General features: G+C 34.2%; 39 protein-coding genes. 19 read left to right on the top strand and 20 right to left on the bottom strand.

Annotated elements, in window-relative coordinates:
• Window positions 1-269: 269 nt before the first annotated feature.
• From FNW52_RS19385 to nudK, 8 genes are all read left to right on the top strand, one after another.
• The gene (locus FNW52_RS19385; RefSeq protein ID WP_116763652.1) at window positions 270-1055 is read left to right on the top strand and encodes an RNA methyltransferase; all 786 of its coding nucleotides are present in this window, start codon (window positions 270-272) and stop codon (window positions 1053-1055) included.
• Between the two features lie 101 nt (window positions 1056-1156).
• Window positions 1157-2704 carry a serine hydrolase gene (locus FNW52_RS19380; RefSeq protein ID WP_143379124.1) on the top strand — a complete coding sequence of 516 codons (1548 nt, stop codon included), beginning with the start codon at window positions 1157-1159 and terminating at the stop codon, window positions 2702-2704.
• 45 nt (window positions 2705-2749) lie between these two features.
• The gene (gene sigZ, locus FNW52_RS19375; protein ID WP_143379123.1) at window positions 2750-3340 is read left to right on the top strand and encodes an RNA polymerase sigma factor SigZ; all 591 of its coding nucleotides are present in this window, start codon (window positions 2750-2752) and stop codon (window positions 3338-3340) included.
• Window positions 3341-3405: 65 nt separating this feature from the next.
• On the top strand, window positions 3406-3849 hold the full coding sequence (locus FNW52_RS19370) for an ArsI/CadI family heavy metal resistance metalloenzyme (RefSeq protein ID WP_143379122.1): 444 nt from the start codon (window positions 3406-3408) through the stop codon (window positions 3847-3849).
• Between the two features lie 295 nt (window positions 3850-4144).
• Complete coding sequence (locus FNW52_RS19365; protein WP_143379121.1) at window positions 4145-6364, top strand: bifunctional (p)ppGpp synthetase/guanosine-3',5'-bis(diphosphate) 3'-pyrophosphohydrolase; 2220 nt, start codon at window positions 4145-4147, stop codon at window positions 6362-6364.
• A 340-nt stretch (window positions 6365-6704) separates the two neighbouring features.
• Window positions 6705-7184 carry a Fur family transcriptional regulator gene (locus tag FNW52_RS19360; RefSeq protein WP_143379120.1) on the top strand — a complete coding sequence of 160 codons (480 nt, stop codon included), beginning with the start codon at window positions 6705-6707 and terminating at the stop codon, window positions 7182-7184.
• A gap of 18 nt (window positions 7185-7202) precedes the next feature.
• Window positions 7203-8474 (top strand): adenylosuccinate synthase, encoded by a 1272-nt coding sequence (locus tag FNW52_RS19355; RefSeq protein ID WP_143379119.1) that lies wholly within the window; start codon window positions 7203-7205, stop codon window positions 8472-8474.
• 57 nt (window positions 8475-8531) lie between these two features.
• Window positions 8532-9113 (top strand): GDP-mannose pyrophosphatase NudK, encoded by a 582-nt coding sequence (gene nudK, locus FNW52_RS19350; RefSeq protein ID WP_143379118.1) that lies wholly within the window; start codon window positions 8532-8534, stop codon window positions 9111-9113.
• A gap of 152 nt (window positions 9114-9265) precedes the next feature.
• Here the strand turns inward: nudK and FNW52_RS19345 are convergent, their stop codons facing one another.
• Window positions 9266-10177: an AEC family transporter gene (locus tag FNW52_RS19345; protein ID WP_143379117.1), complete on the bottom strand. Its 912-nt coding sequence runs from the start codon at window positions 10175-10177 to the stop codon at window positions 9266-9268.
• A gap of 150 nt (window positions 10178-10327) precedes the next feature.
• Between FNW52_RS19345 and FNW52_RS19340 the strand changes: the two genes are divergently transcribed.
• From FNW52_RS19340 to meaB, 3 genes are all read left to right on the top strand, one after another.
• Window positions 10328-10735 carry an Rrf2 family transcriptional regulator gene (locus FNW52_RS19340; protein ID WP_143379116.1) on the top strand — a complete coding sequence of 136 codons (408 nt, stop codon included), beginning with the start codon at window positions 10328-10330 and terminating at the stop codon, window positions 10733-10735.
• A 56-nt stretch (window positions 10736-10791) separates the two neighbouring features.
• Entirely contained in the window at window positions 10792-11433 is a 642-nt protein-coding gene (locus tag FNW52_RS19335; RefSeq protein ID WP_143379115.1) for an NAD(P)-dependent oxidoreductase, read from the top strand.
• Window positions 11434-11527: 94 nt separating this feature from the next.
• Window positions 11528-12616 (top strand): methylmalonyl Co-A mutase-associated GTPase MeaB, encoded by a 1089-nt coding sequence (gene meaB, locus FNW52_RS19330; RefSeq protein WP_255515659.1) that lies wholly within the window; start codon window positions 11528-11530, stop codon window positions 12614-12616.
• 95 nt (window positions 12617-12711) lie between these two features.
• Here the strand turns inward: meaB and FNW52_RS19325 are convergent, their stop codons facing one another.
• Window positions 12712-13653 carry an NAD(P)-dependent oxidoreductase gene (locus FNW52_RS19325; protein WP_143379114.1) on the bottom strand — a complete coding sequence of 314 codons (942 nt, stop codon included), beginning with the start codon at window positions 13651-13653 and terminating at the stop codon, window positions 12712-12714.
• A gap of 126 nt (window positions 13654-13779) precedes the next feature.
• Here FNW52_RS19325 and FNW52_RS19320 point away from each other — a divergent pair, with 126 nt between their 5' ends.
• From FNW52_RS19320 to FNW52_RS19310, 3 genes are read left to right on the top strand one after another with little or no spacing between them, the layout of a single operon-like run.
• The gene (locus FNW52_RS19320; RefSeq protein ID WP_143379113.1) at window positions 13780-14493 is read left to right on the top strand and encodes a glycosyltransferase family 2 protein; all 714 of its coding nucleotides are present in this window, start codon (window positions 13780-13782) and stop codon (window positions 14491-14493) included.
• On the top strand, window positions 14493-15125 hold the full coding sequence (locus FNW52_RS19315; RefSeq protein ID WP_143379112.1) for a lipid-A-disaccharide synthase N-terminal domain-containing protein: 633 nt from the start codon (window positions 14493-14495) through the stop codon (window positions 15123-15125). The genes FNW52_RS19320 and FNW52_RS19315 overlap by 1 nt, the downstream gene beginning before the upstream one ends.
• Window positions 15106-16740, top strand: a complete 1635-nt coding sequence (locus FNW52_RS19310) for a glycosyltransferase family 39 protein (RefSeq protein WP_255515658.1) — start codon at window positions 15106-15108, stop codon at window positions 16738-16740. Before FNW52_RS19315 ends, FNW52_RS19310 begins: the two co-directional genes overlap by 20 nt.
• Here FNW52_RS19310 and FNW52_RS19305 read toward each other — a convergent pair whose 3' ends face one another.
• From FNW52_RS19305 to FNW52_RS19295, 3 genes are all read right to left on the bottom strand, one after another.
• Window positions 16741-16971 (bottom strand): hypothetical protein, encoded by a 231-nt coding sequence (locus FNW52_RS19305; protein WP_143379111.1) that lies wholly within the window; start codon window positions 16969-16971, stop codon window positions 16741-16743.
• A 110-nt stretch (window positions 16972-17081) separates the two neighbouring features.
• Window positions 17082-17990 carry a prohibitin family protein gene (locus FNW52_RS19300; RefSeq protein ID WP_143379110.1) on the bottom strand — a complete coding sequence of 303 codons (909 nt, stop codon included), beginning with the start codon at window positions 17988-17990 and terminating at the stop codon, window positions 17082-17084.
• Between the two features lie 70 nt (window positions 17991-18060).
• The gene (locus FNW52_RS19295; protein WP_143379109.1) at window positions 18061-19443 is read right to left on the bottom strand and encodes an MATE family efflux transporter; all 1383 of its coding nucleotides are present in this window, start codon (window positions 19441-19443) and stop codon (window positions 18061-18063) included.
• A gap of 227 nt (window positions 19444-19670) precedes the next feature.
• Here FNW52_RS19295 and FNW52_RS19290 point away from each other — a divergent pair, with 227 nt between their 5' ends.
• Complete coding sequence (locus tag FNW52_RS19290; protein ID WP_185966042.1) at window positions 19671-20180, top strand: hypothetical protein; 510 nt, start codon at window positions 19671-19673, stop codon at window positions 20178-20180.
• Window positions 20181-20231: 51 nt separating this feature from the next.
• Here the strand turns inward: FNW52_RS19290 and FNW52_RS19285 are convergent, their stop codons facing one another.
• Both FNW52_RS19285 and FNW52_RS19280 read right to left on the bottom strand, forming a co-directional pair.
• Window positions 20232-21992 (bottom strand): cytochrome c peroxidase, encoded by a 1761-nt coding sequence (locus FNW52_RS19285; protein WP_143379107.1) that lies wholly within the window; start codon window positions 21990-21992, stop codon window positions 20232-20234.
• A 78-nt stretch (window positions 21993-22070) separates the two neighbouring features.
• A complete protein-coding gene (locus tag FNW52_RS19280; protein WP_143379106.1) occupies window positions 22071-23525 on the bottom strand; it encodes a hypothetical protein in 1455 nt (484 codons plus the stop codon).
• A 342-nt stretch (window positions 23526-23867) separates the two neighbouring features.
• On the opposite strand from FNW52_RS19280, the gene FNW52_RS19275 reads away from it, so the two are divergent.
• Window positions 23868-24707, top strand: a complete 840-nt coding sequence (locus FNW52_RS19275; RefSeq protein ID WP_143379105.1) for a hypothetical protein — start codon at window positions 23868-23870, stop codon at window positions 24705-24707.
• A 15-nt stretch (window positions 24708-24722) separates the two neighbouring features.
• Window positions 24723-25313, top strand: a complete 591-nt coding sequence (locus FNW52_RS19270; protein WP_143379104.1) for a phospholipid scramblase-related protein — start codon at window positions 24723-24725, stop codon at window positions 25311-25313.
• 276 nt (window positions 25314-25589) lie between these two features.
• Here FNW52_RS19270 and mtaB read toward each other — a convergent pair whose 3' ends face one another.
• Complete coding sequence (mtaB, locus tag FNW52_RS19265) at window positions 25590-26918, bottom strand: tRNA (N(6)-L-threonylcarbamoyladenosine(37)-C(2))-methylthiotransferase MtaB (protein WP_143379103.1); 1329 nt, start codon at window positions 26916-26918, stop codon at window positions 25590-25592.
• Window positions 26919-27662: 744 nt separating this feature from the next.
• Here mtaB and FNW52_RS19260 point away from each other — a divergent pair.
• A complete protein-coding gene (locus FNW52_RS19260; protein ID WP_143379102.1) occupies window positions 27663-28184 on the top strand; it encodes a hypothetical protein in 522 nt (173 codons plus the stop codon).
• Window positions 28185-28255: 71 nt separating this feature from the next.
• Here FNW52_RS19260 and FNW52_RS19255 read toward each other — a convergent pair whose 3' ends face one another.
• From FNW52_RS19255 to FNW52_RS19210, 10 genes are all read right to left on the bottom strand, one after another.
• Window positions 28256-29068, bottom strand: coding sequence for a Cof-type HAD-IIB family hydrolase (locus FNW52_RS19255; protein ID WP_143379101.1), 813 nt, complete (start codon window positions 29066-29068; stop codon window positions 28256-28258).
• A gap of 116 nt (window positions 29069-29184) precedes the next feature.
• Window positions 29185-29403 (bottom strand): putative signal transducing protein, encoded by a 219-nt coding sequence (locus FNW52_RS19250; RefSeq protein WP_143379100.1) that lies wholly within the window; start codon window positions 29401-29403, stop codon window positions 29185-29187.
• 33 nt (window positions 29404-29436) lie between these two features.
• Window positions 29437-30150: an alpha/beta hydrolase gene (locus FNW52_RS19245; protein ID WP_255515656.1), complete on the bottom strand. Its 714-nt coding sequence runs from the start codon at window positions 30148-30150 to the stop codon at window positions 29437-29439.
• 176 nt (window positions 30151-30326) lie between these two features.
• Window positions 30327-30983 carry a DEAD/DEAH box helicase gene (locus FNW52_RS19240; protein WP_143379098.1) on the bottom strand — a complete coding sequence of 219 codons (657 nt, stop codon included), beginning with the start codon at window positions 30981-30983 and terminating at the stop codon, window positions 30327-30329.
• A 55-nt stretch (window positions 30984-31038) separates the two neighbouring features.
• Window positions 31039-32202: a sigma-54 dependent transcriptional regulator gene (locus FNW52_RS19235; RefSeq protein WP_143379097.1), complete on the bottom strand. Its 1164-nt coding sequence runs from the start codon at window positions 32200-32202 to the stop codon at window positions 31039-31041.
• A 38-nt stretch (window positions 32203-32240) separates the two neighbouring features.
• On the bottom strand, window positions 32241-33557 hold the full coding sequence (locus FNW52_RS19230; RefSeq protein ID WP_143379096.1) for an ABC transporter permease: 1317 nt from the start codon (window positions 33555-33557) through the stop codon (window positions 32241-32243).
• Between the two features lie 94 nt (window positions 33558-33651).
• The gene (locus FNW52_RS19225) at window positions 33652-34569 is read right to left on the bottom strand and encodes an ABC transporter ATP-binding protein (protein WP_143379095.1); all 918 of its coding nucleotides are present in this window, start codon (window positions 34567-34569) and stop codon (window positions 33652-33654) included.
• Between the two features lie 120 nt (window positions 34570-34689).
• Entirely contained in the window at window positions 34690-35805 is a 1116-nt protein-coding gene (dnaJ, locus tag FNW52_RS19220; RefSeq protein ID WP_143379094.1) for a molecular chaperone DnaJ, read from the bottom strand.
• A 146-nt stretch (window positions 35806-35951) separates the two neighbouring features.
• Window positions 35952-36527 (bottom strand): nucleotide exchange factor GrpE, encoded by a 576-nt coding sequence (locus tag FNW52_RS19215; RefSeq protein WP_143379093.1) that lies wholly within the window; start codon window positions 36525-36527, stop codon window positions 35952-35954.
• Between the two features lie 333 nt (window positions 36528-36860).
• Entirely contained in the window at window positions 36861-37313 is a 453-nt protein-coding gene (locus FNW52_RS19210; protein ID WP_143379092.1) for a DUF4442 domain-containing protein, read from the bottom strand.
• Between the two features lie 740 nt (window positions 37314-38053).
• Here FNW52_RS19210 and FNW52_RS19205 point away from each other — a divergent pair.
• A complete protein-coding gene (locus FNW52_RS19205) occupies window positions 38054-38965 on the top strand; it encodes an SDR family oxidoreductase (protein ID WP_143379091.1) in 912 nt (303 codons plus the stop codon).
• Window positions 38966-40367: 1402 nt separating this feature from the next.
• On the opposite strand, the gene FNW52_RS19200 is transcribed toward FNW52_RS19205, so the two are convergent.
• Both FNW52_RS19200 and FNW52_RS19195 read right to left on the bottom strand, forming a co-directional pair.
• Window positions 40368-40808: a hypothetical protein gene (locus tag FNW52_RS19200; protein ID WP_143379090.1), complete on the bottom strand. Its 441-nt coding sequence runs from the start codon at window positions 40806-40808 to the stop codon at window positions 40368-40370.
• Entirely contained in the window at window positions 40792-42126 is a 1335-nt protein-coding gene (locus FNW52_RS19195; protein WP_143379089.1) for a hypothetical protein, read from the bottom strand. The genes FNW52_RS19200 and FNW52_RS19195 overlap by 17 nt, the downstream gene beginning before the upstream one ends.
• Between the last annotated feature and the right edge of the window lie 197 nt (window positions 42127-42323).

Genomic DNA, 42323 nt, shown 5'->3' with positions numbered 1-42323 from the left:
AAAAAAAGAGCAGCTCTTTATAAAGAAATAAGGGTGAAAAAAAATATTAAAAAAGCCGCATAATTGACACCCCACCTGTCGGGTCTAAAATTTGATTCTTCAAAATTAAATAAAAAACTACTTACTATTGATTATTTTAGAATTTAAAAAATGGTAGTACCTTAGCACCTTAGTAACTTAGCACCTTTTCCATTGAAATCGCCATAAATCAAAAAGTATAACTAAAAATGGCGATACCATGTTCCTTTAAGAAAAAATAGAATCTTCACATGAAACAAATCACTTCCATCCAAAATCCTTTTATAAAATCCTTGGTATTATTGCAAGAAAAAGCAAAAGCGCGCAAACAATCGGGAACATTCTTGATTGAAGGAAAACGTGAAATTTCATTAGCTTTAAAAGGTGGATATGAAATAGAAACGATTTTGTTTTTACCCGAAGTTTGTTCGGAAACAGAAACCCGAAAGCTATCGAATAACGCTGAATTGATAGAAATCAACAAAGACGTATATCAAAAACTGGCGTACAGAGATACTACCGAAGGAGTTTTGGCTGTAGCCAAAGCCAAATCGACGCAATTATCTGATTTACAATTATCCGAAAATCCATTGATTCTTATTGCCGAAGCTCCCGAGAAACCAGGAAATATTGGTGCCTTATTGCGCACCGCCGATGCGGCTAATCTAGACGCAGTAATTATTGCCAACCCAAAAAGCGATTTGTACAACCCAAATGTGGTTCGCTCCAGCGTAGGTTGTTTGTTTACCAATCAGATTGCAACGGGAACGACCACCGAAATTATTGCTTTTTTGAAAGAACGCAACATCAATTTTTATTGTGCGACTTTACAAAATTCGACTTCGTATCACACCCAAGATTACACTACTCCTACCGCTCTTGTTGTAGGTACGGAAGCTACAGGACTAACACAAGAATGGCGTGATGCCGCAACCCAAAACATCATTATCCCCATGCAAGGCGAAATAGACAGTATGAATGTTTCCGTAGCCGCAGCTATTTTGATATTTGAAGCTAAGAGACAGAGAGGTTTTTGATTGCAGATTTTAGATTGCAGATTTTAGAATTTGGATTGAGAAATTTAGATTGAGAGTTTTAGATTTAGTAATATAGACATCAAATTAATTACATTGAAAACATGAAAAAAGTCAGCATTTCCCTTTTAGTATTTCTTGCATTTAGTATTTCTTCTTTTGCTCAAATTTCAGATCAAGAAGTGGATAATGTAGTCAATCGAGCTTTAACCGCCTTCAATGTTCCCGGAATTGCGGTAGCGATTGTAAAAGACGGAAAAGTGATACTGGCAAAAGGATACGGAGTAAAATCAATTCTAACCAATGAAAAAGTGGACGCCAATACTCTTTTTGGGATTGCTTCCAACAGTAAAGCTTTTACAAGTGCTGCCTTGGCAATGCTAATAGACGAAGGCAAACTAAAATGGGATGATAAAGTCATTACTCACCTACCCAATTTCAAAATGTACAATGATTATGTGACCAATGAATTTACGATTCGGGATTTATTGACTCACAGAAGCGGTTTGGGTCTTGGAGCAGGAGATTTGATGATTTGGCCTGACGGAAGCAATTTTACAGCACAGGATATTATTCAAAATTTGCAGTATTTAAAACCTGTTTCACCTTTCAGGACCCAATTTGATTACGACAATCTATTGTACATCGTGGCTGGAGAAGTAATCCACAAAGTGAGCGGTATGAGTTGGTGTGATTTTATTGAAAACAGAATTATGAAACCATTGGATATGAAAAACAGTGCGGCTTCGTTTGTTCGCTTAAAAGATACCAGCAATGTTATCGCACCTCACGTACCAATGGGCGGAAAACTGAAAGTGATCTCAAGATACAAAAACCAGATTCTCGATGCACCGGGTGGAATTTACTCTAGCGTAAACGACATGAGCAAATGGGCAATTATGCAATTGAACAACGGAAAACATGGCTCTGAAAACCAACAATTATTCTCCGAAAAAGAACATAATGAAATGTGGAGCCCTCAAACCATTATTCCAATAAACACAAAACCTCCTTATAATAGCCACTTTAGCTCTTATGGATTAGGCTGGTTTTTGAGCGATGTAAAAGGATACAAACAAGTCACACACACGGGAGGTTTAGAAGGAATTGTCACTCAAGTAACCTTATTTCCTGAATTGAATTTAGGTATTGTGGTATTAACCAATCAACAATCTGGAGCTGCTTTTAGTGCGATAACCAATACCATAAAAGACAGTTATCTAGGCATAAAATCCGAAGATTATGTTACTGTTTATAGCAATCGCGTAAAAGCCAGCGAAGAATCGGCAGATAAAGTAACCGATGAAGTTTGGGCAGTGGTAGTCAAAAACAAAAAAGACAAAATCAAAATCGACTTCAGCAACTACATCGGTACTTATAAAGACAATTGGTTGGGCGAAATCACGATTAGCGAAAATAAAGGAAAATTGCTTTTTGCCTGCAAGCGTTCTCCTCAACTTTCGGGAGAATTATTCTTTTACAAAGAGAAAAACTTAGTCGTAAAATGGAACAACGTTTATTTCCATGCAGATGCCCATTTGTTTTTTGAATTTGATACAGCAGGAAAAGCAATTGCAATCAAAATGAAACCGATTTCAGAGTCGACTGATTTTAGTTATGATTTTCAGGATTTGGATTTTAAAAGAAGCTAGAATATAGATATTAGAGAGTTGTGCACAAGCAATGAAAACAGAAACATGAGAGAGAATCCTGAAATAAAAATGAATTGTGACGTTCCTCAACTTTGGTTCGAACATAAAAATGAATTACGGAATTTTATTCTGAAAAGGGTAAAAGATAATGATTTGACTGATGATATTCTGCAAGATGTTTTGATTAAAGTCTACAACTTTTGCATTTCAAAATCTGGGGTAAGTAATATTAGAAGTTGGCTTTTTCAAATTGCACAAAATACAATTACAGATCATTACCGAAAAAACTCAAAGAATATATCTCAAGACACTATTAATGAAATAATTGAAGAAGATGAAAACTTAGCATTTTTTGACGCAATAAATTACATCAAACCAATGCTTGAATTTCTGCCAAAAGAATATTCTGAACCATTAAAACTTGCTGATATTGATGGAATCAAACAAGCCGAAATAGCAAAAAAACTTAATTTAACTTTAACTGCAACCAAATCTAGAATTCAAAGAGCAAGAAAGTTATTAAAAGCAGAATTTATAACTTGTTGTAATTTTGAAACTGACAAATCTGGAAACATTATTTCCTTTGAAATTAAGGATAGCTGCCTACCATTACAAAAAATAAAAAATAATTTATAAAAACCTTGCGTCTTTTTCTTTTGCTTTTCGTCTTGATTATGATATTAATTTTAAATCATAAAAAAATGAAAAGATTTCACGTTCACGTTAGAGTAAAAAATTTAGACGAAAGTATTTTGTTTTACAATGCATTGTTTAATACTGAGCCAACAGTAAAAAAAGATGACTATGCAAAATGGATGCTTGAAGACCCAAGAATTAATTATGCCATTTCAACTGGCCATTCCGAAAGTGGAATTGAGCATTTAGGTTTGCAAGTTGAAAAAGAAACAGAATTGCAAGAAGTATATAAAAATATGCAAAATGCAAAAGGAACAGTAACCGAAGAAGCCGATTGCACTTGTTGCTATTCAAAGTCACAAAAAAGTTGGATTACCGATCCACAAGGAGTTGATTGGGAGGTTTTCTTAACCCACGGAACTGCAACTGTATATGGAGAAGGAATAAATGCAAGACCAGCCCCCGAAGTAATGGAACACTGGACTGGAAATGATGCTAAAAAGGCATAAAAAAAGTAAAAAGTGCATTTCTATGAGATGCACTTTTACTTTTTATTATAAATAGAAAAATGATAAAAATATTAGGTGCTTTGCTTGCACACACACGGGCAATTTGCCAATAGAAGGGCATAGCCATTTTTGAAGAGCTAGTTGTTTTTTTCTACACTTACATCTCCAAGCCTATGAACCTTAGATGAATTCTTTATCCCAAAATCTAAATTCTAAAATCTAAGCTCTAAAATCCGCTCTCCTCCTTGCATATCTTCTAATAAATACTTATTTTTAAGAATTGAACCATGCCGTTATGATAGAAATAGATATAGAAAAAGAGAACAAAGCGATTGCGCAAGAATACAAAGAGTTACTTCGAATCAGTTACCAAACCCTAACCACCGAAGATAAAAAGCTGATTCGTAAAGCATTTGACGTTTCCGTAGAAGCCCATAAAGACCAACGCCGGAAATCCGGAGAAGCGTATATATTCCACCCAATCGCTGTTGCAAAAATTGTGGCCGCCGATATCGGTTTGGGCGCAACCTCTATTGCCGCAGCCTTAATGCACGATGTTGTCGAAGATACTCCGACTACCGTAAAAGACATTGAGCGTTTGTTCAATCCCAAAGTAGCTCAGCTAGTAGAAGGATTAACAAAAATCTCTATGGTTCAAAAGGATCTAAATGTATCCATGCAAGCCGAGAATTTTAGAAAAATGCTCCTAACGCTTAATGATGATGTTCGTGTAATTTTGATAAAAATAGCCGATAGATTGCACAACATGCAAACTATGGATTCTATGGAAGCGTACAAGCAAGAGAAAATTGCTTCCGAAACCTTGTACATCTACGCACCATTAGCCCACCGCTTAGGGCTTTACAAAATAAAAAACAAACTAGAAGATTTAGGTCTAAAATATACCGAACCCGATATTTACAATGACATTGTAAGCAAAATTAGGGAAACCAAGGAAGAACAAGATGCCTATATAAAAGACATTTCGGAAATCCTTAAAACTTCATTAGACGCAGAAGGAGTCGACTATATTATAAAAGGAAGACCAAAATCGATTTATTCCATTTACCGAAAAATGACCACTCAAAACGTAGGTTTTGATGAAGTCTATGACAAATTCGCCTTACGCATCGTTTACAAATCGAATCCGCACGACGAAAAATTCCTGGCCTGGAAAATATACTCTATTGTTACTGACCATTACAGACCCAGTCCAAGCCGATTACGCGACTGGATTTCCTCTCCTAAATCCACAGGTTACGAGGCCTTGCACATTACTGTAATGGGGCCAAAAGGTCGTTGGGTAGAAGTCCAAGTGAGAAGCGAGCGCATGGATGAAATTGCCGAAAAAGGATACGCCGCACATTACAAATACAAAAACGGAGCCACCGAAGAGAATGGTCTTGACGTTTGGTTGAATCTACTAAAAGAAGCACTGGAAAACTCGGAAATAAGCGCAGTCGATTTTGTGGAGGATTTCAAAATGAATCTGTACTCCAAAGAGATTTATATTTTTACCCCAAAAGGAGAAATCAAATCATTACCAAAAGGTGCTACGTCCCTAGATTTTGCTTTCAGCATCCACTCCGAAATTGGAATAAAAACAAGAGGAACAAGAGTAAACGGCAAATTAGTTCCTTTAAATTACGAATTAAAAAGCGGCGATCAAGTCGAAATCATTACCTCTCCCAATCAAAAACCAACCATCAACTGGCTGGATTACGTAACGACTTCGAGAGCAAAAAATAAAATCCGAAATGTCCTCAACGAAGACACCAAGAAAATTGCCGAAGATGGAAAAGAAATCCTTACCCGAAAACTGAAACACCTTAAAATCAGCCTAAACGAATCAACTATTAATGAGTTGGTCAACTTTTTTAAATTAAAAACAAGCTTAGATTTATTTTACAGAGTGGGCGTTGGATCTATCGAAAATCAACAACTGAAAGATTATGCGGTTCAAAAAAGCAACACCTTAATCAACTTTTTCAAAAACAAAATAAAACGCTCCCACACCACTTCTGATGTCGATATCCACAGACAAGTCATCAGCAGCAATTATGATATGCTCGTTTTTGGCAAAACACAAGACAAACTCGATTACAAATTATCTTCCTGTTGCAACCCTATTCCAGGGGATGAAGTTTTTGGTTTTGTGACCATCAATGACGGAATAAAAGTACACAAAAAAGATTGTCCGAACGCCTTGGCAATGCAGGCCAATTACGCTTACAGAATCATGCAAGCCAAATGGATTGACTCCACTCAACAAGACTTCAAGGCCACCATAAACATCATGGGAATGGACACTTTGGGACTCACAAACGAACTGACAAAAGTGATTTCAAACAATATGAACGTCAACATTCAAAGCATTTCATTGAGCGGAGATGCAGGAATTTTCAAAGGACAAATATCCGTCATCGTACCCAATATTACCATTCTGAAAAAATTAATAGAGAACATCAAAAAAATTGACGGAATCGACAAAGTAACACGAGTTTACAAAAATTAAGACCTAAAAATAACGATAACATCCTTAATTGTTAAATTCCAAAAAATAAAAACCAAAAACTTCCCTCCAAATAAATAGTTTCAAAAACATTTGGGCGTGCCACCATTAGGAAAAGAGGCTCACTTATAGCACCGCCTATTTGGCCTCTTTCCCTAATGCTGTCGGGCTATCCACGCTACAAGGTAGCCAGCTCCTATCCCTCACGCGCTAAACCACACGATTACAATACACAAAAAACATTCGTATCTCAAGACATTTCAATCCTAAAAAAGAGTTGAATACAATAATTTAAAACTTTAATTTTTTATACTTTTAAAATAAAAAATTATCTTTGCAAGATATGACACTCATTTCCACAGATAACAACAAAAATCAAGAGATTGTAAAAAATGTTTTTACGATGTATCTCGAAAACAAAGGACATCGCAAAACTCCTGAAAGATATGCTATCCTTCAAGAAATATACGAAAGCGAAGAGCATTTTGACATCGAGAATCTGTATCTCAAAATGAAAAACAAAAACTACCGTGTCAGTAGGGCTACCCTTTACAATACCATCGAATTACTGCTGGATTGCGCCTTAGTTCGCAAACATCAGTTTGGACAGAATCAAGCACATTACGAGAAATCCTATTTCGACAAACAACACGATCATATTATTATGACCGATACTGGTGAAGTAATTGAATTTTGTGACCCACGAATTCAAATTATCAAAAAAACCATCGAAGAAATTTTTGATATCGAAATCACCAATCATTCCCTATACTTATACGGAAACAAGAAAAAAGCAAACACAGAAAATACACAAGAAAATTAACTACAAATAAAACATAGAATGACTGTAGATTTATTATTAGGATTACAATGGGGAGACGAAGGAAAAGGAAAAATTGTTGACGTTCTTACATCAAATTATGATATAATTGCTCGTTTTCAAGGAGGACCAAATGCAGGTCACACTTTAGAATTTGACGGAATAAAACACGTTCTTAGAACTATTCCATCAGGGATTTTCCATAAAACCGCAATAAACATTATTGGAAACGGAGTGGTAATTGACCCCGTAGTTTTTCAAAAAGAAATTGAAGGTCTTGCCAAATTTAATTTGGATATCAAAAGCAAATTAATCATTTCGAGAAAAGCACATTTAATTTTACCAACACACCGCTTACTGGATGCCGCTTCTGAAGCATCTAAAGGAAAAGCAAAAATTGGTTCTACCCTAAAAGGAATTGGACCAACGTACATGGACAAAACCGGTAGAAACGGAATCCGTGTTGGCGATATCGAATTAGAAGATTTCGCAGACCGTTACAGAGCATTGGCTGACAAACACGAAGAAATGATCAAATTCTACGATGTTAATATTCAGTACAATTTGGCTGAAATGGAAAAAGAATTTTTCGAATCTATCGAAGAATTAAAAAAATTAGACTTCATTGATAGTGAAGAATATTTAAACCAAGCTCAAAGAGCAGGTAAATCAATCCTTTGCGAAGGTGCTCAAGGATCATTACTAGATGTAGATTTCGGAACATATCCTTTCGTAACTTCATCAAATACTACCGCAGCCGGTGCTTGTACTGGTTTAGGAATTGCTCCAAACAAAATCAAAGAAGTGTACGGGATTTTTAAAGCTTACGTAACACGTGTAGGTAGCGGACCTTTCCCAACTGAACTTTTTGACGAAGATGGTTCAACTATGGCCAAAGTAGGAAACGAATTCGGATCGGTTACCGGAAGACAAAGACGTTGCGGATGGTTGGATTTAGTGGCATTAAAATATGCAGTTCAAATCAACGGTGTAACCCAATTAATGATGATGAAAGGCGATGTCCTTTCTGGTTTCGAAACCTTGAAAATCTGTACTGAGTACAATTATAAAGGCGAGAACATTTCGCATTTCCCTTACAACATCGAACCGGAGAATGTAACTCCAGTTTTTAAAGAATTCAAAGGATGGCACCAAGATTTAACTGGCATGACCACTTACGATCAATTACCTATTGAATTAAAAGAATACATCGAGTTCATCGAAAAAGAAGTAGAAGTTCCTATAAAAATTGTTTCTGTTGGACCAGACAGAAAACAAACAATACTTAAATAATACAACTAACGCTCTGAGAATTCAGAGCGTTTTTTTTTAGCACTCAAAATAATACTCATGAACAATCCTAAATACAAAATTCAAAAAACAGAATTGCTGTCTAACAACTGGTACACACTGAATAAAGTTACAGTAGATTACCAAAAAAAAGACGACACTTGGGACACGCAAGTACGTGAAGTATATGACAGAGGCAATGGAGCCGCTATCTTATTGTATAACAGAATTAAAGGAACCGTTATTCTAACCCGACAATTTAGATTGCCAACCTATTTAAACGGAAACAAAAGTGGTTTATTAATCGAAGTTTGCGCTGGATTGCTGGATGAGGACAATCCAGAAGCTTGCATCATCCGGGAAACAGAAGAAGAAACAGGATATCGCTTGCGTTCGGTCAAAAAGGTTTTTGAGTCCTATATGTCCCCCGGTGCCGTAACCGAAATTCTGCATTTTTTTATCGGCGAATACGACACCAGTATGAAAGTAAGTTCAGGTGGCGGACTAGAACACGAACATGAAGAAATTGCTGTTATCGAAATCCCTTTTGATCAAGCTTATGTAATGATAGCAGCTGGCGAAATAAAAGACGCCAAAACCATTATGCTATTGCAGTATGCCAAAATCAATAATTTGGTATAATTTAAAAACAAACAGCATTTAATTTTAACCATATAAGAAATATAAGGTCATTTAAGTTAGGGTATAAAAAGCAACAACTTATATGTTCTTATATTTCTTATATGGTAAACCTTTCCACAATAACTTATCCTAACCATCTACTTACCAAATCATCAAACATATTGCAATACAAAGTACCAAAACAGTAAGGTTATAAATGAAATTGGTATTCCAAAACCAATCATCATACTACTCAACCTTGGCTTTAATCCATAAGTAGAAGCTAATATACAGCCCGTAATCATAGGCGCCATAGCCGATTCCATAATAGCGACTTCAATATCCTTACCATGCTGATGCAGCACCACCACATATAAAAAAAAGATAATAGCCGGAGTTAAAACTAATTTATAAAACAACCCTAACCCCAGAAAATCCCAATGCATACTTCGTTTTTCAAAACGCAATTGCAAACCTACCGAAAGTAATGCCAAAGGAGTCACTGCACTACCAACCGACTTAAACAGTAATTGCCCCCACTCATAAAAATCAAACTGTAAAACATTCATCAAACAGGCGATACAGAAAGTGATGAACGGGGGAAAAAAAGCAATCTTTTTGGCAATTTGAAAACTATTCAGATTCCCCTTAGAATAGATTGTAGCAACTAAAACCCCCAACGTAGAAAGCACTACAAAAGAGCCTGGTTGATCTACTAAAATGGCTGTTTTCAGACCTTCTTCACCGTACAAAGCTTCGATTATTGGAAAACCCAAAAAAGAAGTATTACTAAGCCCGGCACAAACAATCAAGCAACCCGTCAATTTTCTGGACCAACCTAATCTTTTTCCCAAAAAACTAAAAAAGAAATACGAAATAACAAATCCTATCCAAGCCACTCCAATGGGAAACAGCAATTGATTGTCCCATTTAATTTTCGGAATATGATATAGAGCTAAAGCCGGAAGACAAATATAAATGACAATCCAATTTAAAAACTTATGAGTGTTTTGAGGTAATTGCTTTATATTTTGCAATATAAGACCTAGAAATAAGCAAACAAAAATGAGAATAAAATTGTTCATAGTGTAAAATAGAATTCAAAAATACCATTAAAATATTGCTTTTAACCCAAAACCAAACGATTAAATAAAAATGAACAACTAAATTATTCAACAAAAAATCAACAACAATTCAAAAATAAATTTTACATTTGCAATATATTTTATTACAGTATGCTTTCAGGTAAATTTGCCATTACAATACACATACTAACCTTGCTATCAAAATTTCCCGATGAGTATTTATCATCTGATTTTATAGCGGGCAGTATGAACTTACACCCTGTTTTGGTAAGGAAAGAAATATCAAATCTTAAAAAAAATCATATCGTAGAAAGTAAAGAGGGAAAAAATGGAGGTACACGTTTATTGAAATCTTCATCAAAAATCACTTTAGATGCTATATTTAAAATGACTTTTGATACCGTAACATTAGGTTTTTCAAAAAACGAACCCAATCCAGATTGTCCTGTAGGCAAACAAATTAATAAAAATTTAGAAAATTTATATGACGGTATTAATCAAACGATAAGCTCGCAATTGAGCGACATTACACTTGAAGATTTTTCAAACAAATTTTAAGACTATTTTTTTAAACTAAACTGTAACTTTTTTTATTACCTTTAAATACTATTATTATGAAAATTGCACTTATCGGAGCTACCGGATTTGTAGGCTCCAACATTCTAAACGAATTAACAAACAGAAATCATGAGATTACTGCCATTGCAAGGAATCCAAAAACAGGATTGAATGCAAATTGGGTTGCTGCAGACATTTTTGATGCAGCTGCATTAGCCCAAATTTTGAAAGGAAATGATGTTGTAATAAACGCTTACAATCCTGGCTGGGCAAACCCCAATATTTACCAGGATTTTATCAATGGTTCCAAATCGATTCAAGAAGCCGTAAAAAAATCAGGAGTAAAACGATTTATAACCATTGGTGGCGCAGGGAGCTTATTTGTTGCTCCTAACTTACAAGCTGTAGATACTCCAGACTTCCCAAAAGAATATCATGCTGGAGCAACTGCCGCCAGAGATTTTTTGAATATCATCAAAGAAGAAAAAGAATTAGATTGGGCATTTTTCAGTCCTGCATTCGAAATGCACCAAGGAATTACCACAGGAAGAACAGGGAAATATCGACTAGGATTAGAAAACCCTGTTTTTGATGAAAATCAAAGAAGTATTTTATCCGTTGAGGATTTGGCAGTAGTCATCGCAGATGAAGCCGAAAATCCACAACACCGCCAAGTTCGTTTTACTGCGGCGTATTAAACTGCACTAACTGCTAAACAATAAAAACAGTTTCAGAGATTCATCTTTTGAAACTGTTTTTGTTTTGATTACTTTTACTTTCAAAAAGAATATTTTGTCTGCAAAGAAAACAAACCCAAGTGCTTTAAACGAAAAAGCTGGTATTTCGCCACCCGAAATGATCAGTACTAGCACCATTCAACATATCAAAGAGTCCAGAAAGAAACAACCTGCTGCATCAGAATTGATTGATGGCATTTTGAAAGGAAATATAACTGCGCTAAGTCGTGCCATAACTTTAATCGAAAGCACTAACATTACCCATTTAACCAAAGCCAATGAAGTTATCAATGGCTGTTTGCCCCATGCCAACAAATCGATCCGAATAGGAATCACAGGAGTACCAGGCGTTGGGAAAAGTACTTTTATTGAAGCTTTTGGTAAACAATTAACGAGTTTGGGCAAAAAAGTAGCAGTTCTTGCAGTTGACCCAAGTAGTACGATCTCGCATGGAAGTATTCTCGGAGATAAAACCCGAATGGAAGAATTGGTTAAAGACAAGAATGCGTTCATTCGACCTTCGGCATCAGGAGAGACTTTGGGAGGCGTAGCTCGAAAAACCCGAGAAACAATAACCCTTTGCGAAGCTTGTGGATTTGACGTCATCCTAATTGAAACCGTAGGTGTTGGACAAAGTGAAACAGCAGTTCACAGCATGGTCGATTTCTTTTTATTACTGAAAATTTCTGGTGCTGGCGATGAGCTCCAAGGAATCAAACGCGGCATTATGGAAATGGCAGATGCCATTGTCATCAATAAAGCCGATGGTGATAACATCAGAAAAGCACAATTGGCAAAAGTAGAATTCAACAGAGCCTTACATTTATTTCCCGCAAAAAAATCTGGCTGGATTCCAACTACTGCAACCTGTAGCGCCATAACTCAAGAAGGAATTGGTGCCGTTTGGCAAACTATTTTAGATTATCTCGATTTGGTAAATTCCAATCACTATTTCTTAGAAAAACGCAAAGAACAAAACCAATATTGGATGATGGAAACCATTGATGAACAATTAAAAACTCATTTCTACAATCAACCAGCGATCATTCAGCTATTAGATTCAACTAAAAAAGCGGTTCAAAATAATGAAATATCCCCTTTTGCAGCAGCACAAATTTTACTGGACAGTTATTTTAAAAAATAGCAGTTTTATTAAATTCCGTCAATTTAACAATTAAAAAAACTGCAAAAGCTGTCTATTCAACTTTTGCAGTCCTTCTATTGCATCAAAATATAATGCTATAAAAAATTATCCTGATACCATTGCACTTGTGCTTTCAAACCTTCGTACAAACTCGTTTTCGGATTGTAACCCAGTAATCTTTTGGCTTTGTCTATTACTGCTTTGGTTCTCAATTGATCTCCTGTCCTAGCCTCAACAATTTGCAGGTCAATTTTTTTATTTAAAATTTGCTCTACAATTTCAATTCCTTGCTGGGTTGTGTTTTCGTCTTCGGTTCCTAAATTGATGATTTCATTATTGACTAAATCTTCAGCCCCAATGACACTAACCACCCCATCTACGATATCTTGAACATAAGTAAAACTTCTTAAGTGATTCTCACTTCCCTTAAACAAAGGAAAAGAAACATTATTAAAAGCATTAGCAATCAATTTGGTATATAGTTTTTCAGGTCTTTCACGTGGCCCATAAACTGAATACAGTCTCAAAGAACAAGCTTTCAGTTGTCCTAATCTACTACTTGCCAAAACCAATTGTTCAGCTGCCAATTTAGTCACTCCGTAAAAAGAGGCTGGCAATGGAGCCACTGTCTCATCAAAAGTAGCATGAATCCCATAAATAGAAGAAGTAGCTATATTTACAAAAAGTGCTAAATTTTGATTTTTTAAAGCAAAATCGAGCAGGTTCTTTGTCCCAATTACATTGTTACTCAAATAATCCTCAAAACTGGAAGTGGCAGAAATACCTGGTTGCGCGGCAAAATGAAAAATATAATTGAAATCGGTTGGTAATGCTTGAAGTTGCTCGACAAATCTTAAATCAATCTTTTCAATTCCTATACCTTTTGCATTTAATACAGTCGCATTCAATTGTTTCAAAGATACATCATAGTAATCCGAAAAATTATCCAAACCAACTACTTCATATCCGAGGGATTGCAGTCGTTCTGCGGTATGTGAAGCAATATATCCAGCAGCACCAGTAACTAATATTTTCATATTCAAAAATTTATATATAAAAGTAAGAATAAACAATGCTATCTTTATAAAATCAATTAAAGTTTTAATGAAATCTTAAGTTGTTCATTCACAAAATAAAATACTTTTACACAAATAATATATAAAATGAATTTTGAATTAACAATCATCATACCCGTCTATAACGAGGAAGACAATCTTGATCGTGTGCATCAAGAAATGAAACAGTTCTTAACCATTGCTAAAAAAAAGACAAAAATCTTATTTGTCAACGACGGTTCCAAAGACAATAGCCAGTCATTAATTGAAAAAATCTGCAAGGATAACGAAGAATTCACTTTTATTTCTTTCGAAAAAAACGCAGGTTTAAGTGCAGCCATCAAAGCTGGTTTTGATTATACAGACACTCCGTGGGTTGGGTATATTGATGCCGATTTACAAACTGCTCCAGAAGATTTTAATATACTAATGGAACATACAGGAGCATTTGATCTGGTTACCGGAGTGCGATCCAACAGAAAAGATTCCTTCACCAAAAACATGTCCTCTACTATTGCCAATGGCATCCGAAGAGCATTTACAGATGACGGCATGGACGACACGGGCTGTCCCTTAAAAATAATCCGAACGGATATGGCTAAGAGAATCCCGATGTTCAATGGCTTACACCGTTTTTTACCTGCCATGATTTTATTACAAAATGGCAAAATCAAACAAACTCCAGTAAGACATTTTCCTAGAATAGCGGGTCTTTCAAAATTCAATCTTTGGAATCGATTATTGGGTCCCTTACAAGATTGTTTTGCCTATTTGTGGATGAAAAAAAAATACATCAATTATAGTGTTGCAAAACAAGGGTAATGAATAACATCATCATTTATTCCATAGGGTTCATTGCTCAAATTTTGTTTTCGAGCAGAATGATATTGCAATGGATTATTTCTGAAAAAAACAAAAAGGTACTAACTCCTGTTTTATTTTGGGAAATCAGTCTTTTCGCTTCCTTTTTGCTCTTTGTTTACGGTTATTTCAGACATGATTTTTCGATCATGTTGGGTCAAACCATTACCTACTACATTTATATTAGAAACATTCAATTGCAAAATGACTGGAAGAAATTACATGTCGTTTTAAGATGGTTTGTACTTCTTTTTCCATTTTTCATAATTGGATACGGTTACAATAACAATGTGATGGATATGGATTTCTTGTTTAAAAACGAAAAAATCCCACAATGGTTACTTTGGACAGGTATCATCGGGCAAGTATTATTTACATTACGTTTTGTCTATCAATGGATTTATTCTGAAAAGAAAAAAAGTTCCGTTTTACCATTAGGTTTTTGGGTCATCAGTTTGAGTGGATCTCTTATCATATTTATTTATGCCATAATTAGAAAAGATCCCGTATTATTAGCTGGTCATGCATTAGGTTTAGTTATTTATACTAGAAATATAATAATCATAAAAAAAGATGTCAAAATTAATTCATAATTATACTTTTTGGCTTTTTATAGTAGCCTGCTTGATGCTTTTTCCGCATTTAGATGTTATTGAAGTTAACATCATGGAAGCCCGAAACTTCATTACAGCAAGAGAAATGGCAACCAATAACCATTGGATACTCACCACTCTCAATGACTTACCTCGTTATGAAAAACCACCATTGCCAACATGGCTAACAGCCGTTTCCGGAATTATTTTTGGCTTTGACAGTATTTACGGCATGCGTTTCCCTGTTGTATTAATTACATTATTACTTGTATTTGGGGTTTATAAACTTTCTGAAAAATTAGGTTTATCAAAGCAACAAAACTTTCATAACGGACTGATTTTAATCACTTCTTTTTATATTTATTTTGCAGGAAGAGACAACCAATGGGACATGTACACCCATAGCTTTATGGTTGTTTGTATACTCTTTTTATGGGATTTATTGAATGAACCTAAGAAACCCTTATTTAATGCTGTAATGGCAGGATTGTTTTTTGGATTCTCCTTTTTAAGCAAAGGACCTATTTCGGTTTTTGCTCTATTAATACCGTTTTTAATTGCTTATGGATTTACCTATAAGTTTCAATTAAAAGGAAAAAAAATGTACCTCTTGCTAATTCTTGTATTAGGCATAATTATCGGTCTATCTTGGCCATTATATGTAAAATGGGCCGATCCTGCAACCTATTTAAAAGTCACCAAAATAGAAAGCAGTCGTTGGGGGAATTACAACACCAGACCTTTTTATTATTATTGGAGCTTTTTTACCCAAAGTGGCATTTGGACTGTTCCTGCCTTAATTGCGCTAATTTACCCGTATTTAAAAAACAAAGTCAGCAATTTGAAAGCCTATCAATTTACGTTGATATGGACATTAGCCTCTGTAATTTTACTTTCGATAGTACCCGAAAAAAAATCAAGATATTTATTGCCTGTTTTAATTCCGATGGCTTTAAATACTGGATTTTATATCGAATACTTGATTTCCAACTTCAAAAACATAACCTTAAAAAAAGAAAAAGGACTCGTATATTTTGCTTTTGGACTTATTGGGATCGTTTGTATTGCTATTCCTACGGTGATATTTATTAAAGTAAAAAACGATATTGTAGGATTTGAATTTTGGTTGATTGGCTTAACTTTATCTTTATTGACTATAGGCTATGTTATATTCACAAACCTTAGAAATAAAAAATTTATAAAAGTGTTCTATTCGGTAATTGCCGTACAAGTAGCCGTAGTAGTTTTTGGAATACCATTTACCAAGCTTATTTTAAAAAATCCTGATTACGCTGGTGCAAAAGATATTAGAAAAACAGAAAAAAGTTTGGGTGTTCGTACCTATGAAATAAATTCTTTTACTCCCGAAATAATATGGGATTATGGATTTAGTATGCCGATTCTATTAAACAAAGAAACCAACAAACTAAACTTACCTTTAGAAAATAAATTTGGTTTATTGGTTTCTAACTCTGACAGCATTGCTTCTAAAAAAGAATTTAAAAACTATACTTTAAAGAAGTTTTCGAATATTGATTTGAATCATGTTCCGTTAGATTCAAAAAAACACAACGACCGATTAACGAGAACATACTATATCGTTACGAAGAAATAATTATTCCTTCTCGTAACGTTCCATTTCTCTATCATAAAATTCATTGGCAAGAACGATAAGCCCTTCCATTTCGACATTCAACTCGGCTTCGTCTAGGTCTTCTGCTTCTTCTATAAACTCCACTTCATCGTCTTTCAGATTGATGATAAATCTGGGGTAATCCAAGTGAATGATAAAGATATCATCCGGAAAATCGGTATTGTCTCCTAGTAAAAATTTTGGTAATTCCATGTTTAAAAATTTAAGATATTAGAAAATAGAGAATAGAACAAAGACAAAAACACAGAACTTTTTTTTAAAAGTCTATCATCTATATTCTATTCTCTAAAAGTCATTTTAATTTATTTATCCGACAAAATAACGGGTGCACTTCCTTTTCCATTCATAAAAATAATTTTAGAATTTGGAGAAGCTGCCAACTCTTTTTGCGCTTTAATTTGTTCGTATTGCAGTTGTTTATCTGTTAAGCCAAGAGAAATAATTCGTTGGTAATCGGCTATACCTTGCGCTTCTACTCTTTTACGCTCGGCTTCCTGTTTTTCTTTTTGAAGTACGAATGTCATTTTTTGAGCATCTTGTTCTGCATTGATTTTACTTTCTATCGACGCTTTTACAGATGTTGGAAGATTGATATTACGTATTAATAATTGCTCCAGAACCAAACCTCTCAATTTAAAATCGGCTTCAATACTCTTAAAAATTCGCTGTTGAAATTCATTCCTTTTGGTAGAATACAAAGCCACGGCATCATAATAAACAGCGTTGTCACGAATACGGGTTCGAGTTACAGGACGAACAATTTTATCGGTATAATCTACTCCAATTTTCTTAAAAATAACTGGAGCATCGGTAGGAACCACGCGATACAAAACCGTCAAATCAATAACTACTTCCAGTCCATCATTAGACAAAACCCGAATGGCATCGTCCCCTTCTTGAGCTCCTTCATTATGAACGGCAGACATGGTGTAATTTTGAGTTTGAATATCAAATTCGGTTATATCTAAAAGTGGATTTATAACATGCAAACCACTTTCTAACACATCCGAATCTACACTTCCGTAAAGAGACTTCACTCCCACTTTTCCAGCATCTATTTGCTTAAACATCGAAGAAAAAAGTCCTAACAAAATCAAAACAACTCCAATAATGCTCAATAAACCCGAGAATTTAGAAAACGGATTGACATTGTTTTTTAATACAAATCCAAGAATCAGTAAAATTATTCCAAGAATAATAAATAGTATCATTTTTATAGTTTTTAATTGGTACAATGATTATACGAGAAAACCAATTATAAGTTACATTCTTACAAACACTTTATTTTTCTAAATTTTCTAAAACCAACTTTTTTGTCAAACGAGCAAACCGAATGTACAAAAACAAAGCTGCAGCAGTTAACCCTGCCAAAAGACCAATCCAGACACCAACCGCTTTTAAGTCTGTATATTTTCCTAAATAAAAAGAAATTGGAAAACCAATTACCCAATAGGCAACAAAGGTAATGTACATTGGAATTTTTACATCTTGCAAACCTCTTAATGCCCCCAAAACCACCACTTGAATTCCATCTGAAATTTGAAAAATTGCCGCTATCAATAATAATTTTGAAGTAATAAATATGATTTCTTTATTGTCTAAAACCTGAGCTGGATCGTTCATGTTTAAAAACAAATGAGGCAAGTAATTATGGAAAACAACGAAAATAATTGCAAAAAAAGCTTCAAGCATAACGGCTAATAAAAAAATGGAACGTGCCACAATTATCAAATTTTTATAATCATTCATCCCTTTAGCATGACTTACTCGAATCATGGCCGTAACACTCATACCCATAGCTACCATAAACGTTGAGGAAGCCAATATAAGCGCAATTTGATTCGCAGCCTGACTGTTTTTACCCAAAGAACCTGAAAGCCAGATTGCCGCGGTGAACAAAGTCACTTCAAACAGCATTTGCATGGCCGAAGGAAAACCAAGATCTATAATTTTTTTAAGGATTGATTTTTTTATTTCTTTAAAAGTAAAGTTTTTAAAATACTGTTTCATAACCGCATTGTGCTTCATGAGATAATGCATAAAAACCACCATCATAATTCTAGAAATCACAGTTCCCAAAGCTGCTCCTATAACTCCTAGTTTTGGGAAAATCCAAAAACCGTAAATCAACACATAATTAAAAATAACATGCACCACATTAGCCAAAATAATCGAGTACATGGAATATTTGGTCAAGGACAATCCATCTGCAAATTGCTTATACCCTTGATAGATTACTACTGGAATTAAGGAAAAAGCAACCCAATCAATATAGGGTGCTGCTAGTGCAACCACCGCTTGAGGCTGATCCATAAAATACATTAATTGTTTTGACAACACCGTCAAAATAAACAACGACACTCCAAGAATGGTGCATAATAACAAGCCATGGTGAAAGGTAGTTCTAATTTTCTTATCGTTCTTCTCGGCATCAGCTTCGGCTATCAAAGGCGTTATTGCGGTAGAAAAACCCATCCCAATTGCCAAAGCCAAAAAGATAAAACTATTCCCCAAAGAAACGGCTGCCAACTCGGTTGAACCCAAATTCCCAACCATATAATTATCTACAATTCCTATCAGAGTATGACCCAGCATCCCTAGAATTACAGGATAAGCCAATTTAATATTATATGAGAATTCTTTGGTGTATTGTTCAACGTTCACTTTTTGTTTTTTTTTGACAAAGATAAATAGAAGCTTTCAATTGCATCAATAGTATTAAAAATATAACATCCCTTTCTTTCGTATTTTTTACGTAAATGAAGTAATTCTACAATAGTGTGTCATAATTCTGTAACAATTCCAGTAAACCCGAACCCTACATTTGTCCTGTTGTTTTGAAACAAATAAACAGAACAATCAAAAAATAAATAGTAACTAAAATCTCAATTATGAAAATTACAGAAAAAATTAAAGTGTTATTCGTATTCGCAATTGCACTATTATTTGCAAACAATTCTCAAGCTCAAGAAACAAAAAACTATGAACAAGGATTCCGAGTAGGAATTGGTCTCAACGGAGGACTTCCAACAAACAATGACACTTATGATTGGTCGCTGGGTGGCGATGTTCGCCTTCAATATGATTTCTCTAAAAAGACATCTGTGACACTTACAACCGGTTTCACCAATTTATTCATCGATCCAAATGTAAACGATTTAGGTTTTATTCCCGTAAAAGCTGGTTTTAAAGCTTTCGTATGGGAAGATCAATTTTATATTATGGGCGAAGTTGGTGGTGGTTTTGCTGTAACAAACGGTTATGACGAAAACACTTATATCTGGTCACCTGGTATTGGATACGTTAATAAAGCCATCGATGTAAGTTTACGCTATGAAGCATACACTGAATACGATACAGATCAAATTGCATTGCGAGTTGCATATGGTTTCAAATTATAAAACATAATTATCCAAAAAAATGTCCTGAAATTCAGGACATTTTTTGCTTTATCAATATTTTTTATCGGTCAAGGTCTTCATAAAAGCTATTAGTTGTTTCTTTTCTAATGGTGTTAAATTCAACTTATCGGTTGGCAAAGTTTGATTGGACAAATTAAAACCTAAACCTTGTCCGCCACCAAGATCATAGAAATTAATCACTTCTTCTAAAGTTTTAAAAATACCATTGTGCATATAAGGTCCCGTTAATGCAATGTTTCTAATTGTTGGAGTTTTAAAGGAATAGCGATTTACTTCGGCATTTGTCAAATCAAATTTCCCTGAATCAGCATCTATCTTTTTGTTTTTTCCGGGAACCCCGAGAACTTCACTTTCTGATCTATCAAAATTAGGAGGAACCGTTCCGTTTGTTAGCGGAATAAAATGACAAGTCGCACATTTGGCTTTACCAGCAAAAAGGTTAAAACCGGCAATTTCATCCAAATTAAATTTATCTTCTCCTCTAATATACCCATCAAATCTAGCATCATAATTACTCAAAGATCGAATGTAAGAGGCTAGCGCATTTTTGATAGCAAAAGCAGAAATTTCTTTGTTTGGAAATGCTTTCTCAAAATCGGCAGCATATTTTTTACTCTTTTTTAAATCCGAAACTGATTTCTCCAAAGACCCGTGCATTTCGTTCTCATTTGTAATTACGGCAACCGCCTGATCTTCGAGATAATTTACTCTAGAATCATAAAAAAAGCTGCGTTGAAAAGCAATATTGGAGAGTGTCGGCGTATTCCTTTTTACCATTTTCATACCATCCAATGAAACTGCTTTTTCTAAACCATCCGTAAACGCCTTATCAGCATTATGGCACGAAGCACAGGAACGAGTATTATTTCCAGACAAAATGGGATCATTAAACAATAATTTTCCTAATTCTATTTTCTCTTTTGTCGTTTTATAATCCGGGAATCCCGAAAAAGCTTCGGGATCAAAAGCCTTTTTGTCAAATAAAGTTTGAGCCGTCACTCTTAATCCTCGGCTTTCTTTAAAAAATGGTATTTTGAGAGCCAACTGCGTTCTATAAATCGCCTTACTCAAAGGATTCAAATACTTTTTGATAAAATAAGCTCGGTCAAACTCATTAAACTTCGAATTTTTATTCAAATAGTTTTTGCCTTCTTTTATAATTTTTAAAGCAGTCCCATTTTGATTATCCTCCCCATAAATTACAAGTTGTTTTTCTATTGTTTCCAATGAGGTTGTGGCTTCAGCCAAAGAATTCAGAGCAATGGGAGAATCAAATCCCGTTATTCCCAAAGTAATAATTCTAAAAACTTCTAAACGCATCGCATCAAAAACAGAAGAATCAGTTAAGTCATTCGTTTTCGAAACCATTTCTAAGCGATACAAATTGGCGTTAAGAATACCCATTTCTTCTACAACATCTTTTTTAGTGCTCTTATCATACCCCGGAAAAAGATATTCTTCAATAACTTGAAGCCCCGCAGGAGGAACCGTAATCCCCTCATCATCTTCATACTCCTCTAGAGCTGGACCGTTTATTGATTTTGAAACTGTCGGGAAGTAATACTCACTAATAGACTCAATTCTTTTATAACTTTGATGCGCTTTCAAAAATTGAGTTTGCAGTTCTTTTTGAGTTGCATCAATTACTACTAAATGCTGCAATTGAGCAACGTCTTTTTGCAAAATAGTTAAATCTATCTTGTATAAATCATTGATTTGTTCGGCATTTGATTTAGAATTTGAACAATAAAACAGTAAAAAAAGAATAAAAAGAAAGAAAATATTTTTCATAAAATGATTTGAATGTAAAAAACAGAAACCACGGTTTCAAAAAAATGAAACCGTGGATTTCTGAAAAAAAATTAAAATTTATCTCGCTAATCCTTTGATTAAAACAATTTGACTCGCTTGATCTTCTTTCGGACGACCGTTTCCTCCATCTATGTTTTTATATTTTTCACCTGACCAAGAATGAGGCTGAACACTTAGTAAGAATGTATCATCAATTCCCAATTGTTCTGAAACATCAATTAATCCACCATACTCCCAATCTCCAAATTTAGAAGTTCCTCCTACATTATACTTTGCAGCATCTATTGCAGTACGACGATGGTCTAATTCAACAACTACTTTTAGCTGTTTTGTAGCAATATTATATTGATAGATATAGCCATCGTGAGTTTCATCTCCATATCCGTTTGCATCTTCTTCAACATACACATAGTTTTTTGTCACACAAATATTATCCGGATTTTGAAATTTCCCTGCAATTCCTGAACGATCGTCTCCGTCAAGAATCACTTGTAAAGTTCCAGCTAATGGGTTTGCAGCATCCAAATTTAGTTTGTAAACTCTACCATATTTTGTTCTAGACGCATCTGCATTTGTTTTAACGATATCTTGCCCCGTAACATTAAAATAGATTTCACGATCAGCAGCATCACCACCTTTTCTATAATCTAAATCTTCAACTCTACCAAATTTGATAGCCGATAATGTATTTACCGAAGCATTGATTTGAGCACCAGTCAAAGTAGTATGATTTTCTATTTTCACAAAAGAAACGGGATAATCCTTCCCGGTAACCATGTCTTTTTCTCTTTGGTTACCATCTGTTCTTTTCATCATATACAAAGAACCGTTTGTAAGATCCCCAACCGTATTAGCCACGTACATAAACAACTGACCTCCATAAGTTCCAGAATCGTCATCTCCAATAACTACAACAGTTTTACCTGCGAATGCTGATTTTTTTAAAGGCAAAGCATTTTCGGCACTTAAACGCCCAAAACCTGATAACTCTTTAGAAACACTTGCTTCTCCTACATCTCCATAAGGATTCAAAGCATGAGTGCGAGACTCTTCTCCAGATTCCCCACAAGTTAAATACGTTGGTCCAAAACCATGCTCTGCCGGTGTAGCCATTGTAGCGCCACATAATCTCCATGTTCCACCTTTAGAATTCAATAAATATTCTCCTTTTACAGGTTTGAATGTTTTGTCTAATGTTATTCTAGATACCGAAAAGTTATCTTCATGATTTACTAAGAATGTAAAAGTTCCATCTGTATTTTTTAACAAGCCTGATCCATCTGCTGAACCTCCAAAAACAAAATTTGGACTCCCTGCCAAAACATCGTCAGAACTAATAAGAGAAAATAATTCTAGTTTCTCAAAACCAGCTTGCTTTTTTAATAAAACAGGAGTTACCGATTGATTTGTTGCCAAAACGGTACTGTTAATAGGATTTTCTTCTTCATTTTTATCATTGTTACATGATACTAATGATGCTACTGCAAGCATCGATAGAATAATTTTTTTCATTTGGTTAATTGTTATAATTTTCATCGCAAAGAAACCTTGATATTATAAACTGAAAATGAATTTAATATTATCAAAACTTAAATAAAAACTGATTAAATTCAAAAACCGAAACAATAAATTTACATTGCCTCTTTTTTCTGTTTTGGGCATACAATTAAAATTTCACCAGCCATAAACATCATAAGAAATTTTTTATATTTGCACCTTCAAGTTAAATAATTAAGAAGCTGTTCCTGCTATACGTTACAATCTTTGCTTGCTTAAAGAAAGCAAGCAAAGGATTTCCACTACTCCCGATAGCTATCGGGACAGAGCTAGGCTTGCCTTTATCAAAATAAAATCATGGAAAAATTCACATTAGAGCTTATATTTCAAATCATCGGAATCGGTTCTGCATCAGGTTTACTATATAAAGACAATACTTTACTTGTTATAGGCGACAATAGCGGTTTTCTTTATGAATACTCCATAGATTCAAAAGACTTAAAACGTCATTCTTTACAGGAAAATTCAATGGAAAATACACCCAAAAAAGACAAATCCGACTTTGAAGCCATTACTCATTATGGAGATAGCGTGTTTGTTTTTGGTTCCGGTTCCACCGAAAATCGAAATAAAATGATCCGAATTGATTCCAAAAACAAAACAATTCTCGAGAAAACCGATTTAACCGATTTGTATACTGTCATGCAAAGTTTTGGCGAAATAAAACCAGACGATTTCAACATTGAAGGAGCAATTTATAATGGAGAAAGTTGGTTTCTTTTCAATAGAGGCAACGGAAAATCGAAAAAAAATGTGGTTTTTACCATTCATGGAAAAAACTTAACGAACGAATTCAATATCCTTTCCAACCATTACAAACTACCCAAAATAAAAGGAGTTAGAAGCAGTTTTACCGACGCCATTTTGGTTGACTCTAAAATTTATTTTTTGGCTACAGCCGAAGATACCAACTCTACTTACAAGGACGGAGAAATTCTAGGAAGCTGCATCGGTCGCATCGATATTGAAACCATGAAAATTGATTTCATCGAGAAAATCAGTGATTCCCATAAATTTGAAGGCGTTACTTTGTATTCAAAAAACAACGAAACAATCGAGTTTTTACTTTGCGAGGATAATGACACCTCCGATTTAAAATCTAATATTTACAAATTAAAAATATCAGTTCAACATTAAATAAAAACAAAAAAAATGAATCCAATTCTAAACAAGAATCTTTTTCTAATTAAGGAGCATGTAGGGATGTTCAAAGCCGCAAATAATTATGACATTTATGATCCCGAAAACAACCAAATAATACTGAATTGCAGAGAAAGCAGTCTTGGAATTTTTACAAAAATCCTCCGATTTACGAAATACAAAACTATGACACCTTTTAACGTAGTCGTAAGCACAACCGCTGGCGAAAAAGTTTTGAGTGTAAAGCGTGGTGTAGCATTTTTTCGTTCGGATGTTGAAGTTTACAACGGAAAAGAACAATTAATTGGTTATTTCAAACAAAAATTTTGGTCTTTAGGCGGTAAATTTGAAGTAGTAGACAAAAACCTAAAACCAGTTTGCTTGCTACAAGGAGAATGGACAGGATGGGATTTTAAATTCACAAAAGACACTACCGAATTGGCGCAAGTGAGCAAAAAATGGGCAGGAATAGGCAAAGAGTTTTTTACCAGTGCCGATAATTATGTGCTTCAAATTAAAGAAACCGTAACAGAAAACGACACTGACAGACAATTAATTATGGCTGCAGTAATGTGTATTGACATGGTTTTGAAAGAGAGATAAAAATCATTCAATAAAAATAACTATTCAGCCTACAGCAAATTAACGTAGGGTAAAAAAAAACATGTATTACACGATTTTACGCAAAACTATTCATATAAACAATTAAAAAAACAGTTTGTTAAAAACAAAAATCTGCTAAATCCGCGTGCTGAAATTTTTTCACACAGATTTAGCAGATTTTATAGCTCCATACTACTATTGCGAATTCTTAAATTAAGAAAGAATTAGGGCCTAATCCATAGCAGAACCTATACTTTAATTTAAAAAATATCTTTTTTAAACCTCAATATTCAAGAACTCCATTCGAACACTGCCATCCTCGTCAATTTTTGTCAAATTGATTTCGTGTAAAGTGTTGACTAATTCTGGATTCCAAGGTGTTTTTACTTTTACATAGTTTTCTGTAAAACCGTGGATGTAACCTTCTTTATTTTCGCTTTCGAACAAAACTGTTCTATTGGTTCCTAATTGACTTTCATAAAAAGCACGACGTTTTTTTACCGATAAACCTCGCAACATTTTGCTTCTTTTCGCCCTCACATTGGCAGGAACAACACCTTCCATGGCTACAGCTTCGGTGTTATCACGTTCCGAATACGTAAAAACATGTAAATACGAAATATCCATTTCATTCAAGAAATGATAGGTTTCTAAGAAATGCTCGTCGGTTTCTCCTGGAAATCCCACAATCACATCCACACCAATACAGGCGTGCGGCATTACTTCTCTAATTTTGTTCACTCGTTCCGTATAGACTTCGCGCAAATAACGACGCTTCATCAATTTTAGAATATCATTGCTTCCAGATTGTAACGGAATGTGAAAATGAGGTACAAAAGTTCTACTTTTTGACACAAATTCTATCGTTTCATTCTTCAATAAATTAGGTTCAATAGACGAAATTCGCAATCTTTCGATTCCTTCTACTTCATCCAAAGCTTGAACTAATTCCAGAAAAGTATGTTCGTGTTTTTTATTCCCGAATTCCCCTTTTCCGTAATCTCCAATGTTCACACCTGTTAAGACAATTTCTTTGATGTTTTGCTTTGAAATTTCATACGCATTTTTCAATACATTTTCCAATTCATCACTACGGGAAATTCCACGTGCCAACGGGATTGTGCAATACGTACATTTATAGTCGCAACCATCTTGCACTTTCAAGAACGCACGGGTTCTATCACCAATGGAATAACTGCCTACATAGAAATCGGCTTCGGCAATCTCACAGGAATGCACTTCTCCAAAATCATTTTTAGACAAATCATTGATATAATCGGCTAGTTTAAATTTCTCGGTAGCCCCAAGAACCAAATCCACACCATCGACATTGGCCAATTCCTCTGGTTTTAATTGTGCGTAGCAACCTACCGCGGCAACAAATGCTTTATCATTCAACTTCATCGCTTTGCGCACGACTTGCTTGAATTGTTTATCGGCATTCTCTGTAACCGAACAAGTATTGATCACATACATATCCGCCACTTCTTCAAAATCGACCCGGTCAAAACCTTCATCCTGCAAATTACGCGCAATTGTTGATGTTTCCGAAAAATTCAGCTTACATCCAAGGGTATAAAAGGCAACTTTTTTTCTATTTTCCATAAGATAACTCAATTAATGAAATCGTTGTCAAAAAATTGAGAGTGCAAATTTACGAACAATATTCTAGATAAAGAAATCAACAGAATATTGAATTACAACATCTTATAATGCATTAACAATTCAAAACCGTCAAAAAGAAACTAGATAAAAATAAAGACACCACTCTAAGCATTTGAATAGAAAAGAAATACTCTTTTCTATAAATTTACTTCAAAAAATAGTCGTAAAATCTCTTGCTTTCACAACTCTAGACCATAATTCCTATCTATTAAATCTATACATAGTAAAAAATGTTTTTTCCAAGAAAAATATTTACTTAAAAAAAAACTAATTGAATGGTTTAAAAACCAAATGCCATCATTATTTAAAAACTGACAAATTGTTAAAATAATACCACTCCTATTTTGTTCTTATCTATTAAAGTTATAATTTCACGCCTCCAAAAACAACCGATTAAAATCAGCTTTATCACTACCAGATGGAGTTAATTTTATAGAACGTAAATATATTCTGATATTTGCTATTTAAAAAATAATCAACCGTCAGAATATATTATTTCATAGTTGAACTTCTTTCACAAGAATTTCAAAACTATACAAATCAAACCTCTTTATAATCAGCAAATTATTTCAGTTCGATAAAAAAACGAAGTAAATAATTGTGTTTTTTGAATAGACAATAATAAATGGGATCGCCGAAAACCATAAAGAGTAGGTCAATATAAAAACAAATAACAACAACAAAATGAAATCATTCTGCCTCACAATCTCCCTACTATTTATTACCCTTTGCTCACAAGCTCAAACCACACCAACCATAGCTACTAAAAATCCTTTCCCAACGATTAGTACATTGACAGCTTGGGCGAGTTACAATTCACAGGAAAAATTTAACCTTGACATCAGAACTCTTGGTTTTAAATTTGAAGAAAAATCAGTTGAGACAGCCTCAACTTCCTATACTTATATTCGAAAAGTTTTGGTAGACAACATCAACTATACCGATAGAATTGTATATAGAATCGCTAATGACAACTCAGCAAGTATTATTTCATTGGTGACCGCTTCAACCGATTTGGTTTCTTTTTACACTCCACAATTGCCGGGTTACAAAACAGGCAAATGCGATAATGAAATGTCTAAAGACAAAACAACAACTTGTACATGTTACGACAATGGTAAATACAGTATAGATGTTTGTGACGAAAGAGTAAAACTGACGATGGGCGATGGAAACAATTATTTCATTTCGGTAGCGAAGAAATAGCATTTTCAATTTTACAAAAAAACCGTCTCATTTTCGAATGAGACGGTTTTTTTTATTTTTTTTGAATGTTTCTAATTCAAAATATAACGTCTAATCACTTCTGCTACTCCATGGTCATTATTCGACGCCACTATAACATCTCCTTTATCACGCAATTCGGGAGTTACATTATCGACCCAAACACCTAAACCTGCATATTCTATCATCGTTAAATCATTTCCTGCATTCCCAACAGCAATAATTTCGCTTTGATGAATATCTAATTTTTTGGCTAGAATTTTCAAACTATTAGCCTTGTCAATACCATTCTGTGCTACTTCTAAGAAAAAAGGTTTTGACATCGAAACACTTAAATGCGGCATGGCCAATTTCAAATCGTCCTCTACCGTTTTAAGATAAGAAGGCTCCTCTAGCAAAATACATTTTACAGCATTAGTCTTTACAGCTTCCTTAAAACTAGCCACTTTATTGTGTTCTAAACCCGTAATATGTTTTTCGACATCAATGTATTCCGAATCGGTTTCGCTTACAATGGCATCATTTATATAGGTAATGATATGCGTTTTACTTTTTAAACTGTAGTCATGCAATTCATGAATTTGTTCTTTGGTCAAGGTTTGCTCAAAAAGAATTGTATCTTCTTTCAAATCGGTAATTACAGCCCCATTATAAGAAATCATGAATGAATTATAAAAATCCATTTTCAATTCTTTGGCGTAAGCGGTCATCGCCGACGTTGGTCTTCCTGATGCCAAAATCACATAAACACCCATTTCTTGGGCTTTAAAAATCATCTCTGCATTCTCCTCCGATATGGTATGCTCGTCTGTCAACAAGGTGTCATCCATATCCAAAACAATCATTTTGTATTTTGTTTGCTCCATTTTCTATAATATTCTAATGCTAAAAAACCTTGGCTCTAAAATCTAGTCCAAGGTTTAAATCTTAAATGCTTCGCCAGTTCGCTATCGCTCGGGTCAAAAATCGTTAATCTGCAATCTTAAATATTCAACCTAAATTCTTCGATAACTGGATTTGCTTTTGCAAAATCTGTTTCTTGAATGAAAACCTCAACAGCTGTGTTTGAGTTTGGAAAACCCGACATTCTAGCCGATTGAATGTTATTTTTAATTGAAGTTTCTACTCCCGCAGCTTCAATTTTTTCTTGCAAAGCCAAAGCTAAAATCTCACTTCCCGAAAACACTTTCATTAATCCCATGATGTTATTATTTTTTTGATTATTGTAACTATTCTATTTTTGCAATAAGCTTTTCAGCCTTTCTCTGTAATCTGAATTCTGATTCATTTGTAAATGGTCTTGATCTTTCAATTCATAAAAATGACTTCCTTTTTTCAATAACTTACTTAATCTTTCTGAATTCTGAATTGGCACTAAATAATCATCCTTCCCATGAAATATAAAAACAGGCACTTTTACATTTACTAAATAAAGATTAGATTCAATTTCAAACTTTTTCAAAAAGTTAGGCATGTATGGAATTCTTGAACTTGAAAATTCTAAAAAATTATAATACGGCGATTGTAAAATCAACATTTGAGGAGTATTATCTGACGCCAATCTAGTTGCAAAACCTGAACCAATTGAATAGCCAATTATAACAACATTATTCTCCTTATACCTCGTCAATATTTTTTTATAAGCAAAAGAAATATCTTTATAAACTTGCTCTTCACTTTCTATTGTTCCTTCACTTTTTCCAAAACCTCGGTAATCCAAAATAAAAATATCATATCCTAATTCAGTGTAAACAGAAGCAATATCTCCCCATGTATCTAATGCACCAGAATTCCCATGTAAATAAAAAACAAGTCCCTTAGAATCTTTCGCCTTGAACAATAACCCATTTTGTTCTTTATTATCAAAAGATTTTACACTTATTTCTTCGAATTCTTGACTAAATTGAAATTTATAATCTTTGGACAATTTAGAACTATCAAAAATCATTTCTATCTGATTAAAATATATGCAAGTAATAAAGAGCAGATAAATTACAGCAATAAAACTAAAAATCACTACAAATATAAATCTAAACGTTTTTAATATCTCCATACTTTCTTTCTTTAACCCTTTTTGAAATTAGATTACAGCCATGCCAATAAGTTTAAGTTCTATACAAAAAACTATTCCTCAACATCTTCCTCCTCGTCCTCATCCTCTTCAAATTCCTCATCAAAATCAAAGACAAAAGGTTCCAATAACATTTTTTCAGCCAAAATTTCGATTCGTTCGGTAAGTTGTTCCGAGAAAATAATGCGTTGTGTTTTTGTAATACTATTCGAAATACGCATGATTTTTGTTTCGTGACGCAATTTCAAAATAGGATCGGCATCATCCAGAATGAACATTTTCAGTCGATTTACATTGTAACCAGCAGTGGTAAACATTTCGCTTAATCTATTTGGCGTTCCGATAAGTACATCAATTCCAGTTGAAATATAATTTTTATCATATTCCATATCGCCTTTATCGTGTACCCCATAAACTTGAAGATCGGTATATTTTCCGTATTTTTCAAAAAGTTCCTCCATCTCTAAAACCTTGGCTTTGTCTTCAACAATAATCAAAGCACGTGGCGATTCTTCGGTTCCATTAGCGAGTTGTTGAATCACATTAATCACAATAGTTGTAGATTTCCCTGAACCTTTTGGTGCAATAATAATGGCATCCGCACCGCTTTTTAGTGTCGAAAAAGTTTCTTTTTGCATCTCATTAGCCTCAGTCAAACCATTTTCAACTAGGCCTTCTTGCAATTTTTCGTTTATTTTTTTTAGTTTCATTTTCTAATTTAAAATTTTAGAATTTAGATTTCAGATTTAAAATCTAAAAAAGTATTTATTTACTCGCAAAAGCTTTAACATCACTTTCGGAAATTTCATTCCCTCCAAGGATGATCAAGCGTTCTACAACATTTCTCAATTCTCTAATATTACCCGTCCAATCGTATTCTTTCAATAAATTGATGGCATCCTCAGAGAAATGCTTAATGGCATTTCCTTGTTCGGAAGCAATTTGTCTTGTAAAATGTTCGATCAAAGCTGGTATATCTTCGCGTCTGTCATTCAGCGAAGGTACATTAATCAGAATTACAGCCAAACGATGGTATAAATCTTCTCGGAAACGACCCTCGGCAATTTCAGTTTTTAAATTTTTATTGGTAGCAGCAATGACACGAACATCAATTTTAATGTCGTTTTCTGCTCCCACTCTGGTAATTATACCCTCTTGCAAGGCACGTAATACTTTGGCTTGAGCCGACAAACTCATATCGCCAATTTCATCTAAGAAGATAGTTCCTTTATTCGCCACTTCAAATTTACCCAAGCGATCTTTTACGGCCGATGTAAAAGCTCCTTTGATGTGACCAAACAATTCGCTTTCTATCAACTCAGTTGGAATTGCAGCACAATTAACCTCGACCATTGGTGCACTAGACCGATCGCTTTTAGTATGCAATTGATGGGCAACCAATTCTTTTCCCGTACCGTTTGGCCCAGTAATCAACACTCTTGCATCCGTCCTAGCTACTTTTTCAATCATCACTTTTACCTGATTGATTGATTCGCTATTTCCAATTATCTCATGCTTTTTACTGACTTTTTTCTTTAAAATTTTATTCTCAACAACGAGCTTTTTTTTGTCTAATGCATTTCGAACCGTATTCAACAATCGGTTTAAGTCGGGTGGTTTCGAGATATAATCAAAAGCCCCAAGACGCATGGTATTGATAGCCGTTTCCATATCACCATGACCTGAGATCATCACTATAGGAAGTTCGTAATCTATTTTTTTGGCGGCTTCGAGTAATTCCACGCCATCCATTCTAGGCATTTTTATATCACATAAAACTAAATCATAGTCGTTATTTTTAATTTTTTCAAGTCCCACAACACCATCTTCGGCTACATCAACTTGATAAGAATCATTTTCTTCAGAGAGTATACTAACTAATACTCTTCTAATGGATTCTTCGTCTTCTATAATTAGAATTTTTGACATAAATAACTATTTTAGTTTTGCTTTGTAGCGTGAATCATTTAATATTTCAACCATCTATACAATTCTTTCCATGTTGGCTTTTTTCCGTACATCAAAATTCCCACTCGGTAAATTTTGGCAGCAAACCAAACTACTGCAAAAAATGTAGCAAACAACAAAGATACTGAAATTGCAATTTGCCACCACGGCACTCCAAAAGGGATACGCATAAGCATTACAATAGGAGACGTTAATGGAATCATGGAAAAAACCACTGCAATAGTTCCGTGAGGATCATTGATTACTGTAAAAAATCCAACATATACACTTAACATCAATGGCATAATGATAGGCAAAAGAAATTGTTGCGAATCGGTTTGATTATCGACTGCCGCGCCAATTGCTGCATAAAAAGAGCTATAAAGAAAATATCCTCCAATAAAATAAATGATAAAACTGATCAAAATACTGGCGATAGGCAAATTCCATAATTCTTTGATATACAACTGAGCTGTTCCCGAAAATTCTTGCTGGGCAGCATGCATTATTTCTGGAGAAACCCTAGAGGTAGGCCCTATATTGACTCCAAAAAACACAGATGCCGCAAACATTAAAGACAAACCTATAATGGCCCAAATCAAAAATTGCAGCAAACCCGCCAATGAAGTACCAATTATTTTTCCCATCATGAGTTGAAATGGTTTTACCGATGAAATGATAATCTCAACAATACGGTTTGTTTTTTCTTCTATGACGCTTCGCATGACCATGTTGCCATAAATGATGATGAACATCATGATCAGATACCCAAAAGCACCACCAATTGCGATTTTTATTTCATTCAGCCCTATGATACTTTCTTCTCCAGTGGCTTTTGACAGACTTATATTGATGTCTGCCTTTGCATTTTTAATCGCCAAAGTATCCAAATGAGCCATTTCCAGATTCGATTTGGTCAACTTGTCAGCAATAACAGCCTGAGTCTTTTCTATAAAAATAATGCTTGGGCTACTATTGGATATGAATTTTATTTTATTTTCTAAATCCTTGTTCGTCTTTGTTTTGGGTATATAAAGAAGGCCTTCATAGTTTTCATTGGCAATGCTGTCTTTAAGAAACTGCATATCGATGGTAGATAAATCCAGATATTTGTATTCACTGTTTTTATCATTTAGAGCCACAAATTCATTGACGAACAAACCCGATTCATCGTGAATCGCAATACGTTTAGTATCCGCTTTCATGGAACTTAGGTAGGCAACAAACCCTGCAATACCCACAAAAAGCAACGGACTTAAAAAAGTCATGACGATAAAAGACTTATTGCGAACTTTGGCAATAAACTCTCTTTTTATGATTAATGAAATTATACTCATTTTTAAATTTTAGATTTTTGATTTCAGATTTCAGACTTGAGAATAAGGATTTTGAGATTTTTTCAATCTAAAATCTAAATTCTAAAATCTAAAATTAACTGACCGTTTGAATAAAAATATCGTGCACACTTGGGATTTTTTCAACAAAATGAGTTACTTGTCCGCGTTGTGTTAGGATATTCAGTAATTCATTTGGCGTCCCATTCCCGAGTTGAATCTCTAATTTTATTTCGTCATTTAATGATTTGAAACTGGCTTGTCCTACTGTGAATTTTTGGGTTAAATCAAACATCAATCCCTCTACATTATCCGACAAAATGCCCACTTCAAAACTATTGGTTTTGAATTGTCTTTTTACGTCGATCAGTTTTCCTTCTATCAACTTATTCGATTTGTGAATTAATGCAATATGATCACACAATTCCTCTACGCTTTCCATTCTGTGTGTCGAAAAAATAATCGTGGCTCCTTCCTCTCTCAATGCCAAAATTTCATCTTTGATCACATTGGCATTTACAGGATCGAAACCAGAAAAAGGCTCATCGAAAATCAATAATTTAGGTTTGTGCAAAACGCAAACCACAAATTGAATTTTCTGTGCCATCCCTTTAGACAACTCCTGAATTTTCTTATTCCACCAACCTTGAATACCCAGGCGATCAAACCAATAATCGAGTTGCTTTTTGGCCTCGGCTTTAGACAAGCCTTTCATTTGTGCCAAATACAAACATTGTTCCCCCACTTTCATACTGCTATACAACCCTCTTTCTTCGGGAAGATATCCAATATGCTGTATGTGTTTGGGCTGAAGCTTTTCACCGTCAAGGATGATTTCGCCACTATCGGGTAAAGTAATTTGATTGATGATTCGGATAAGAGAGGTTTTCCCTGCTCCATTTGGGCCTAGAAGTCCGTATATACTTCCTTTGGGAACGGTCAAAGAAACCTCGTTAAGCGCCACATAATCACCGTATCGCTTTACGACTTTATTTACTTCAAGTATATTACTCATGCTACTTTTTTAATTGGCGTAAAAGTAAATAATTTCAAGCCGAAATACTTTAATTATACAATAAAAAACCCATCCTTAATTTAATTCAGGATGGGTTTGTATTTTTAATGTTTAAAAAATTTAAGAAAACATATCTTTTACTTTTTCAAAAAATGATTTATCTGATTTTTCAGGACTTGGAATGAAATTCTCATCCGTTAACGCTTTTTCAAAAAACTGTTTTTGCTCTTTGTTCAAGGTTTTTGGAGTCCAAACATTTACGTGTACCAGCAAATCGCCGCTACCATATCCATTGATACTTGGAATACCTTTTCCTTTTAATCGTAAAATTTTACCAGATTGAATTCCTTCTTCCAGTTTGATTCTCACTTTTCCGTTTACGGCATCGATGTCTTTTGAAATTCCAAGAACCGCTTCGGCAAAACTGATGTATAAATCATAATGAAGATTTTCACCTTCACGTTTCAAAAATTCGTGTTCAATTTCTTCGATAACAACAATTAAATCTCCGGGAACGCTGTTCCCTGGAGCATCATTTCCTTTACCGGAAACTTTAAGTTGCATTCCGTCTACCACTCCTGCAGGAATTTTTATAGAAACGGTTTCATCTTCTATAACCATACCTTGAGAGTCGGCATCGTTTGGTTTTCTGTCTAAAATTTGACCAGAACCCCCACATGTAGGACAAGTTGAAGCCGATTGCATTCTACCCAAAATGGTGTTGGTAACACGCATTACTTGTCCTTGACCGTTACAGGTAGAACAGGTTTTATACGAAACACCTTGAGCTTGAACTTTACGTTTTACTTTTACTTTTTTCTCTACACCATTAGCGATTTCTTCCAGAGTCAATTTTACTTTTATACGCAAATTGCTTCCTTTTACGCGACGAGGGCCACCGCCTCCGCCTCCGCCAAAACCACCAAAACCACTACCGAAAATATCTCCAAACTGACTAAAGATATCATCCATATTCATTCCGCCATGACCGCCACCGCCAAATCCGCCAGAACCATCAAATGCTTGATGACCGTACTGATCGTATTTTGCTTTTTTGGCAGGATCACTCAATACTTCATAAGCTTCGGCAGCCAACTTGAACTTTTCTTCTGCCTCTTTGTCGCCAGGATTCTTGTCAGGATGGTACTTTAATGCACTTTTTCTGTATGCTTTTTTAATTTCAACAGCATCTGCACCTTTTGTAATGCCTAATATTTCGTAAAAATCTTTTTTCATAAATAAAGTAAATTCTAAAAAAACTAAAAGTAAATTCCGATATTTTTAAATTCCAAATACCAATTTAAAGAACTGCAAATTTGTCCTTAAATTAATTTCATTTTGGAATTTGGAATTTGGAATTTTTTTTATTTTTTTTTATTTTTTTAATTCCCAATTACCACTTTTGGAAAACGAATAGTTTTGTCACCCAACTTGTATCCTTTTTCAAGAACATCTACAATTTTTCCTTTCAGCTTATCTGATGGAGCTGGAATTTGAGTAATTGCTTCGGCAAAATCAGCATCAAATACATCTCCGGCTTTAACATCAACTTGCTCTAATCCCTTAGCTACCAAAGCATTTTTTAGTTTCTCATGGATCAACTCCACTCCTTTTGTCAACAACTCATCATCTGATTTGTTGATTTCAACCATTGCTCTATCAAAATCATCTAGAACAGGTAACATCGCAAGTAATACTTCTTGGTTAGCCGTTTTAAACAACTCAATTCTTTCTTTTGTAGTTCTTCTTTTGTAATTTTCAAATTCAGCAAATAACCTTAAAAACTTATCTTTTTCTTTGGCTAAGTCTTGCGTTAATTGTTCTTCAACACTTAATTCTTCAATAATAAGTTGCTCACCATTTGCATTATTCTCTAATGTCACCTCATCTATTTCTTGATCGAATTCTGTATTTTCTGTAGTCATATTACTTTTATTTTTAAAAAAATTCTTAAACATCGTTTTTATTCTTTTTTATGGATTGCAAAAGTACTGCCAAAACTTATAAAATGTCAAATTGTCATCTTTATTTAAAATCTAATTAAAATCATTAAATTTTCCCTTCAAAATCAGACAAAATTGCAAGCGTAATTTTAATATAATTTTAAGACTATTACGCTATAGTTTTCCTATTTTTGAAGTTGGATTTTATTCCACCCCGCAGCATACAACTCTCAAGAACATAAATTTAAGGTTGTTTTCTATATAATTATTAATTCATCATTGCCTTATATTAAAAAAAGCTTCGTTTATACAACGAAGCTTTTTTTTTGCTTTTATAATTTAGAGCTTCTATTTTAACTTAACACTCCATTCAAAATCCATTTCAGAAACCTGCACGCCTTCTTCATTGGTTCCTATCGATTTCATCCAAAAAGTTTGTCCCTCGCCGTTTGCAATTGTTTTCTGAATGGCATCGGCTATTAAATGCCCGTCATTGCAAACAAAAGTGATTCGTCCCGTGGCTTTCTTAGAAAAATTAGATTTATTATTGGCTACAAGCATCGATATTTTTCGACCACTTTTTTGAATTTGATAAATTACCATAGCACCTGTAGATAACTCTGCTGCCATTGCTTGAACCGCAAAATACATAGAATTAAAAGGATTTTGATTCATCCAGCGGTGCTTTACAGAGACCACACATTTATTTTCGTCAATATGTTTCAACCGAACCCCGCATAAAAAAGCAGACGGCAACTTGAAAAATATAAACCTATTGAATTTCGATACTGTTAATTCCATTTTGAGCTATTTTTTTGCTAAAATACAAAAAATACTATGCGTACATATAAAAATTCTATAAATAACGCTATTTCTTTTCATTAATCAAATCTACAAAACAGTATAAACCTATTTAAGCAATACTATTCCTACCCATTTGGGCCTGCCACCATTAGGAAAAGGGGCAAACTCATCATACCGCTTATTCTACCCCTTTCCCTACTGGTGGCAGGCTTCCCGATAACTATCGGGCGCCTTTACTTCGGTAACTTGGCGCAAATGAAATTCACTGAACTCCTATGAAAATAAATGTATTGTGAAGTAATCTTTCACGCTCACTGCAAAACAAAACCTTTAGAGTAAACAAGAACAGTCTTTATTAATCTAACGCATAGTAGTCAATAGATTTCATTGACATAGAATGCGCAGCGGGGGGTAAGAGGTACAGTTACTGAACCAAGTACCAATACACATACGAAATTAGAAAACTAAGTGGCAAACTAAGCATAGTATAAATAGCCCAAGAAAGTCTTCTATTCCTTCTGTTATTAACCATAATATTAGAAGTTATTTTACTTTGATAACTTTCGCAAACCTGAAGAGCCAAATTTAAATACTGCTCATTATCCTTCGCAATAATCTGAGAGAAATAGAGCAAATAATAATCACAATTTATTTACTTATACAAATTTCTTAGCCTTTCATTAAAACTTGCCGAAATAATACTTAAATTGCTTATATAGAAAAACATACATAACTAAATGAAAGCTATTCTTTTGTTCACCCTGCTTTTCCTAACTGGTTTGCCTGTCAGTGCGCAGAAAGATGAGTTGCGCCTCCCGCAGGCAAATATTGATTCTATGTCTTATGTGAAGCCGACCAACGTAAGTATTGAACATTCAGATTATGCTCTGGTTGCCGGTGGTAGCAAGGGAATTGGTTATGGCATTGCCGAGGCTCTGGCAAAAAGGAAATTTAACCTGATCCTGATTGCGCGTCATCAGGATGCGCTGGATAAGGCTAAAGAAAGACTGGAAAAGGATTACAAAGTTCATGTTGAATTATTAAAACTAGATTTGGAGCACGAATCAACTGCCGATTCAATCGCCAGATGGTGTACAAGCAAAAATATACACTTAAAAATGCTTTGCAATGTGGCCGGATTGGGAGGGCCAAAGGATTATTTATCCCTACCTCTTGATTCATTGCGGTATATGGTGCGTCTAAATGTGGAGTCGTGCATGGCCTTGACTCTTACCTTGTTGCCGCTTCTAGAGAAAAACAAACCGTCTTATATACTGAATGTTGCAAGTATGGCCGGACTTGCCCCTATTCCTATTAAAAACATGTATTCTGCAACTAAATCAGCAGTCATCTTTTTCAGTTACTCCTTGCGCCAGCAGTTGCGAAAAAAAGGTATTAGTGTGAGTTGTCTGAGTCCTGGTCCTGTGTTTACCAAACCAGAGATTGTTCAATATACAAAGAAACACCTTGGCTGGTTTGGTCTGAAGATGGCTGTGCCGCCGGAAAGAGTTGGTGAAATTGCAGTTCGCAATACGCTGCGGGGAAAAATGATGATCATTCCTGGAACTCTTGCGAAGATCAGTTCATTTTTTATCCGGATACTTCCCCGGCGGTGGGTTGTAGCCTTATATGGAACAGCTGCCGATTAAATACCATCTCTGGGAAAACTTCAGAATCGAGGATGATCTGCTCGAGGGATGGAAGCTGGCTACCCCCAGCTCTTCGAAGAGTACCTAACGTTTTCATGCGGGCTACAAAAATGTCTCTGACTCATATCTTTGTAAAACTAATCATTTAATAAACAAACAAGGATGAAACTTGTTCTCTGACTAGATACGTTTAAACGATATTGGCGCAAAGGTCTGAAGACTTTGCACAACGGGAATTACTTCTATAACGACCAAATCGTGCTCTACGGTTTTGTTTTCTATTGTGAATATAAATATCCCAAAAACTATAAACTACAACTTCTTTAGGGTTGTAGTTTAGTTTGCTCAACTTTGTGGGTACGAGCTTGAAGCTCGCACTAGCCCAGTGTTACCTAATGCTCGCGACGGCGTGGGGACATTGAGATCGCACTAGCCCACTATTACCTATTACTCGCGACAACGGGGGCAAGGTAATTTAGCTTAGATTTCTATTTGTTTATATAAATAGTGTCCGATGTCGTACATACTCTCACACCTTCTTCAATGTAATCTAAACTACATAAATAATGTCCTTTATATTGTCCTGCATTAATTTTTTCTCCTTCATTAACAAAATCATATAATTTTATTTTATTCCTGTTTATTTCAATTAGTATAGTATCTAATTTTGAAACTTTACCATTTGTAAAATAAATATTGTCATTTAAGGCTACAGAATGAAATTTAGAATTTAGAATTTTTGTTTTTTATTAAGCTGATTTTTGTTTTTTTAATTTCATTTGTTTCATAACCATACATATATATAAGGGTCTTCCATTTACAATAAATTTACTTCTACTGTCCTCATCACATTTCTGAATTTCTGATGAATCGATATACGGATTTTCTATTATATATATTGCAAAAGCAATAATGCTTGAAATAGCCAATAAAAAACCTAACAATGTAAGCAGAATTATCTTACTTAATTTTGACATAACCATTATAATTATTCATAAAATGCATTTTAGTAATTGGTTTTTTTACATATCTAGAAGAATCAAAAGGATTTGTCCCCCAAGTATATACTGAAAAGTCCAATTGATATTCTATTTGACCATTTTTATTTACTATTTGTACTTTTCTAATTTCACTGTCAAGAACTACCCAATGTATGTCAAATGAATTTTTATCTCAAATATCATCTATTAAATCTGCATCAATCATCAAAATACGACTATGTCTATTTTTTATATTCTCAATTCTAACATCAATAGTATACTGTGTAGATTAATGGTTTAGGATTATAAAAACCTTTTGAAGTAACGTCTTTGTATCCTAGAAATTCCTCAGATAGCTTATTTATTAATGGAGGTCAATTTATTGTTTGAAATTACTTATTTATAACTAAGTCAGAACACAATTAATTTAAAATATTTTTATCAAACACAAGTACGTTATTTCGATAATCCTTTATTTTTGTTCCATTTACAGTGGCTCTACAAAATCTACAGACCTTAATTTTTCTATGATTACTTCCATCAATTCCTTCCTCTTCAATGTTTTCAAAATCATACACCTTATATGTTTTACTATTTAGTTTGACATATAAGGTATCTTCTAATAAAATTTTACCATAGACACCATAACTTATATTATTAGAATTAAATAAATTCTCCCGACTATAATTTATTTTTCCCTTACTTGTTGTGATTTTTATAGTTGATGTTGTATCTATGTTTTTAAATTGGATGAAAAAACCATTACCCGAAGCTACATATTTTTCACATAGTTTGACATCTTTATTTCTGTCACAACTATAGATTAATAGTAACGCTAATATAATTTTACTTAATTTTGACATAACCATTATAATTATTCATGAAATGATGCTTACTGATTGGTTTTTTCAAATATCGTTTACTTTCAAAAGGACTTGTCCCCCATGTATATACTGAAAAATCCAACTCATATTCTATTTGACCATTTTTATTCAACATCTGTACTTCTTTGATTTCGCTTTCAAGAACCACCCAATGTAAATCTAATGAACCTGTATCCCAAACATCATCTATTAAATCTGCATCAATCATCAAAATAAGACTATATCCATTTCTTATTTGATTATTTATATTCTCAATTCTAACATCAATAGCATACTTTGTGTAGATCAATGGTTTAACAGGATTATAAACACCTTTTGAAGTAATGTCTTTGTATCCTAGAAATTCCTCAGACAGCTTAGTCATTAATGGAGGCCAATTTATTGCTTGAAACTCTTCGTTACCTCCTTTGTAACTTGGATTATCTGTATTTCTAGTTCCTGCCATTGTTATGTAATCAATTAAAGGCATATACATTTTTACAGAAACATTATTTATTAATTTCCAATGCCAAGGAAACTGTTTATCATTTAAAATACCATTTATAAAAGGTTGTTTATTCAAAACATCAATACTTGGCTTAACTGTGTATTTATTAAAAGTAGCTTCTCCCGTTCTAAAAAGTTCTTTTGCGAATTTTTTATATGCTTGAGGTTGATCTTTTGCAAATAAATAAAAGATACAAGCCATGCCACAAAGCGAAGTACCAGATTGGTTTACCAACCATGGTTTTTTATTATCTGTCCTGTCATTTATTTCTTCCTCAACAAGCATTCTATCAAACCACCTAAACCTATTATGTTTCCATTTTTTAAGTTCTCCTTCGGTTTCTGGATCATCTATGTAGGCTCTTACAGAAACAAAACGCCCACACATCTCTTTTTCATTCAGCGTTATTTTTACGTTATCTCCTTTTACGTTTAAAGGTGTTTCTATCCATTTGTTTTGAGCGGGGCTATGGTATTTTATCATCCATTTTATCAAACTAGTAGCTACAGGTGCGCCATTGGTAAAGCTCTTTATTTTAAACTGATATGCTTTACCAAAGACGAATCCTAGTTGCAATCCTCCGCTTTTGTCATTTTTAGAGCCATCATCGAGTGGGGTTAAGAGTTCAATTTCTTTTACTCTGGTTTTTGACACTTTCTTTGGCGGACCTTCAGGTTCTCCATATGAGTGTTTTGGGGCATGATAATTAATGTTTTTATTGGAGCTAATTTCTATTTCATTAGCAAAGACTTTCGTTTTTCCTCCAACAATATTGGTAATATTTCCTTTTACATATCTAAGTTTTGTCATTTTTATATTTGGTTATTTAGTAGTAAAAAATATTCTCGCTTTGCGATTCATCTATCTCGAACGGCAAAAAACTATACTTTCAAGCAGTTGCCGTTTTTTGACAGACTTTTTATCCTAATGTTGTTTTGTTTTCTCTGCGCTATTATTTTTCAACTCTGTTTTAGAATGAAACTCATGGTTGTCTTCGCTATGATTAC

It is taken from the genome of Flavobacterium sp. ZT3R18, from assembly GCF_007097385.1.
Taxonomy (GTDB): Bacteria; Bacteroidota; Bacteroidia; order Flavobacteriales; family Flavobacteriaceae; genus Flavobacterium.
The sequence above is the reverse complement of the archived record's forward strand: the minus strand, read 5'-3'. Positions and strand labels throughout refer to the sequence as shown.

Bases quoted from the DNA above. Each gene is read 5' to 3' on its own strand.
- FNW52_RS19305 (WP_143379111.1), bottom strand. From the start codon at position 16,971: ATGGAATTACCAAAATTTTTACTAGGAGACAATACCGATTTTCCGGAT.
- sigZ (WP_143379123.1), top strand. From the start codon at position 2,750: ATGAGAGAGAATCCTGAAATAAAAATGAATTGTGACGTTCCTCAACTT.
- FNW52_RS19320 (WP_143379113.1), top strand. From the start codon at position 13,780: ATGAATTTTGAATTAACAATCATCATACCCGTCTATAACGAGGAAGAC.
- FNW52_RS19380 (WP_143379124.1), top strand. From the start codon at position 1,157: ATGAAAAAAGTCAGCATTTCCCTTTTAGTATTTCTTGCATTTAGTATT.
- nudK (WP_143379118.1), top strand. From the start codon at position 8,532: ATGAACAATCCTAAATACAAAATTCAAAAAACAGAATTGCTGTCTAAC.
- FNW52_RS19325 (WP_143379114.1), bottom strand. From the start codon at position 13,653: ATGAAAATATTAGTTACTGGTGCTGCTGGATATATTGCTTCACATACC.
- FNW52_RS19260 (WP_143379102.1), top strand. From the start codon at position 27,663: ATGAAATCATTCTGCCTCACAATCTCCCTACTATTTATTACCCTTTGC.
- FNW52_RS19240 (WP_143379098.1), bottom strand. From the start codon at position 30,983: ATGAAACTAAAAAAAATAAACGAAAAATTGCAAGAAGGCCTAGTTGAA.
- FNW52_RS19255 (WP_143379101.1), bottom strand. From the start codon at position 29,068: ATGGAGCAAACAAAATACAAAATGATTGTTTTGGATATGGATGACACC.
- FNW52_RS19235 (WP_143379097.1), bottom strand. From the start codon at position 32,202: ATGTCAAAAATTCTAATTATAGAAGACGAAGAATCCATTAGAAGAGTA.
- FNW52_RS19230 (WP_143379096.1), bottom strand. From the start codon at position 33,557: ATGAGTATAATTTCATTAATCATAAAAAGAGAGTTTATTGCCAAAGTT.
- FNW52_RS19315 (WP_143379112.1), top strand. From the start codon at position 14,493: ATGAATAACATCATCATTTATTCCATAGGGTTCATTGCTCAAATTTTG.
- FNW52_RS19365 (WP_143379121.1), top strand. From the start codon at position 4,145: ATGATAGAAATAGATATAGAAAAAGAGAACAAAGCGATTGCGCAAGAA.
- FNW52_RS19360 (WP_143379120.1), top strand. From the start codon at position 6,705: ATGACACTCATTTCCACAGATAACAACAAAAATCAAGAGATTGTAAAA.
- FNW52_RS19345 (WP_143379117.1), bottom strand. From the start codon at position 10,177: ATGAACAATTTTATTCTCATTTTTGTTTGCTTATTTCTAGGTCTTATA.
- FNW52_RS19280 (WP_143379106.1), bottom strand. From the start codon at position 23,525: ATGAAAAAAATTATTCTATCGATGCTTGCAGTAGCATCATTAGTATCA.
- FNW52_RS19245 (WP_255515656.1), bottom strand. From the start codon at position 30,150: ATGATTTTTGATAGTTCTAAATTGTCCAAAGATTATAAATTTCAATTT.
- FNW52_RS19370 (WP_143379122.1), top strand. From the start codon at position 3,406: ATGAAAAGATTTCACGTTCACGTTAGAGTAAAAAATTTAGACGAAAGT.
- FNW52_RS19205 (WP_143379091.1), top strand. From the start codon at position 38,054: ATGAAAGCTATTCTTTTGTTCACCCTGCTTTTCCTAACTGGTTTGCCT.
- FNW52_RS19275 (WP_143379105.1), top strand. From the start codon at position 23,868: ATGGAAAAATTCACATTAGAGCTTATATTTCAAATCATCGGAATCGGT.
- mtaB (WP_143379103.1), bottom strand. From the start codon at position 26,918: ATGGAAAATAGAAAAAAAGTTGCCTTTTATACCCTTGGATGTAAGCTG.
- FNW52_RS19215 (WP_143379093.1), bottom strand. From the start codon at position 36,527: ATGTTTAAGAATTTTTTTAAAAATAAAAGTAATATGACTACAGAAAAT.
- FNW52_RS19200 (WP_143379090.1), bottom strand. From the start codon at position 40,808: ATGTCAAAATTAAGTAAAATTATATTAGCGTTACTATTAATCTATAGT.
- FNW52_RS19270 (WP_143379104.1), top strand. From the start codon at position 24,723: ATGAATCCAATTCTAAACAAGAATCTTTTTCTAATTAAGGAGCATGTA.
- dnaJ (WP_143379094.1), bottom strand. From the start codon at position 35,805: ATGAAAAAAGATTTTTACGAAATATTAGGCATTACAAAAGGTGCAGAT.
- FNW52_RS19385 (WP_116763652.1), top strand. From the start codon at position 270: ATGAAACAAATCACTTCCATCCAAAATCCTTTTATAAAATCCTTGGTA.
- FNW52_RS19225 (WP_143379095.1), bottom strand. From the start codon at position 34,569: ATGAGTAATATACTTGAAGTAAATAAAGTCGTAAAGCGATACGGTGAT.
- FNW52_RS19310 (WP_255515658.1), top strand. From the start codon at position 15,106: ATGTCAAAATTAATTCATAATTATACTTTTTGGCTTTTTATAGTAGCC.
- FNW52_RS19285 (WP_143379107.1), bottom strand. From the start codon at position 21,992: ATGAAAAATATTTTCTTTCTTTTTATTCTTTTTTTACTGTTTTATTGT.
- FNW52_RS19290 (WP_185966042.1), top strand. From the start codon at position 19,671: ATGAAAATTACAGAAAAAATTAAAGTGTTATTCGTATTCGCAATTGCA.
- FNW52_RS19210 (WP_143379092.1), bottom strand. From the start codon at position 37,313: ATGGAATTAACAGTATCGAAATTCAATAGGTTTATATTTTTCAAGTTG.
- FNW52_RS19355 (WP_143379119.1), top strand. From the start codon at position 7,203: ATGACTGTAGATTTATTATTAGGATTACAATGGGGAGACGAAGGAAAA.
- FNW52_RS19195 (WP_143379089.1), bottom strand. From the start codon at position 42,126: ATGACAAAACTTAGATATGTAAAAGGAAATATTACCAATATTGTTGGA.
- FNW52_RS19300 (WP_143379110.1), bottom strand. From the start codon at position 17,990: ATGATACTATTTATTATTCTTGGAATAATTTTACTGATTCTTGGATTT.
- FNW52_RS19335 (WP_143379115.1), top strand. From the start codon at position 10,792: ATGAAAATTGCACTTATCGGAGCTACCGGATTTGTAGGCTCCAACATT.
- FNW52_RS19250 (WP_143379100.1), bottom strand. From the start codon at position 29,403: ATGGGATTAATGAAAGTGTTTTCGGGAAGTGAGATTTTAGCTTTGGCT.
- FNW52_RS19340 (WP_143379116.1), top strand. From the start codon at position 10,328: ATGCTTTCAGGTAAATTTGCCATTACAATACACATACTAACCTTGCTA.